Source organism: Serratia sp. PGPR-27 (assembly GCF_022678525.1).
Lineage (GTDB): Bacteria > Pseudomonadota > Gammaproteobacteria > Enterobacterales > Enterobacteriaceae > Serratia > Serratia nematodiphila.
Genome location: NZ_JALBYS010000038.1, coordinates 1 through 56,210, shown reverse-complemented (window position 1 = coordinate 56,210; position 56,210 = coordinate 1). Strand labels below are relative to the sequence as shown.

At 61.6% G+C, this 56,210-nt stretch carries 48 protein-coding genes and 1 riboswitch; of the genes, 27 read left to right on the top strand and 21 right to left on the bottom strand.

From position 1 onward, the window contains the following. Nucleotides 1-780 (top strand): undecaprenyl-diphosphate phosphatase (gene bacA, locus MMS95_RS19125; RefSeq protein WP_242142083.1); only part of this gene is annotated, 780 nt, incomplete at its 5' end. Between the two features lie 40 nt (nt 781-820). Here bacA and MMS95_RS19120 read toward each other — a convergent pair. Continuing rightward, complete coding sequence (locus tag MMS95_RS19120; protein WP_004937206.1) at nt 821-2,065, bottom strand: multifunctional CCA addition/repair protein; 1,245 nt, start codon at nt 2,063-2,065, stop codon at nt 821-823. A 122-nt stretch (nt 2,066-2,187) separates the two neighbouring features. After that, complete coding sequence (locus tag MMS95_RS19115) at nt 2,188-2,808, bottom strand: TIGR04211 family SH3 domain-containing protein (protein WP_004937209.1); 621 nt, start codon at nt 2,806-2,808, stop codon at nt 2,188-2,190. A gap of 278 nt (nt 2,809-3,086) precedes the next feature. On the opposite strand from MMS95_RS19115, the gene MMS95_RS19110 reads away from it, so the two are divergent. The 3 genes from MMS95_RS19110 (at nt 3,087) to hldE (ending at nt 8,785) form a co-directional block, all read left to right on the top strand. Beyond that, nucleotides 3,087-4,394 carry an inorganic triphosphatase gene (locus tag MMS95_RS19110; protein ID WP_021505075.1) on the top strand — a complete coding sequence of 436 codons (1,308 nt, stop codon included), beginning with the start codon at nt 3,087-3,089 and terminating at the stop codon, nt 4,392-4,394. A gap of 45 nt (nt 4,395-4,439) precedes the next feature. After that, complete coding sequence (glnE, locus tag MMS95_RS19105; protein WP_242142082.1) at nt 4,440-7,277, top strand: bifunctional [glutamate--ammonia ligase]-adenylyl-L-tyrosine phosphorylase/[glutamate--ammonia-ligase] adenylyltransferase; 2,838 nt, start codon at nt 4,440-4,442, stop codon at nt 7,275-7,277. 77 nt (nt 7,278-7,354) lie between these two features. Further along, nucleotides 7,355-8,785 carry a bifunctional D-glycero-beta-D-manno-heptose-7-phosphate kinase/D-glycero-beta-D-manno-heptose 1-phosphate adenylyltransferase HldE gene (gene hldE, locus MMS95_RS19100; protein ID WP_004937214.1) on the top strand — a complete coding sequence of 477 codons (1,431 nt, stop codon included), beginning with the start codon at nt 7,355-7,357 and terminating at the stop codon, nt 8,783-8,785. A 51-nt stretch (nt 8,786-8,836) separates the two neighbouring features. Here the strand turns inward: hldE and MMS95_RS19095 are convergent, their stop codons facing one another. After that, nucleotides 8,837-9,112: an accessory factor UbiK family protein gene (locus tag MMS95_RS19095; RefSeq protein ID WP_004937216.1), complete on the bottom strand. Its 276-nt coding sequence runs from the start codon at nt 9,110-9,112 to the stop codon at nt 8,837-8,839. A 145-nt stretch (nt 9,113-9,257) separates the two neighbouring features. Continuing rightward, nucleotides 9,258-9,418: riboswitch (FMN riboswitch) on the top strand. Between the two features lie 109 nt (nt 9,419-9,527). On the opposite strand from MMS95_RS19095, the gene ribB reads away from it, so the two are divergent. Beyond that, on the top strand, nt 9,528-10,181 hold the full coding sequence (ribB, locus tag MMS95_RS19090; protein ID WP_004937218.1) for a 3,4-dihydroxy-2-butanone-4-phosphate synthase: 654 nt from the start codon (nt 9,528-9,530) through the stop codon (nt 10,179-10,181). Nucleotides 10,182-10,234: 53 nt separating this feature from the next. On the opposite strand, the gene MMS95_RS19085 is transcribed toward ribB, so the two are convergent. Beyond that, nucleotides 10,235-11,767 (bottom strand): alkaline phosphatase, encoded by a 1,533-nt coding sequence (locus MMS95_RS19085; RefSeq protein ID WP_242142080.1) that lies wholly within the window; start codon nt 11,765-11,767, stop codon nt 10,235-10,237. 322 nt (nt 11,768-12,089) lie between these two features. Between MMS95_RS19085 and ygiD the strand changes: the two genes are divergently transcribed. After that, nucleotides 12,090-12,872, top strand: coding sequence for a 4,5-DOPA dioxygenase extradiol (ygiD, locus tag MMS95_RS19080; protein WP_004937222.1), 783 nt, complete (start codon nt 12,090-12,092; stop codon nt 12,870-12,872). A gap of 48 nt (nt 12,873-12,920) precedes the next feature. Here ygiD and MMS95_RS19075 read toward each other — a convergent pair whose 3' ends face one another. Both MMS95_RS19075 and MMS95_RS19070 read right to left on the bottom strand, forming a co-directional pair. Then, the gene (locus MMS95_RS19075; protein WP_021505070.1) at nt 12,921-14,081 is read right to left on the bottom strand and encodes a glutathionylspermidine synthase family protein; all 1,161 of its coding nucleotides are present in this window, start codon (nt 14,079-14,081) and stop codon (nt 12,921-12,923) included. A 3-nt stretch (nt 14,082-14,084) separates the two neighbouring features. Then, complete coding sequence (locus MMS95_RS19070; protein WP_015379087.1) at nt 14,085-14,747, bottom strand: DUF1190 family protein; 663 nt, start codon at nt 14,745-14,747, stop codon at nt 14,085-14,087. Between the two features lie 353 nt (nt 14,748-15,100). On the opposite strand from MMS95_RS19070, the gene MMS95_RS19065 reads away from it, so the two are divergent. From MMS95_RS19065 to dhaM, 4 genes are read left to right on the top strand one after another with little or no spacing between them, the layout of a single operon-like run. After that, nucleotides 15,101-16,201: a glycerol dehydrogenase gene (locus MMS95_RS19065; RefSeq protein WP_085337166.1), complete on the top strand. Its 1,101-nt coding sequence runs from the start codon at nt 15,101-15,103 to the stop codon at nt 16,199-16,201. Nucleotides 16,202-16,252: 51 nt separating this feature from the next. Beyond that, a complete protein-coding gene (dhaK, locus tag MMS95_RS19060; protein ID WP_015379086.1) occupies nt 16,253-17,323 on the top strand; it encodes a dihydroxyacetone kinase subunit DhaK in 1,071 nt (356 codons plus the stop codon). Nucleotides 17,324-17,332: 9 nt separating this feature from the next. Further along, the gene (gene dhaL / locus MMS95_RS19055; protein ID WP_015379085.1) at nt 17,333-17,965 is read left to right on the top strand and encodes a dihydroxyacetone kinase subunit DhaL; all 633 of its coding nucleotides are present in this window, start codon (nt 17,333-17,335) and stop codon (nt 17,963-17,965) included. Nucleotides 17,966-17,976: 11 nt separating this feature from the next. Continuing rightward, nucleotides 17,977-19,407: a dihydroxyacetone kinase phosphoryl donor subunit DhaM gene (gene dhaM, locus MMS95_RS19050; RefSeq protein ID WP_242142077.1), complete on the top strand. Its 1,431-nt coding sequence runs from the start codon at nt 17,977-17,979 to the stop codon at nt 19,405-19,407. Here dhaM and dhaR read toward each other — a convergent pair. Together dhaR and hasF are read right to left on the bottom strand one after the other, a co-directional pair. Beyond that, complete coding sequence (gene dhaR / locus MMS95_RS19045; protein ID WP_166445413.1) at nt 19,404-21,353, bottom strand: dihydroxyacetone kinase operon transcriptional regulator DhaR; 1,950 nt, start codon at nt 21,351-21,353, stop codon at nt 19,404-19,406. The genes dhaM and dhaR overlap by 4 nt on opposite strands. Nucleotides 21,354-21,502: 149 nt before the next feature. Beyond that, nucleotides 21,503-23,020 (bottom strand): multidrug efflux transporter outer membrane subunit HasF, encoded by a 1,518-nt coding sequence (gene hasF, locus MMS95_RS19040; RefSeq protein WP_015379082.1) that lies wholly within the window; start codon nt 23,018-23,020, stop codon nt 21,503-21,505. A gap of 347 nt (nt 23,021-23,367) precedes the next feature. Between hasF and nudF the strand changes: the two genes are divergently transcribed. The 6 genes from nudF to MMS95_RS19010 all read left to right on the top strand — a co-directional run bounded on the left by nudF (nt 23,368) and on the right by MMS95_RS19010 (nt 28,785). Next, nucleotides 23,368-24,000 (top strand): ADP-ribose diphosphatase, encoded by a 633-nt coding sequence (nudF, locus tag MMS95_RS19035; RefSeq protein ID WP_004937242.1) that lies wholly within the window; start codon nt 23,368-23,370, stop codon nt 23,998-24,000. Further along, entirely contained in the window at nt 24,000-24,425 is a 426-nt protein-coding gene (locus tag MMS95_RS19030) for a DUF1249 family protein (RefSeq protein ID WP_004937244.1), read from the top strand. Before nudF ends, MMS95_RS19030 begins: the two co-directional genes overlap by 1 nt. A gap of 27 nt (nt 24,426-24,452) precedes the next feature. Continuing rightward, a complete protein-coding gene (gene cpdA / locus MMS95_RS19025) occupies nt 24,453-25,280 on the top strand; it encodes a 3',5'-cyclic-AMP phosphodiesterase (protein WP_004937250.1) in 828 nt (275 codons plus the stop codon). Continuing rightward, complete coding sequence (yqiA, locus tag MMS95_RS19020) at nt 25,280-25,864, top strand: esterase YqiA (RefSeq protein ID WP_015379081.1); 585 nt, start codon at nt 25,280-25,282, stop codon at nt 25,862-25,864. The genes cpdA and yqiA overlap by 1 nt, the downstream gene beginning before the upstream one ends. A gap of 46 nt (nt 25,865-25,910) precedes the next feature. Then, nucleotides 25,911-27,806 carry a DNA topoisomerase IV subunit B gene (gene parE, locus MMS95_RS19015; protein ID WP_004937254.1) on the top strand — a complete coding sequence of 632 codons (1,896 nt, stop codon included), beginning with the start codon at nt 25,911-25,913 and terminating at the stop codon, nt 27,804-27,806. 82 nt (nt 27,807-27,888) lie between these two features. After that, nucleotides 27,889-28,785: a LysR substrate-binding domain-containing protein gene (locus tag MMS95_RS19010; RefSeq protein ID WP_015379080.1), complete on the top strand. Its 897-nt coding sequence runs from the start codon at nt 27,889-27,891 to the stop codon at nt 28,783-28,785. A gap of 8 nt (nt 28,786-28,793) precedes the next feature. On the opposite strand, the gene MMS95_RS19005 is transcribed toward MMS95_RS19010, so the two are convergent. Next, the gene (locus tag MMS95_RS19005) at nt 28,794-29,102 is read right to left on the bottom strand and encodes a putative quinol monooxygenase (protein ID WP_004937258.1); all 309 of its coding nucleotides are present in this window, start codon (nt 29,100-29,102) and stop codon (nt 28,794-28,796) included. A gap of 33 nt (nt 29,103-29,135) precedes the next feature. Next, nucleotides 29,136-29,717 carry an NAD(P)H-dependent oxidoreductase gene (locus tag MMS95_RS19000; protein WP_004937260.1) on the bottom strand — a complete coding sequence of 194 codons (582 nt, stop codon included), beginning with the start codon at nt 29,715-29,717 and terminating at the stop codon, nt 29,136-29,138. Nucleotides 29,718-30,042: 325 nt separating this feature from the next. Between MMS95_RS19000 and parC the strand changes: the two genes are divergently transcribed. The 3 genes from parC (at nt 30,043) to ftsP (ending at nt 34,845) form a co-directional block, all read left to right on the top strand. Beyond that, nucleotides 30,043-32,316, top strand: a complete 2,274-nt coding sequence (parC, locus tag MMS95_RS18995; protein ID WP_004937261.1) for a DNA topoisomerase IV subunit A — start codon at nt 30,043-30,045, stop codon at nt 32,314-32,316. Between the two features lie 246 nt (nt 32,317-32,562). Next, nucleotides 32,563-33,297, top strand: coding sequence for a 1-acylglycerol-3-phosphate O-acyltransferase (locus MMS95_RS18990; protein ID WP_004937266.1), 735 nt, complete (start codon nt 32,563-32,565; stop codon nt 33,295-33,297). Nucleotides 33,298-33,429: 132 nt separating this feature from the next. Then, the gene (ftsP, locus tag MMS95_RS18985; RefSeq protein ID WP_004937270.1) at nt 33,430-34,845 is read left to right on the top strand and encodes a cell division protein FtsP; all 1,416 of its coding nucleotides are present in this window, start codon (nt 33,430-33,432) and stop codon (nt 34,843-34,845) included. Nucleotides 34,846-34,862: 17 nt separating this feature from the next. On the opposite strand, the gene MMS95_RS18980 is transcribed toward ftsP, so the two are convergent. Further along, the gene (locus tag MMS95_RS18980) at nt 34,863-35,774 is read right to left on the bottom strand and encodes a LysR family transcriptional regulator (RefSeq protein WP_075685046.1); all 912 of its coding nucleotides are present in this window, start codon (nt 35,772-35,774) and stop codon (nt 34,863-34,865) included. 137 nt (nt 35,775-35,911) lie between these two features. On the opposite strand from MMS95_RS18980, the gene xapA reads away from it, so the two are divergent. Together xapA and MMS95_RS18970 are read left to right on the top strand one after the other, a co-directional pair. Beyond that, nucleotides 35,912-36,733, top strand: a complete 822-nt coding sequence (xapA, locus tag MMS95_RS18975) for a xanthosine phosphorylase (RefSeq protein WP_004937273.1) — start codon at nt 35,912-35,914, stop codon at nt 36,731-36,733. An 81-nt stretch (nt 36,734-36,814) separates the two neighbouring features. Further along, the gene (locus MMS95_RS18970) at nt 36,815-38,065 is read left to right on the top strand and encodes a nucleoside permease (protein WP_015379077.1); all 1,251 of its coding nucleotides are present in this window, start codon (nt 36,815-36,817) and stop codon (nt 38,063-38,065) included. Nucleotides 38,066-38,099: 34 nt separating this feature from the next. On the opposite strand, the gene MMS95_RS18965 is transcribed toward MMS95_RS18970, so the two are convergent. Together MMS95_RS18965 and MMS95_RS18960 are read right to left on the bottom strand one after the other, a co-directional pair. Continuing rightward, on the bottom strand, nt 38,100-39,032 hold the full coding sequence (locus MMS95_RS18965) for a PfkB family carbohydrate kinase (RefSeq protein WP_103086033.1): 933 nt from the start codon (nt 39,030-39,032) through the stop codon (nt 38,100-38,102). Further along, nucleotides 39,029-40,426, bottom strand: a complete 1,398-nt coding sequence (locus MMS95_RS18960; protein ID WP_004937281.1) for a cytosine permease — start codon at nt 40,424-40,426, stop codon at nt 39,029-39,031. The genes MMS95_RS18965 and MMS95_RS18960 overlap by 4 nt, the downstream gene beginning before the upstream one ends. Before the next feature lie 658 nt (nt 40,427-41,084). Here MMS95_RS18960 and MMS95_RS18955 point away from each other — a divergent pair. Together MMS95_RS18955 and MMS95_RS18950 are read left to right on the top strand one after the other, a co-directional pair. After that, on the top strand, nt 41,085-41,819 hold the full coding sequence (locus MMS95_RS18955) for a GntR family transcriptional regulator (RefSeq protein WP_156866254.1): 735 nt from the start codon (nt 41,085-41,087) through the stop codon (nt 41,817-41,819). Nucleotides 41,820-41,899: 80 nt separating this feature from the next. Next, nucleotides 41,900-44,068 carry a YgiQ family radical SAM protein gene (locus MMS95_RS18950; protein WP_242142075.1) on the top strand — a complete coding sequence of 723 codons (2,169 nt, stop codon included), beginning with the start codon at nt 41,900-41,902 and terminating at the stop codon, nt 44,066-44,068. Nucleotides 44,069-44,131: 63 nt separating this feature from the next. Here MMS95_RS18950 and MMS95_RS18945 read toward each other — a convergent pair whose 3' ends face one another. The 3 genes from MMS95_RS18945 to yqhD all read right to left on the bottom strand — a co-directional run bounded on the left by MMS95_RS18945 (nt 44,132) and on the right by yqhD (nt 47,152). Further along, nucleotides 44,132-44,737, bottom strand: coding sequence for a transglycosylase SLT domain-containing protein (locus tag MMS95_RS18945; RefSeq protein ID WP_004937286.1), 606 nt, complete (start codon nt 44,735-44,737; stop codon nt 44,132-44,134). 141 nt (nt 44,738-44,878) lie between these two features. After that, nucleotides 44,879-45,703, bottom strand: a complete 825-nt coding sequence (dkgA, locus tag MMS95_RS18940) for a 2,5-didehydrogluconate reductase DkgA (RefSeq protein ID WP_156866253.1) — start codon at nt 45,701-45,703, stop codon at nt 44,879-44,881. A 285-nt stretch (nt 45,704-45,988) separates the two neighbouring features. Beyond that, nucleotides 45,989-47,152 carry an alcohol dehydrogenase gene (yqhD, locus tag MMS95_RS18935; protein WP_156866252.1) on the bottom strand — a complete coding sequence of 388 codons (1,164 nt, stop codon included), beginning with the start codon at nt 47,150-47,152 and terminating at the stop codon, nt 45,989-45,991. 196 nt (nt 47,153-47,348) lie between these two features. On the opposite strand from yqhD, the gene MMS95_RS18930 reads away from it, so the two are divergent. Further along, nucleotides 47,349-48,266 carry an AraC family transcriptional regulator gene (locus tag MMS95_RS18930; RefSeq protein ID WP_015379072.1) on the top strand — a complete coding sequence of 306 codons (918 nt, stop codon included), beginning with the start codon at nt 47,349-47,351 and terminating at the stop codon, nt 48,264-48,266. Nucleotides 48,267-48,273: 7 nt separating this feature from the next. Here the strand turns inward: MMS95_RS18930 and MMS95_RS18925 are convergent, their stop codons facing one another. Then, nucleotides 48,274-49,302 carry an NAD(P)-dependent alcohol dehydrogenase gene (locus MMS95_RS18925; protein WP_015379071.1) on the bottom strand — a complete coding sequence of 343 codons (1,029 nt, stop codon included), beginning with the start codon at nt 49,300-49,302 and terminating at the stop codon, nt 48,274-48,276. Between the two features lie 108 nt (nt 49,303-49,410). On the opposite strand from MMS95_RS18925, the gene MMS95_RS18920 reads away from it, so the two are divergent. Further along, nucleotides 49,411-50,331 carry a LysR family transcriptional regulator gene (locus MMS95_RS18920; protein ID WP_156866251.1) on the top strand — a complete coding sequence of 307 codons (921 nt, stop codon included), beginning with the start codon at nt 49,411-49,413 and terminating at the stop codon, nt 50,329-50,331. A 10-nt stretch (nt 50,332-50,341) separates the two neighbouring features. Here MMS95_RS18920 and MMS95_RS18915 read toward each other — a convergent pair whose 3' ends face one another. Both MMS95_RS18915 and metC read right to left on the bottom strand, forming a co-directional pair. Further along, complete coding sequence (locus MMS95_RS18915) at nt 50,342-51,004, bottom strand: DedA family protein (protein WP_004937300.1); 663 nt, start codon at nt 51,002-51,004, stop codon at nt 50,342-50,344. Between the two features lie 145 nt (nt 51,005-51,149). Beyond that, on the bottom strand, nt 51,150-52,346 hold the full coding sequence (metC, locus tag MMS95_RS18910; protein WP_033632075.1) for a cystathionine beta-lyase: 1,197 nt from the start codon (nt 52,344-52,346) through the stop codon (nt 51,150-51,152). 431 nt (nt 52,347-52,777) lie between these two features. Here metC and exbB point away from each other — a divergent pair, with 431 nt between their 5' ends. Both exbB and exbD read left to right on the top strand, forming a co-directional pair. Continuing rightward, nucleotides 52,778-53,758: a tol-pal system-associated acyl-CoA thioesterase gene (exbB, locus tag MMS95_RS18905; RefSeq protein ID WP_004937304.1), complete on the top strand. Its 981-nt coding sequence runs from the start codon at nt 52,778-52,780 to the stop codon at nt 53,756-53,758. Nucleotides 53,759-53,761: 3 nt separating this feature from the next. Further along, nucleotides 53,762-54,184 carry a TonB system transport protein ExbD gene (gene exbD, locus MMS95_RS18900; protein ID WP_004937307.1) on the top strand — a complete coding sequence of 141 codons (423 nt, stop codon included), beginning with the start codon at nt 53,762-53,764 and terminating at the stop codon, nt 54,182-54,184. Nucleotides 54,185-54,241: 57 nt separating this feature from the next. Here the strand turns inward: exbD and MMS95_RS18895 are convergent, their stop codons facing one another. Then, a complete protein-coding gene (locus tag MMS95_RS18895; RefSeq protein WP_033632076.1) occupies nt 54,242-55,285 on the bottom strand; it encodes a LacI family DNA-binding transcriptional regulator in 1,044 nt (347 codons plus the stop codon). A gap of 21 nt (nt 55,286-55,306) precedes the next feature. Continuing rightward, nucleotides 55,307-56,210: GH32 C-terminal domain-containing protein (locus MMS95_RS18890; protein WP_242142071.1), on the bottom strand; the 904-nt coding region annotated here is incomplete at its 5' end.

Sequence of the window (56,210 nt, the reverse complement as noted above, 5' to 3'; positions counted from 1 at the left end):
GTCGAAGGGTTAACCGAATTTCTGCCGGTGTCTTCCACCGGGCATATGATTATCGTTGGCGAGTGGCTGGGTTTTACCGGCGACAAAGCCAAAACCTTTGAAGTCATCATCCAACTGGGGTCTATCCTGGCCGTGGTGGTGATGTTCTGGCGCCGGTTGTTCGGCCTGATCGGCATCCATTTCGGCGGCAAGCCGGTGGAGCACGAGGGCAAAACCAGCGGTCAACTGAAGCTGGGGCATATCCTGCTGGCGATGATCCCGGCGGTGGTGCTGGGTCTGGTATTCCACGATGTGATTAAATCGCTGTTCGCGCCGAAAAACGTGATGTACGCGTTGGTTGTCGGCGGCCTGCTGTTGCTGGCGGCGGAATGGCTGAAGCCGAAGACACCGAGAGCGGAAGGGCTGGATGACATCACCTACCGCCAGGCGTTCATGATCGGCTGCTTCCAGTGCCTGGCGCTGTGGCCGGGTTTCTCCCGTTCGGGGTCCACTATCGCCGGCGGTATGCTGGTGGGCGTAAACCGCTATGCGGCGTCCGAGTTCTCCTTCATCCTGGCGGTGCCGATGATGATTGGCGCCAGCGGTCTGGATCTGTACAAGAGCCTGCACTTCCTGACCTGGGGCGATCTGCCGATGTTCGCCGTCGGTTTCGTTACTGCCTTCGTGGTGGCGCTGATTGCGATCAAGACCTTCCTGTCGCTGATCAAACGCATCTCGTTCGTGCCGTTTGCCATCTACCGCTTTATCGTGGCGGCCGTGGTTTACATGGTATTCTTGTAAGCCCGATGGCAAGAAAAAACCCCGCTCTGCGGGGTTTTTTTTATGCCTGATCGTTGAGGATGGTTTGGTTGAGCTTCCAGTCGGCCAGCGCCTGCTGGCGACGGCGTTTGAGCTCATCGCGGATCGCGGTGCCCTGCAGCCCGCTGGCTACCACCTCTTTAATAGATACCGCGTTCGCCACCTGATACGCCTGGCGCAGATAGTCGCCCTGCGGATAAGGATTCTCCTCAAAGCCGGTGCGGCCGCGCGCGTCCGCTTCGCTGGTCAGGATCATCTGCTCCAGCCTTTGGGGCTTGCGCCAGACGTCGATGGCGTCGAACAGCTTCAGCAGGGTCTCCGGCCGCAGCTTGTTCACGGTGTGGATCAAATCATGGTACTCGGCCACCAGCTTGCTCAGATCGCGCACCGGATTGGGCACCCGCAGCCGTTGGCATAGCGCTTCGACCAGCCGCACGCCCGCCGGGCCGTGGCCGTGGTGATGCGGCCAGAACTCTTTTGGCGTCAATCCTTTGCCGAGGTCATGACACAGGGTGGCGAAGCGTACGTCCACCTCGGGAGTGAGGCGGGCGGCCATCGCCAGCGCCATCAGCGTATGCACGCCGGTGTCGATCTCCGGATGCCACTTGGCGGGGGCCGGCACGCCGAACAGCGCGTCGATTTCCGGGAACAGCACCGCCAGCGCATCGCAGTCGCGCAGCACCTGAAAATAGACCTGCGGGCTCTGGCTTTGCAGCGCCTTTTCGGTTTCCTTCCAGACGCGTTCGGCGGTCAGCGCGGCCAGTTCACCGCTGTGCGCCATCCGGCGCATCAAGGCCAGCGTTTCGTCGGCGATGCGAAAACCCAGATGGGCGAAGCGAGCATTGAATCGCGCCACGCGCAGCACGCGCAGCGGATCTTCGCCGAACGCGTCGGAAACGTGGCGCAGCACGCGCGCCTGCAGATCGGCCACGCCGCCGTAGGGGTCAATCAGTTCCCCTTCGGCGGAACGGGCGATGGCGTTGAGGGTCAGATCGCGCCGCAGCAGATCTTCTTCCAGCGTGACGTCCGGCGCGGCATAGCAGGTAAAACCGGTGTACCCCTGGCCGGATTTGCGCTCGGTGCGCGCCAGCGCGTACTCCTCGTGGGTATCGGGATTGAGGAACACCGGAAAATCTTTGCCGACCTGCTGGTAGCCCAACGCCAGCAGCTCCGCCGGCGTGGCGCCCACCACCACCCAATCATGATCGACCACCGGAATGTTGAGCAGGCTGTCGCGAACGGCGCCGCCGACCAGATAAATCTGCACTGTTGACTCCTGAATATCGTGTAAGGCTCTGTCTATCAGATTACATGAATTGGCCGCGGGATGTCGGCGCCAATGAAAAAGGCGCCCGCAGGCGCCCAAACTCAAACTGAACGATACTGAGATCAGTTCATCCAGCGATTGTTGTTCTTGCGACGCGGGATCAGGTGCGGCAACAGCAGACCCAGCAGCAAACCGACGCCGGCGACGCCGCCGCCGTACATGAACCATTGCAGGATAATGGTGCGCTGCTTGTCGTCGAGCTGCAGGTTAACGGCGTTGACCTTCTTCTGCGCGACCACCAGCTGGTTTTTCAGATCCTGGTTTTCCTTCTGCAGGCTGCTGATGGTGCTGTCGCTGCCTGCGACTTTTTCCTGCATTTCCGCCGTGCGCTGGTTCCAGGTGTTGTCGATGTTGGCGAGCTTGTCGGTCAGGGTTTTCACCTGCTGTTCCAGCTCCGGCACGCGGGTGCGCAGGCTTGGCGTCTGGCTGAGTTGGTCGAGCGGGATCCAGGTGGTGCGGCCTTTCGGATCGCGGATCTGGCCGTAGTTGGTGCTGTCGTTGACGCTCAGCAGGGTCACTTCTTCACCGGCGTTCAGAGTGCCGACAATACGGTACTGATTACCTGGGCCGCTATGGACGTAAGTGCTTAACTCATCGGAGATATAGCGTTTATCTTCGGCATGTGCGGCCCAAGTGATGCTGAAGCTCAGCGCGGCAAGGAAAATCAGGCGTAATTTCTGCATTAGTTCATCGTTTCTGGGTGAATTTATGGAACGATAGTAGAGGGTTCAGTCTGACGACGCAACGCCAAAACCGGAATGAGAACTATCTTACTGTGGCTGATTCTGTGAGTTGCGCAGCGTTTTATAACGTAACAGGTTTTTTCTACAGTTAGCAGGGTTAAGGCGCCGGGAATCGCGGTAAGATAACGGCAACTGTGCGTCAGTGGGCAGCATACGGCGGGCCGAGCGCGCCGCGCTGAAACCGACGCGAATGCGTAACTTATTGGTGTTAAAGAATTATGACCGTTGAAATTGAACTGAAATTCATCGCCGCGCCGCAAGCGGTGGCCGCTCTGCCACACTGGCTCGCCGCCTGGCCGCATCAGCATTCCGCGCCGCAAAAGCTGACCAACATTTACTTCGAAACGGCCGACAACTTCCTGCGCAGTCACGACATGGGGCTGCGCATTCGCGGTTTCGACGATCGCTATGAGATGACCATCAAAACCGCCGGTAAAGTGGTGGGCGGCCTGCACCAGCGCCCGGAATACAATGTCGCTATCGCCGAGCCGCAGCTGGCGTTGGCGCAGTTTCCTGCCGACATCTGGCCGCAGGATTGCGATATCGCGGCGCTGCAGCAGGCGTTGCAACCGCTGTTCCGTACGGATTTCGTGCGTGAGAAGTGGGTGGTTACTTACGGCCAAAGCGAGATAGAGATTGGCCTGGATCAGGGAGAAGTGCGTGCTGGTGGCCTCAGCGAAGCCCTGAGCGAGATAGAACTGGAGCTGCTGAAAGGCAATACCGCCGATCTGCTGGCGTTGGCCGGTGAGCTGGCGGCGCACGACGGGCTGCGTCAGGGCAGCCTGAGCAAGGCGGCGCGCGGTTACCACCTGGCGCAGGGCAATCCGCCGCGTGAGGTGCGCCCGCTGCGGGTGCTGAAGCCGGCGGCGAAGGCGACCGTGGAGCAGGGGATGATCGCCGCCTTCGAGCTGGCGCTCAACCACTGGCAGTACCATGAAGAGCTGTGGCTGCGCGGCGACGCGCAGGCGCGCGCTTCGGTGATTGAGGCGGTTGGCACGATCCGCCAGGCGCTGGTGATCTTCGGCGGCCTGGTGCCGCGCAAGGCCAGTGCCGATCTGCGCGCCCGCCTGACCGAGCTCGAACCGCTGTTGGCGGACAAAACCGCGCAACCGGAGATCCTGTGTTACAGCGCGGTCTACCTGCAATGTAAGTTGGCGCTCACATCATGGCTGGTGCGCGGCGCCTGGCGGCCGTTTATCGACGCCAAAGCGCAGGCCAAGCTGGACGGTTCTTTCAAACGCTTCAGCGACATCATGCTGGGGCGCAGCGGCGCGGAGCTGAAAGAGGCCTTCAGCCGTACGCTGAACGAAGATGAATATCAGGAACAATTGCCGCGCCTGACGCGTCAGATTTCGGCGCTGGTCCTGCTGTCGGGCGCTTACCCCGACGAGCAGACCGGGCCTTATATCGACGCCTGGCGCGAGCTGCAGGCGGCGCTGAGCGAGCGCCGCCAGGGCTGGTATGAAGCCAGCCGCAAACAGGCCTTATCGCATGCGCCATTCTGGTTAAACGGCGCGCTTCGTTAATCCAGCCGGCCCGCCAGCCGCGGGCCGCAGAACGGGTCATACACTATGTCGCCACTTTCAGCCGCGTTACAGGCTCAGGCACAGCAGGTTGTGCAGCGTTTTCAGGAAGTTCACGGCGCGGACTGCGCCTTTAGCGAGCAGGAGCAGTGGGTGCTGGCGTCGAGCGATTTCGTCAGCGACGCGCTGCTCGCCCAGCCGGCCTGGCTGGCGACGCTGCGCGAACAGCCGCCGGCACCCGGCGAGTGGCAACACTATGCCGCCTGGCTCCAGGACGAGCTGGAAGAGGTGCGCGACGAAGCGCAGCTGATGCGTACGCTGCGTCTGTTTCGCCGCGAAACGCTGGTGCGCATCGCCTGGGCGCAGGCGCAGGGGCTGTGTTCGACCGAAGAAACGTTGCTGCAGCTGAGCGGGCTGGCGGAGACGCTGATCGTCAGCGCGCGCGACTGGCTGTATCAAACCTGCTGCCGCGAATGGGGCACGCCGTGCAACGCCGCCGGCGAGCCGCAGCCGCTGTTGATCCTCGGCATGGGTAAGCTGGGCGGCGGCGAACTGAACTTCTCATCGGACATCGATCTGATCTTCGCTTACCCGGAAAATGGTCAAACCCAGGGCGGGCGGCGCGAGCTGGATAACGCCCAGTTCTTCACCCGCCTCGGCCAGCGGCTGATCAAGGCGTTGGATCAACAGACCATCGATGGCTTCGTCTATCGCGTCGACATGCGGCTGCGGCCGTTCGGCGACAGCGGCCCGTTGGTGATGAGCTTTGCGGCGCTGGAGGATTACTACCAGGAACAGGGGCGCGACTGGGAGCGCTATGCGATGGTAAAGGCGCGCCTGATGGGCGGGGCGGAAGACGCCTACAGCCAGGAGCTGCGCAAAACGCTGCGGCCGTTCGTGTTCCGCCGCTACATCGATTTCAGCGTCATCCAATCTTTGCGCAACATGAAGGGCATGATCGCCCGCGAAGTGCGGCGGCGCGGTCTGAAGGACAACATCAAGCTGGGCGCCGGCGGCATTCGCGAAATCGAATTCATCACTCAGGTATTCCAGCTGATCCGCGGCGGCCGTGAACCGGCGTTGCAGGGGCGTTCGCTGTTGCCGACGTTGCAGGCGGTGGGTGAGCTGGGGCTGCTGGAAAGTGAGCAGGTGCGGGCGCTGAGCGCCGCCTACCTGTTCCTGCGGCGGCTGGAGAACCTGCTGCAGGCGATCGGCGATCAGCAAACCCAGACGCTGCCGCAGGAGGCGCTCGATCAGGCGCGGTTGGCCTACGGCATGGGGTTGGCGGATTGGCCGGCGCTGATGGCGGCGCTGGACGCGCACATGCAGGCGGTGCGCGCGGTGTTCGACGACCTGATCGGCGACGATAGCCCGGATGTCGGTGAAGATCCCGACTACCAGCACTACCACAGCCTGTGGCAGGACGCGCTGGAGGAGAACGAGCTGGCGCCGCTGACGCCGCACCTCGATGAAGAGGGGCGCCGACAGATGCTGCGCACCATCGCCGATTTCCGCCACGACGTCGACAAGCGCACTATCGGCCCGCGCGGCCGCGACGTGCTCGATCAACTGATGCCGCGCCTGCTGGCGGAGGTATGCCCGCGCCAGGACGCCCCGACCGCGCTGGTGCGGCTGGCGCAGCTGTTGCTCAGCATCGTCACCCGCACCACCTACCTCGAGTTGCTGGTGGAGTATCACGCGGCGCTCAGCCATCTGATCCGCCTGTGCGCCGCGTCGCCGATGGTCGCCAACCAGCTGTCGCGTTACCCGCTGTTGCTGGACGAGCTGCTGGATCCGGCCACGCTGTATCAGCCGGTGGCGCTGGACGCCTACCGCAGCGAGCTGCGTCAGTACCTGCTGCGGGTGCCGGAAGACGATGAAGAGCAAAAGCTGGAGGCGCTGCGCCAGTTCAAACAGGCGCAGCAGCTGCGCATCGCCGCGGCGGATATCGCCGGCGCGCTGCCGGTGATGAAAGTGAGCGATCACCTGACTTATCTGGCGGAGGCGATCATCGACGCGGTGGTGCAGCAGGCCTGGAGCGATATGGTGGCGCGCTACGGCCAACCGACCCATCTGCAGGAGCGCGAAGGGCGCGGCTTTGCGGTGATCGGCTACGGCAAGCTGGGCGGCTGGGAGCTGGGTTACAGTTCCGATCTCGATCTGGTGTTCCTGCTGGATTGCCCGCCGGAGGTGATGACCGATGGCGATCGCTGCATCGACGGCCGCCAGTTCTACCTGCGGCTGGCGCAGCGGGTGATGCATCTGTTCAGCACCCGCACGTCCTCGGGCATTCTGTATGAGGTGGACGCGCGCCTGCGGCCTTCCGGCGCTGCGGGGATGCTGGTCAGCACCGTCGAGGCGTTCGCCGACTACCAGCAAAACGAAGCCTGGACCTGGGAACATCAGGCCCTGGTGCGCGCGCGCATCGTGCATGGCGACCCGGCGCTGCATCAGCAGTTCGACGCGATCCGGCGCGAGATCCTGTGCAAAACGCGCGATGCGCAGACCCTGAAGCGCGAAGTGCGCGAGATGCGCGAAAAAATGCGCAACCATCTCGGCAACAAGCAGCGCGATCTGTTTGATATCAAGGCCGATGAGGGTGGCATTACCGACATCGAATTTATCGCCCAATATCTGGTCTTACGCTATGCGCCGGGTGAACCGCGCCTGACGCGTTGGTCGGACAACGTGCGTATCTTCGAGCTGATGGCCAATTACGACATCATGCCGGAAGAGGAGGCGCGTGCGCTGACCCAGGCTTATGTCACCATGCGCGACGAGATCCACCACCTGGCGCTGCAGGAACATTCCGGCAAGGTCGGCAGCGAGCTGTTTGCCGCCGAGCGCGAGCAGGTGCGCGCCAGCTGGGCCAAATGGCTGGATTAATACCTTTTTGCGGGTATTCCGGCGGTCTGTGGTAATATCTGCGCCACTAAAATTTTGTTCTTTTTTGGAGTTATCGGATGAAAGTTACGCTGCCTGATTTTCGCCGCGCCGGTGTGCTGGTGGTCGGTGACGTCATGTTGGATCGCTATTGGTATGGGCCGACCAGCCGCATTTCACCGGAAGCCCCGGTGCCGGTGGTCAAGGTCGATACCATCGAAGAGCGTCCCGGCGGCGCGGCTAACGTGGCGATGAACATCGCTTCGCTGGGCGCCACTTCCCGTCTGGTGGGCCTGACCGGCATCGACGATGCGGCGCGGGCGCTGAGCGCCAAGCTGAATGAAGTCAACGTGCGCTGCGACTTCGTCTCGGTGCCGACCCATCCGACCATCACCAAGCTGCGCGTGCTGTCGCGTAACCAGCAGCTGATCCGTCTCGACTTCGAAGAAGGCTTCTCCAACGTCGATCCGCAGCCGATGCTGGAGCGCATTCAGCAGGCGCTGCCGCAGATCGGCGCGCTGGTGCTGTCCGATTACGCCAAGGGCGCGCTCAGCCAGGTGCAGGGCATGATCCAATTGGCGCGCGCCGCCAAAGTGCCGGTGCTGATCGATCCGAAAGGCTCCGATTTCGAGCGCTATCGCGGCGCGACGCTGCTGACGCCGAACCTGTCCGAGTTCGAAGCGGTGGTGGGCCACTGTAAGGATGAAGCGGAACTGGTGGAACGCGGCATGAAGCTGGTGGCGGATTTCGAGCTGTCGGCGCTGCTGGTTACCCGCTCCGAACACGGCATGACGCTGCTGCAGCCTGGCGTTGAGCCACTGCACTTGCCGACCCAGGCACAGGAAGTGTTCGATGTGACCGGCGCCGGCGACACCGTGATCGGCGTATTGGCCGCCTCGCTGGCCGCCGGCAATTCGCTGGAAGAGTCCTGCTTCCTGGCTAACGCCGCCGCCGGCGTGGTGGTGGGCAAGCTCGGTACGTCTACCGTGTCGCCGATCGAGCTGGAAAACGCGGTGCGCGGCCGCGCCGAAACCGGCTTTGGCGTGATGACCGAAGCACAGTTGAAAAACGCCGTGGCGCAGGCGCGTCAGCGCGGTGAGAAAGTGGTGATGACCAACGGCATCTTCGACATTCTGCATGCCGGCCACGTCTCCTATCTGGCCAACGCCCGCAAACTGGGCGATCGCCTGATCGTGGCGGTGAACAGCGACGCCTCGACCAAGCGTCTGAAAGGGGAAAAACGCCCGGTCAACGCGCTGGAGAACCGCATGATTGTGCTGGGCGCGCTGGAAGCGGTGGATTGGGTGGTGCCGTTCGAGGAGGACACGCCGCAGCGCTTGATCGCCGACATCTTGCCGGATCTGCTGGTGAAAGGCGGCGATTACAAGCCGGAAGAGATTGCCGGCAGTGCGGAAGTGTGGGCCAACGGCGGCGATGTCAAAGTGCTGAACTTTGAAGACGGCCTGTCGACCACCAACATCATCAAAGCGATCAAAGACGGGCGCGGCTAACGCCGGGCAACCTAAAGATCAAGGGCGCGCGGTGCGCGCCCTTGGCGGGAATTATTCGTCTTCCTGCTTGGCGGCCGGCGCCGCGCTCAGCTTGCTTTCCAGCTCGGCCATGCGCTGCTCCAACAGCGCCAGCTTCTCGCGGGTGCGCAACAGCACCTGAGTCTGCACGTCGAACTCTTCGCGGTTAACCAAATCCAGACGGGTCAGCTGCGACTGCAGCACCTGACGGATTTTTTTCTCAACGTCTTCCCCGAATTCACGAACGCCTTTAGGCATGGACTCATGAACCTGGCGTGCGATTTGTTCGATTTTTTTCGGGTCAATCATGGCGTATCCCTTTCAGAGTTTAATAGCTGCCGCTTAGTGTAATGCGAGTTGCCCGCCGGATAAACCATTAAGCGCATTCGCCGTACGTGGCCGAATTGTGCTTTTGCCAATTGCCCTGTCTACCCATTAGCGTTATAGTCATCTTGCTTATTCTCAGGGCGGGGTGAAAGTCCCCACCGGCGGTAAATCACCTTCTACGGTGAAAGCCCGCGAGCGCTCAGCCAGCCTGTAAAGGCCGGTTAGAGGTCAGCAGATCCGGTGTAATTCCGGGGCCGACGGTTATAGTCCGGATGGGAGAGAGTAACGGTATCTGCCGGGCATGCGCCCGCTTGCGTTATTTTTTTAGCTATTGCTAGCTACTCCTCAAGATCGCCCTGGTTCTGGTAATCCATAATTTTTAATGAGGTTTTTTACCATGAATCAGACGCTACTTTCAGACTTCGGCACGCCAACAGAACGCGTTGAACGCGCGATCGACGCACTGCGCAACGGGCGCGGCGTAATGGTGCTCGATGATGAAAACCGTGAAAACGAAGGTGACATGATCTTCGCCGCGGAAACCATGACCGTTGAGCAGATGGCGCTGACTATTCGCCACGGCAGCGGCATCGTGTGCCTGTGCATCACCGAAGAACGCCGTCAGCAGCTTGAGCTGCCGATGATGGTGACCAACAACTCCAGCCAGTTCCAGACCGCCTTCACCGTGACCATCGAAGCGGCGCAGGGCGTGACCACCGGGGTATCCGCTTCCGATCGCCTGACCACCATCCGTGCGGCGGTGGCAGACAGCGCCAAGCCGAGCGACCTGAACCGTCCGGGCCACGTGTTCCCGCTGCGCGCGCAGCCGGGCGGCGTGCTGAGCCGCCGCGGCCACACCGAAGCGACCATCGATCTGGTTTCCATGGCCGGTTTCAAACCCGCCGGCGTGCTGTGTGAACTGACCAACGACGATGGCAGCATGGCGCATGCGCCGGAAGTGATTACCTTCGCCAAACAGCACGACATGGTGGTGCTGACCATCGAAGATCTGGTGGCCTACCGCCAGGCGCACGAGAAAAAAGCCAGCTGATCGCCGGCCGCTTTCAACGATAAAAAAGCCGCGTAAAGCGGCTTTTTTTGTGGCTAGCGTTTTGACAGGCGTTCGCCGATGCGGCTGGCATAATTCATCACATGGAAGGTGTAGTTCTCCTCCACCGTGCCCTGGAACAGATGGGCCCAGGGGCCGATGGCGTAGATGCCGAGATCTTCCCCGCCGTGCGTCTCGCTTTTCAGCGGCACCAGCGCCGGCTGAATAAAGTCGGGCGCGGTGGCCTGTTCCATGGTTAATGCCGGGCGCTCGGTCAGCGGGATTGTGCCGCCGGGGCCGTTGGCGAAGCCGACGGTGGTGTAGGGCTTGCCGTCGCTGCCCAGCCGCGGTTTGCCGTCGACGCCGACGGAAATGCCGAGGATAGGATTGCCGCGCTTGGCATAGCCGGCGATGGTCAGCGTGTGGCTGTGATCGCCGGTCACGATCACCAGCGTGTCGTCCAGATTGACCTTATCGATGATGGTTTTCACCGCTTCGTTCAGCGCGACCGCGTCGCTCAGCGTGCGGTAGGCATTGCCGTTATGGCTGCCGTGATCGATGCGTCCGCCCTCGACTAACAGCAGGTAGCCCTCAGGATTCCTGGACAGAATATCGATGGCCTTGCCGGTCATTTCCGCCAGTGAGGGTTCTCCCGCCGCGTCTTGCCGCCGGTCGTGCTCGAAGTTCATGTGCGACGGTTCGAACAGAGCCAGCAGATGGTCGACGTTGCCCGGTTCGATTTTGTCGAACTGCGCCTGATTCCAGACGTATTGCCCGCGCTCGCCGTAGCGTTGCAGCCAGGCCTGCGTCAGGTCGCGGCCGTCCTTTCTGGCGCCTTTCTTGCCGGGATATTCCGGATCGCTCACGCTGTCGGGCAGGAAGTTGGCGCGCCCGCCCCCCATCGCCACGTTCAGGCCGTTGCCGTACTTCATTTCCACCAGCTGGCGCGCGATGTCGCGGCAGCCTGCGGCCAGGGCGTCCGCCGGCATTTTGGCGTCAGACTCCCAGTCGCGATTGGCGATATGGGCATAGGTGGCGCCCGGCGTGGCGTGGGTAATGGTGGCGGTCGTCACGGCGCCGGTGGACATGCCGAGCGTTGCGGCCATCTCCCACAGCGTGGTGACGGCCTTGGTTTGCTGATCCTCGCAGTTGTTGAGGGTAGCCGTATGGTTGAGGCCCATCAGATCGTTGATGGTTTTGACGCCGGTGGTCATCGCCACCGCGCTGGGCGCAGAGTCGGTGATTTGGGCGTCGGCGGAGTAGGTTTTGGCCGCCGCCAAATAGGGGAAGGCCTCCCAGGCCAGCACGTTGGATTCGCCATCCACGCCGCGCTGCTGCCCTTCAAAAATGCGAGCGGCGGTCACGGTGGAAAACCCCATGCCGTCGCCGACCACCAGAATGACGTTTTTGGCGCGGTTGGTGTTTGGCGTTTGCTTCAGCCGCTGTTGCAGCTGAGCTTGCGCCTGAAGGAAGTAAGGATCTTCGCGCTGCGTCAGCTGCGCGTTGTCCGCCGCGCCGGTGGTTGCCGTCCAGCCGGCGAGTAAGAACATGGAAAGCGCCAGGCGGGTTGCCAGTGTGAGTCCGAACATGAATTCCTCCTTGGTGAGACGTAATTCCCATCGCGCGACGGCGTTGCCTGCTCCCGTCGGCAGAGGAGGAGTGTATAGATTATGTTAACAAAAAATACATAAATTGTTCACAAATTGGATCTGTGTGGCAGTAATGTCATGCTATTCACTGATATTATTAATTTATTGAAATATATGATTTTTTTATCTTTCTGCGGACCGGCGTATTTCTCTACTTTTAATTCAAATTTATTGAATATCTTCATCACGGTTATCCGGCTGTGTTGGTGCGGCAAAGCGCGTAATGTAGCGGCATAGCACAATTTGAACTAAGGATCCCTCTATGAACACCTCTCGTATGCCGGCACTGTTTCTTGGCCACGGTAGCCCGATGAACGTGCTGGAAGACAACCGTTACACCCGGGCATGGCGTGCGTTGGGTGAGTCATTGCCGCGCCCTAAGGCGATCGTGGCGGTTTCCGCGCATTGGTATACCCGCGGCACTGCGGTCACCGCGATGGAAAAACCCAAAACCATTCACGACTTTGGCGGGTTCCCGCAGGCGCTGTTTGATACCCGCTATCCGGCACCGGGCTCTCCCGCGCTGGCCGCGCAGCTGCAGCAAATTCTGGCGCCGGTGCCGGTAACGGCGGATCTCGGCGAGTGGGGATTGGATCACGGCACCTGGGGTGTCCTGATCAAGATGTATCCCGATGCTGACATTCCGGTGGTGCAGCTCAGCGTCGACGGCACGCAGCCGGCGGCCTATCACTATGAGCTGGGCCGCAAACTCGCCGCGCTGCGGGACGAGGGCGTGATGATCGTCGCCAGCGGCAACGTGGTGCACAACCTGCGCATGGTGAAATGGCAGGGCGATACCAGCGCCTACCCGTGGGCGGAATCATTCAATAACTTTGTCCGGGATAACCTGCGTTATCGGGGCGATAACCATCCGCTGGTGGATTTCATGCGCCATGAGGGGGCGGCGCTGTCGAATCCGACGCCGGAACACTATCTGCCGTTGCTGTATGTGCTCGGCGGCTGGGATGGAAAAGAGGCCATCAGCGTGCCGATCGACGGTATCGAAATGGGGGCGCTTAGCATGCTGTCGGTGCAGGTGGGCTAAAGAAAAAACGCCAGTCAGAGACTGGCGTTTTTACCTTCAGTGGAGCGATCAGCCGAGGATGGTGTGCGGATAGAAGCGCGACAGATCCTGCGTGATCAGTTCGCGATCTTCGCGCAGGCCGATGCCGCAGGGCTGATCGTTCACCAGCCAGCTGCCGATCAGCGTGTAGCTGTCTTCGAACTTCGGCAGCGGATGGAACTGCTGCACGATCATACCTTCTTCGCCGTACGGCCCATCGACGCGCGCCACTTCCTGACCGTTTTCGACGATCTGGATATTGGCGCCTTCGCGCGAGAACAGCGGTTTGGTGACGTAATGATCCATCGGCGGATGATCGTCTTGCGCGAAATAAGCCGGCAGCAGGTTAGGGTGGTTCGGGAACATTTCCCACAGCAGCGGCAGCAGCGCCTTGTTGGAGATGATGCTTTTCCAGGCCGGCTCCAGCCAACGCACGCCGGCGTCTTCCAGCTTGGTGGAGAACATCTCGCGCAGCATGAATTCCCACGGATAGAGCTTGAACAGGTTGCCGATCACCTGATCCTGCAGATCGGTGAATTGACCTTTCTCGCCAAGGCCAATCTCTTCCATGAACAGGAACTCGGTCGGCAGACCGGCTTCCTGCGCGCAGTCCTGCAGATATTGCACCGTGCCGCGATCTTCTTCGCTGTCCTGGCAGCAGGCCAGGTGCAGCAGGCCGAAGCCGTGATGCGCTTTCAGCTCGGCGAAACGCTCGATCAGCTTCTCCTGCAGGCTGTTGTACTGATCCGATTGCGGATCCAGCTTGCCGGCATTGATCTGATCTTCCAGCCACAGCCACTGGAAGAAGGCCGCTTCATACAGCGAGGTCGGCGTATCGGCGTTGTTCTCCAGCAGCTTCGGCGGGTTGACGCCGTCGTAGGCCAGATCGAGACGCGAATACAGCGACGGCTGGTTGGTGCGCCAGGAGCTGCGCACGAACTCCCAGGTGTGTTTCGGGATGCAGAACTTGGCCATCAGCTCGTCGCTGCCGACCACTTTCTCCACCACCTGCAGGCACATCTGATGCAGCTCGGCGGTGGCGCTTTCGATCTCTTCAATCTGCGCCAGCGTGAACTGGTAATAGGCGTCTTCACACCAGTACGGCTCGCCGTACATGGTGTGGAAACGAAAACCGAACTCGGTCGCTTTTTCACGCCAGTCCGGGCGCTCAGTAATAGCAATACGTTTCATGCATCAACCGCCCATGCTGCGAGAGCCGGAGTTGGAGGTGGCACTGCTGCGCTGCATGCTGGTCTGCTTGGCCACGGTCTCGCCGAAGCCACCGCGGGTAACGGTATTGGTGACCGCAGGCTTCGGCGCCATGGCAGTTTTCGGCACCGTCATGGTGCGGCCGCCGGCGGTGGCCGGGCCGTAGCTCTTGCCGCTGGCGTCGACAAACTTGCCGTTCGCCGGGCTGGCGGCATTCTTGGAGGTGAACAGCGGCTGCTGCGCGAAGCCGGAACCGCCCATCAGGCGGCCCATCATGTAGCCCGCCATCAGCGGCATCCAGAAGCTGCCGCTGCTTTGTGACTCCGCCGCCATGCCGGCCTGTGCCGGAGCCTGGGTACACTGCGCTTCGCCGAACTCGGCGACGCAGTCTTCGCGAGTGGCGTATTTCGGCGCGGTTTTCGCCGCTTCTTTCAGGGCATTGTTGTAGGAGGTGGTGCACTGCTCGCTCATCGAAGGATTGGCGCGCGAACAGTCATCGGCATTCTGATACAGGGAGACCGTTTCATCGCTCTTCTCGCAGCCGGCCAGCATAAAGACGGCGCTGATCGCCAAGGCCACGGGCGCGACACGGTAGCTGCGCCAGGATTTGCGGAACGTCTCTTGGTTGATGTTTTTTGTCCGTTTCATCGTTATCAATCCCATCATGCGGGCTGTTTTCGCCCTTTCCCAGTAGTGGCGCTAAGGATAGGGGAAACATGGTCAAAATTAAAGCTGAAACGCCCGCAGAATCCACTCTTTACGCAGTTATACGTTGGGGTGTGCGCCAGTTCGCTTTCGCGGCGAAAAAACGCGCGTTAGCGTTTCATCATGAAACGTTGTCGCTATGATGATGTTCCATAATGGAACAAAAATCGCGTGGCTCGCCAGGCGGGCGGCAGGCGCTCATAGTCGAAGCACAACAACAAGCCGGCGGCGAAGCCGGCGCGTCATCACCTGATATCTGAACGTTACCATCGCCAACTCCCTACAAGGATCCGGTTATGTTGAGAATCATCCAGTCACCAGGCAAATACATTCAGGGCGCCAATGCGCTGTCCGCCGTCGGCGAATACGCCAAATCCCTCGCCGACCATTATTTCGTGATCGCTGACGACTTTGTGATGCAGCTGGCGGGCGACACCCTGATGGGCAGTCTGCAGCAGCACGGCGTGAAACATCATGCGGCCCGCTTCAACGGCGAGTGCTGCCGTAAAGAGATAGACCGCCTTGGCCGCGAGCTGCAGACCCACGGCTGCCGCGGGGTGATCGGCGTCGGCGGCGGCAAGACGCTCGACACCGCCAAGGCCGTCGCCCACTACCAACGGCTGCCAGTGGTGCTCATTCCCACCATCGCCTCCACCGATGCGCCGACCAGCGCGCTGTCGGTTATCTACACCGAACAGGGCGAATTCGCTGAATACCTGATCTACCCGCGCAACCCGGACATGGTAGTGATGGACAGCGCCATCATCGCCAAAGCGCCGGTGCGCCTGCTGGTAGCCGGCATGGGCGACGCGCTCTCCACCTATTTCGAAGCCCAGGCCTGCTTCGACGCGCAGGCCACCAGCATGGCCGGCGGCAAATCGACGCTGGCGGCGCTCAGTCTGGCGCGGCTGTGCTACGACACGCTGCTGGCCGAAGGGGTAAAAGCCAAACTGGCGGTCGAGGCCGGCGTGGTGACGGAAGCGGTGGAACGCATCATTGAGGCCAATACGTATCTGAGCGGCATCGGCTTCGAGAGCAGCGGGCTGGCGGCGGCGCATGCCATTCACAACGGTTTCACCGTGCTGGAGGAGTGTCACCACCTGTATCACGGCGAGAAAGTGGCGTTCGGCACCCTGGCGCAACTGGTGCTGCAGAACAGCCCGATGGCGCAGATTGAAACCGTGCTGGCGTTTTGTCATGACATCGGCTTGCCGATCACGCTGGCGCAGATGGGCGTCACCGGCGATGCGACGGCGAAGATGATGGCGGTGGCCGAGGCCAGCTGCGCCGCGGGTGAAACCATTCACAACATGCCGTTCAAGGTCACCCCTGCGGGCGTGCAGGCGGCGATCCTGACGGCGGATAGGCTGGGCGCCGCCTGGGTGCAGCGTCATTGATACCGTTGGGGCACGGTGCGCCGCGCCCCTGTTCTTACAGAGGAAACCATCGTGAAAAAACTGATTAATCAGGTCGAGTCGGTGTTGGAAGAGCAGTTGCAGGGGCTGGCGGAAGCTCACCCCGAGTTGCTGGTGCACGCGGATCCGGTGTTCGTGACCCGCGCCGACGCGCCGGTGGCGGGCAAAGTGGCGATCCTGTCCGGCGGCGGCAGCGGCCATGAGCCGATGCACTGCGGCTTCGTCGGTGAAGGGATGCTCGACGGCGCCTGTCCGGGTGAGATTTTCACCTCGCCGACGCCGGATAAAATGTACGAGTGTGGTCAAGCGATCGACGGCGGCGCCGGGGTGCTGCTGCTGATCAAGAACTACACCGGCGACGTGCTCAACTTCGAAACCGCCACCGAGCTGCTGCACGACAGCGGCGTCGCGGTGGCGACGGTGCTGGTGGATGACGACGTGGCGGTCAAAGACAGCCTGTTTACCGCTGGGCGGCGCGGGGTGGCCAACACCGTGCTGATGGAGAAACTGTTGGGCGCCGCCGCGGCGCGCGGCGACGATCTGGACAGCGTGGTGACGCTGGGGCATCGCATCAACAACCACGGGCATTCGATCGGCATCGCGCTGGGCGCCTGTACCGTGCCGGCCGCCGGCAAGCCGTCGTTCACCCTGGCGGAGAACGAAATGGAGTTCGGCGTCGGCATTCACGGCGAGCCAGGCATTGCGCGCCGCCCGTTCACCACGCTCAACGCAGCGGTGGACGACATGTTCCATACGTTGATCGACCACGGCCACTATCAGCGCGCGATCCGCGTCTGGGATCGTCAGCAGGGCGAGTGGCGCGACGAGATGCAGACCAAGCAGCCGCTGACGCGCGGCGATCGGGTGATCGCGCTGGTCAACAATCTGGGCGCCACGCCATTGTCTGAGTTGTATGGCGTGTACCATCGGCTGGCGGAGCGCTGCGCCGAGGCGGGCATCATCATTGAACGCAACCTGGTGGGTTCTTATTGCACCTCGCTGGATATGCAGGGGGTATCCATCACGTTGTTGAACGTGGACGACGAGCTGTTGTCCTTGTGGGATGCGCCGGTGAAAACGCCTGCGCTGCGTTGGGGTTGCTGAGGAGGAATCATGGCGTTGACCAAACAACAGGTTGTCGATTGGCTGATGCGTTGCGGCGAGGTGTTCAGCCGGGAGCGCGATTTTCTGACCCAGTTGGACACCGAGATCGGTGATGCCGACCACGGTTTGAACATGAATCGCGGTTTCAATAAGGTGGTGGAAAAACTGCCGTCGGTGGCGGACAAAGACATCGGTTTTATCCTGAAAAACACCGGCATGACGCTGCTGTCGAGCGTGGGGGGCGCCAGCGGTCCGCTGTTCGGCACCTTCTTCATCCGCGCGGCGCAGGCGGCGAACGCCAAGCAAAGCCTGGATCTGACGGAGCTGCATCAGGTGATGCAGGAAGGGGTTGAAGGCGTGGTGATGCGCGGCAAAGCGGAGCCGGGCGACAAGACCATGTGCGACGTCTGGTGGCCGGTGGTGGAAAGCCTCGGCCAGTCCGCGCAGCAGAACCTGAGCGTGGCGGAGGCGCTGCAGCGCGCCGCCGACAGCGCCGAGCGGGCGGTGGAGAGCACCATCACCATGCAGGCGCGCAAGGGGCGGGCCAGTTACCTGGGCGAGCGCAGCATCGGCCACCAGGATCCCGGCGCCACTTCGGTGATGTTGATGATGAAAACGCTGGCCGAGGTCGCCGGCAGTTAGCAGGAGGCGAGATGATTAATATCGTGGTGGTTTCGCACAGCGCGTTGCTGGCGCGCGGCGTTGAGCAGTTGGCGCGGCAGATGATGCGCGGCGACGGCTGCAAACTGGCGCTGGCGGCGGGTGTGGATGACGAGCAGCACCCGATCGGCACCGACGCGGTCAAAGTGATGGAGGCGATCGAAGCGGTCGCCGACGGCGATGGCGTTCTGGTGCTGATGGATCTGGGCAGCGCGCTGCTCAGTGCCGAAACCGCGCTCGATCTGCTGGACCCGGGTCTGGCCGCCAAAGTGAGGCTGTGTGCGGCGCCGCTGGTTGAAGGCACGCTGGCGGCGGTGGTTGCCGCCAACTCCGGCGCCTCACTGGAGCAGGTGGTAGCGGAGGCGCAGGGGGCGCTGCAGGGCAAACAGGCACAGCTGGGCGAGGCTTCACCTACGGCGAAAACCGTGGCCTTGCCGCTGGCGCAGGGCAAAAGCGCAACCTGGACGGTGCAGAATCCGCACGGGTTGCATGCGCGCCCGGCGGCGCGGCTGGTCGAGACGCTGGCGCCGTTCAAGGCCGAGCTGGTGCTGGAAAAGCAGGGGCAGTGCGTCGATCCGCGCAGCCTCAATCAGCTGGCGCTGCTGCAGGTGCGTCACGGCGACACCATCCGTTTGATCGCCGACGGCGCGCAGGCGGACGAGGCGCTGGCGGCGTTCAAAGCGTTGGCGGAGCAGCATTTTGGCGAGACGGTCTCCGAGCGGCAGCAGCCTTCGCTGCACGGTATTCCGGTGGCGGAAAGCGTCACCAGCGGGCCGGTGTTCCAGGCTTACAGCTTCTGGCCACCCACGTCCGAGCGGCGCATCGGCGCGGACGAGGTATTGGGCGAACAGCAACGCCTGCGGGAGGCGCTACAGCATACGCTGAGCGATCTGAACCGGCTGGCGGAACGCACCGGCACGCTGATCGGCAAGCCGCAGGCGGCGATCTTCGGCGCCCACAGCATGCTGCTGGACGATCCGGATCTGCAGCAGGCGGCTTACACCCGCATCGCGCAACAGCTGTGCAGCGCCGAGCAGGCCTGGCGACAGGTGCTGGAGGCGATCGCCGAAGAGTACCGCGAGCTGGATGACGACTACATGCGGGCGCGCGAACTGGACGTGCGCGACATGCTGCGCCGCACGCTGTGCCATCTGCAGGGGCTGCCGCTGCCGGTTATTGCGCTGACAGAACCGTCAATATTGGTGATGGACGAACTGATGCCTTCGGAGGTGGTGATGCTCGACAGGCGGCTGGTGCTCGGCATCTGTCTGAGTGGCGGCAATGCCCTGTCGCACAGCGCCATTTTGGCGAAGGCGATGGGCATTCCGATGGTGGTCGGCATGCAGGATTGCCTGAGCAAAACCCGCAGCGGGCAGAAGGCGATGCTGGACGCCGCGCGCGGGGTATTGCAGCTCAGCCACTAGGCGCGCAGCTTGAACTGGCGGATGTCGATCCCGTGCTGTTTGATCTTCCGCCACAGCGTGGTGCGGCCTATGCCCAGCAGCTGCGCCATTTCCGTCAGCTGGCCGCGGCTGACGGTCGCTGCGCGCAGGATCGCCTGGCGTTCCATGTCTGTCAGCGTCAACAGCGGTGCGCCGGGCTGCGGATCGCTTTCCAGCAGCGACGGCTGGCCGAGCAGGTGCGCCGGCAGATCCGCCAGCTGGATGTGGTGGCCGTGGCAAATCATCGCCGCGCGCTCCACCACTCCTTTCAGCTCCAAATCGTTGCCCGGCCACAGGTAGAGAGCCAGCTGGGCCATCACTTCGTCATCCACCCGAAAGCGACACTGGAAATGCTGCTCCAGCGTGCGCAAATGGTGTTTGACCAGCAGCGGAATATCGCTCAGCCGCTGGCGCAGCGGCGGGATCTGGATCTCGAACGCCTGCAGGCTGTAAAACAGCTGGCGGCGGAAGCGGTTTTGCTGCACCAGCAGCGGCAGATCGGCGGCGCTGCCGGCGATCACCCGCACATCGACCGGGATCACCCGGCTGGAATTGAGGCGGATCACCACGCCGGTTTTCAGCACCTGCAGCAACGCCGACTGCATCTCCGCCGGCAGGTATTCGATCTGTTCGAGGTACAGCGTACCGCCGTTGGCCAATTCGAATTTGCTGAGCTGGCCCGCCTCTTCTTCGCTGGCGTCGCTGCCCAGCAGCTCACGCAGCCCCTGCGCCTGCGGCAGCAGTTGGCAGTTGAGGGCGATATACGGCCCGGCGGCGCGTTCGCCGGCGTTGTGGATGGCCTGGCTGAGTAGCTCTTTGCCGACGCCTTCCTCCCCGCGCAGCAGGATCGGATGCTGGCCTTTGGCCGCCTGCTGGCCGTAACGGATCAGCCGCCGCATCTCCAGCGAGGCGGAGGGCATCTGCTCGAAGCTGTGGCTGACGCGCCCCAGCTGGCTGCTGACATATTGGCGCAGCCGTTCGAGCGGGTGCAGCAGGGCGATGAAACTGCAGCGATCGCCGTCGAAAATCGGCTTGAGCGTCAGCAAGGCGGCGATAAATTGCCGCTGGCTTTCGAAGGTGACTTCGACGTGTTGCAGCGGTTGCCGATCGGCGATGGCGCGCTTGAGCAGAGCGGGCAGCGTCAGCAACTGCGCCAGCGGTTTGCCCTGGCTCTGCTGCTCGTCCAGTTTTAGCAGGCCGGCGGCGCGCTGGTTGATGTATTGCAGGTAGCCGCGATGATCCCAGGCCATCACGCCGTCGTCCACGCCGTCCAGCAGCCCGTAAAGCTGATTCAGATGGCGGTTGGATTCCGCCAGCAGGCCGTCGGCGTTCAGCGAGTTGCCTATTTCGCGGGCGATGGCCAGCGTCAGCGACAGATCGCCGGCGGCGCTGTCGGCCAGCAGGCAACCCAGGGCGATCGAGCCGCGCTGGCGGCCGCTGTTGTCGTAGACCGGCGTGGCGCAGAACGACCAGCCGTGCAGCGCCCGGCGCACGTGTTCTTCACCGCTCACCCGCACCGGGTGGCCTTCCGCCGCCGCCAGCGCCGGGGCATTGGTGCCGATCTGTCCCTCGGCCCAGTAAGCGCCGGGGGCGAATCCCAGTTGCTGCAGAGTCTCCCAGGTTTGGGCGTCGCCGCAGCGCCACAGCATGCAGCCGCTCTCGTCGAGGATCATCAGCAGGCAACGCCGCGGCTCCATGTATTCGCAGGCGTCTTCCAGCGCCGCCTGGCCGAGCGTCAGTAGATCGTTCTTGCGGCGGCAAATCGATTCGAAGGTCGCGCCCTGCGCGCGGTGCGGCGCTTGCCAGACATCAGGCTGCATCAGGCTGCGGCAGCGCAGCCAGGAGGCATACACCGCCGGCGTCGGGCGCAGCGGCGGCGGCAGTTCGCCGTCGTTAATCAGTTGCTGCCAGCGTGAATCGTTGTCCATCGAACCTCATCCAACTGCGAAAACGAGAGTGACGATGATATCACCTGGCGCAGCGGCGGCTGTGAGGCGGCGGGCAGAAGTGGCGAAATCGAGGCAAAAAAAACGGGGCGCGGCGCAGGCCGGACCCCGTGTTTGTCAGCGTGTGGACATCAGTTGCGGAATGGGTTGCCGCTGTGGCGAGCCGGTTGGCTGGTGGTAACGGCCGGCGCGGATGCGCGAGTGGCCACCGGCGCTGGCGCCGCAGTCTGTTGCATCGGCGCATTGTCCTGATAGCCGTCTGCATAGGCGTCCTGCGCGCGGTTTTGCGGTGCGACGGCGTCAGGCGCGGTCGATACCGGCTTGCCCAACGCGCCGTTCAGCAGCAGCAGATCGTTCTGGTTCAGCGTGCCGAGCGCCGACTTGATGTTCAGCTGGTTGATCAGATAGGTATAACGCGCGTCGGACAGCTGACGTTTGGCGTTATACAGCGTGGTGGTGGCGTCCAGCACGTCGACGATGGTGCGGGTACCGACCTGATAACCGGCTTCCATCGCGTCCAGGGAGCTTTGCGCGGAGATCACCGCCTGTTTGTAGGCGTTGATGCTGCTGATCGAAGCGTTAACGTTGTTGAACGACGAACGAACGGTCTGCACCACGCTGCGGTGTGAGCTTTCCAACTGCTCGCTGGCGCCGACAAAGCCGTACTGCGCTTGTTTCACCTGCGAATTGGTCGCGCCGCCGCTGTACAGCGGCAGGTTGAAGCTGATGCCGACCTTATTTTGGCCCGCATCGGAGTCGCTGTAGCGTGCGGCATTCGCGCCACCGGTATTGGAGCCGTTGTATTTGGTATTGCTGATGCCGGTTGACGCGCTGACGTCAATCGTCGGCATATAGCCGGTTTGGGCTGCGCGGATTTGCTCGCGCGCCAGATCCTGGCTCAGACGGGCGGACAGCAGGCTCAGGTTGCGCGCTTCCGCTTCTTTCAGCAGGTTGTTCACCGCTTCCGGGCGCTGGGTGCTGAAGCGATCGGTGTTCAGCGAGGCCAGTTCGGGGTAGAAGGTGCCGGTGACCTGACGCAGCGTTTCCAACGCGTTGTCCAGATCGTTGCGGGCGGAGACTTCCGCCGCCAGCACGGTGTCATAGTTCGAGCGGGCGTTCTGCACGTCGGTGATCGCCACCAGGCCCACGTTGAAGCGCTGGGTGGTTTGATCCAGCGTGCGGTATACCGCGTCTTTCTGCGCCTGGGTATAGGACAGCGTATCGATCGCTTTCAGCACGTTGAAGTAAGCGGTCGCCGTGTTGAGAATAAGCTGCTGTTCCGCTGTCTGGAAGGTAACGTCGGAGATGCCGGCGGTCTTTTCCTGCAGCGTCAGCTGGCGCCATTTCGACATGTCGAAGATGGTTTGCGTCAGCGCCAACGAACCGCTGGTCACGTTGCTGTTAACGCCATTGCTGTCACGATAGCCGTTGGTGTAATCGTAACCTGCGGTTAAACCGAGCTGCGGCAGCAACGGGCTGCGCGCTTCATTGATCTTTTCGAATGCGGCGTCGCGGTCAGCTGCACTTTTGCGCAGATCCGGGTTACTTTCCCTGGCCTGTTTGTAGACCTGCAGCAGGTTCTCTGCCTGGCTCATTGCACTGAAGCCGCCCAGGCTCAGTCCGATAAGAAGGGGGAGCAGTTTCTTCATTTGCATTCCTTGTTGTGCAGCAATATTGCTATGTTAGCGCTGACGATAGACGAAATAGTTGCCGATTCTAGCAGAGTCTGAGGTACGCATCAGGTGGCTGAATGTGCCATCTCACGTAACTTTTACCTTTCAGACCGCCCATTTACCTTGGCGTACTGCCCGGGTCGACTGCAGCTGATATTATGGCTGACAATCCGGATTGTTTCCCGCTATTACCTGCGAGCGCACAAACGTGCCGCATCCGGCGGCGAAAAACAGCCTAACATAAAGCCGCGGCGGAGAGTCCCGCTGTTTCTGTCATCAAAACCGTTTATTTTATCGGCATACTCAAGCAGGAGAATTCGCGCATGAACCGTTCGCAGCCATCGCCCGTTACTTTCGATAAAAAAGATGTAGAAATTATTGCACGCGAGACGCTGTACCGTGGTTTTTTTTCACTCAATTTATACCGGTTTCGCCATCGGTTGTTCAATGGCGAAATGAGCCCTGAAATCACGCGTGAAATTTTCGAGCGCGGCCATGCGGCGGTGCTGCTGCCCTACGATCCGGTGCGCGACGAGGTTGTGCTGATTGAACAACTGCGCATCGCCGCGGTCGATACCAGTAATTCGCCCTGGCTGCTGGAAATGGTGGCGGGTATGATCGAAACCGGTGAAAGCGTTGAGGACGTGTGCCGCCGCGAAGCGCAGGAAGAGGCCGGCGTGGTGGTCGGGCGCTGCAAACCGGTGCTGAGCTATCTGGCCAGCCCCGGCGGCACCAGCGAACGTTTGTCGATCATGGTCGGCGAAGTGGACGCCGGCACCGCCGAGGGCATCCACGGCCTGGCGGAAGAACATGAAGATATCCGCGTTCATGTGGTCAGCCGCGAACAGGCTTACCGCTGGGTTGAGGAAGGCGCGATCGATAACGCCGCATCAGTGATTGCATTGCAATGGCTGGCGTTGCACCATGAATCGTTGAGAAAAGAGTGGGCCAACTAATGAAACAGCGCTATACCCCTGATTTCCCCGAAATGATGAGATTGTGCGAAACCAACTTCGCGCAATTGCGCCGCTTGCTGCCGCGCAACGACGAAGCGGGCGAAACGGTGACTTATCAGGTGAACGGCGCCGGCTATCGTTTGACCATCGTTGAGTCCACGCGTTACACGTCGCTGGTGGAGATCGAGCAGATCTTTCCGGCGGTCAGCTACTGGAGCCTGCCCGCGATGACGGTGCGGTTGTACCATGACGCCATGGTTGCGGAAGTGTGTTCCAGTCAGCAGATCTACCGCTTTAAAGCGCGTTATGATTATCCTAATAAAAAGTTGCATCAACGCGACGAAAAGCATCAAATTAACCAGTTTCTTGCTGATTGGCTGCGCTACTGTTTGGCGCATGGAGCGATGGCGGTTCCGGTTTGTTAGACAGACTGAAATAACAAAGGACACCATTTGGAAAGCCTGTTTAAACTGCCCGTGGCGAGTGGGGCCGCGGTCAGGATTCTACAAATAACAGATACCCACCTTTTTGCCGGCGAACACGAGACGTTGCTCGGCATCAATACCTATCGCAGCTATCACGCGGTGCTGGACGCCATCCAGGCGCAGCGCCGCGACGTCGATTTGATCGTCGCCACGGGAGATTTGGCGCAGGATCATTCGCAAGAGGCGTACCGCCACTTCGCCGCCGGCATCGCGCAACTGCCGGCCCCCTGCGTGTGGCTGCCGGGCAACCACGATTTTCAACCGGCGATGGTCGACGCATTGGCCGCCGCGGGCATCGCGCCTTCCAAACAGGTGCTGCTGGGCGATAACTGGCAAGTGCTGATGCTGGACAGCCAGGTGTTCGGCGTGCCGCACGGCGAATTGAGCGAATACCAGCTGGAGTGGATGGAGCGCTGCCTGCAGGCTCACCCCGAGCGCTATACGCTGTTGCTGCTGCACCATCATCCGTTGCCTTCCGGCTGTACCTGGCTCGATCAGCACAGCCTGCGCAACCCGCATATGCTGGGCGCGATCCTGCTGCGTTATCCGAAAGTGAATACCGTGGTGTGCGGGCACATTCACCAGGATCTGGATCTGGAATGGCAGGGGCGGCGTCTGTTGGCGACGCCGTCTACCTGCGTGCAATTCAAGCCGCACTGCACGAACTTCACCATCGATGACGTTTCCCCCGGCTGGCGCTACCTCGATCTGCTGCCGGACGGCCGCGTCGAGACGCAGGTGTTCCGACTGGAAAACGACGATTTCCGCCCCGATATGGACTCGGATGGATACTGATGCCTTCGACACTGCTCTACCTGCACGGTTTCAACAGCTCGCCGCAGTCTGCCAAGGCGGTGGCCTTCAAGGCCTGGCTGGCCGAACACCATCCCGATATCGAGATGCTGGTGCCGCAGCTGCCGGCCTTTCCGGCGGAGGCCGCCGAGATGCTGGAAAATCTGGTGCTGGAACGCGCCGGGCAAACGCTCGGGCTGGTCGGCTCATCGCTGGGCGGCTATTACGCCACCTGGCTGTCGCAGTGTTTTTCCCTGCCGGCGGTGGTGGTCAACCCGGCGGTCAAGCCGTTTGAGCTGCTGGTCGACTACCTCGGCGCCAACGAGAACCCCTACACCGGCCAGCAATATGTGTTAGAGTCTCGGCACGTTTACGATCTGAAAGTGATGCAGATCGATCCTTTGGAGTCGCCGGATTTAATCTGGCTGCTGCAGCAAACGGGCGATGAAATTCTCGATTACGGCCAGGCAGTGGCGTATTACACCGCGTGTCGGCAAACGGTGGAGTCGGGTGGAAACCACGCCTTCGTCGGTTTCGAGCACTACTTCCCCCAGATTGTGGATTTTTTAGGGCTAAACGCGGTCTGACGGGCCGTTCCGGCACCTCCCTTTAACCACGAAAAAATAATCAACGATGACTCAATCCAGCTATAACGCTGATGCCATTGAAGTACTCAGCGGTCTAGAACCAGTGCGCCGTCGTCCCGGCATGTATACCGACACGACGCGCCCAAACCACCTCGGCCAAGAGGTGATCGATAACAGCGTCGACGAAGCGTTGGCCGGTCACGCCAAGCGCATCGACGTGATCCTGCACGCCGATCAGTCGCTGGAAGTGATCGACGACGGCCGCGGCATGCCGGTGGACATCCACCCGGAAGAGGGCGTGCCGGCGGTTGAGTTGATCCTGTGTCGGCTGCACGCCGGCGGTAAATTCTCGAATAAAAACTACCAGTTCTCCGGCGGCCTGCACGGCGTGGGCATCTCGGTGGTCAACGCCCTGTCGAAGCGGGTGGAAGTCAACGTGCGCCGCGACGGCAACGTTTACAGCATCGCCTTCGAAAACGGCGACAAAGTGCAAGATCTGACGGTGACCGGCACCTGCGGCAAACGCAACACCGGCACCAGCGTGCACTTCTGGCCCGACGAACAGTTCTTCGACAGCCCGCGTTTCTCGGTATCGCGCCTGACTCACCTGCTGAAAGCCAAAGCAGTGCTGTGCCCCGGCGTCGAGATCTATTTCATCGATAAGGTGAACAACACCGAGCAGCGCTGGTGTTACCAGGACGGCCTGACCGACTACCTGATGGAAGCAGTTAACGGCCTGATCACCCTGCCGGAAGCGCCGTTCGTCGGCAACTTCGCCGGTGACACCGAAGCGGTGGACTGGGCGCTGCTGTGGCTGCCGGAAGGCGGCGAGCTGCTGACCGAAAGCTACGTCAACCTGATCCCGACCATGCAGGGCGGCACCCACGTCAACGGCCTGCGTCAGGGGTTGCTGGACGCGATGCGCGAGTTCTGCGAATTCCGCAATATTCTGCCGCGTGGCGTGAAGCTGTCGGCGGAGGATATCTGGGATCGCTGTGCCTACGTGCTGTCGGTGAAGATGCAGGATCCGCAGTTCGCCGGGCAGACCAAAGAGCGTCTCTCCTCGCGTCAGTGCGCGGCCTTCGTTTCCGGCGTGGTGAAAGACGCCTTCAGCCTGTGGCTGAACCAGAACGTTCAGGCGGCGGAACAGCTGGCCGAGCTGGCGATCTCCAGCGCCCAGCGCCGCCTGCGCGCCGCCAAGAAAGTGGTGCGCAAGAAGCTGACCAGCGGGCCGGCGCTGCCGGGCAAGCTGGCGGACTGCACCTCGCAGGATCTGGCCATGACCGAACTGTTCCTGGTGGAAGGGGATTCGGCGGGCGGATCGGCCAAGCAGGCGCGCGATCGCGAATATCAGGCGATCATGCCGCTGAAGGGCAAGATCCTGAATACCTGGGAAGTGTCCTCGGACGAAGTGCTGGCCTCGCAGGAAGTGCACGACATTTCCGTGGCGATCGGCATCGATCCGGACAGCGAAGATCTCAGCCAATTGCGCTACGGCAAAATCTGCATCCTGGCGGATGCGGACTCCGACGGCCTGCATATCGCCACGCTGCTGTGCGCGCTGTTCGTGCGCCACTTCCGTTCGCTGGTGAAAGGCGGCCACGTCTATGTCGCCATGCCGCCGCTGTATCGCATCGATCTCGGTAAAGAAGTGTTCTACGCGCTGGATGAAGAAGAGAAAGCCGGCGTGCTGGAACAGCTGAAGCGCAAGAAGGGCAAGCCGAACGTGCAGCGCTTTAAAGGGCTGGGCGAGATGAACCCGCTGCAGCTGCGCGAAACCACCCTCGATCCGAACACCCGCCGTCTGGTGCAACTGACGGTGGCGGAAGATGACGTCGATCAGACGCTGGCGGTGATGGACATGCTGTTGGCCAAGAAGCGTTCGGAAGATCGCCGCAACTGGCTGCAAGACAAGGGCGACATGGCCGAATTGGCGGTCTGAGCCTGACCCTGGCCCGGCGAAACGCCGGGCCGGCTTTCCCGCAGGGCGTTCATGCGGCGCCCGATAACCTGGGCCGGAATGCATGAAGATCACGCTCGAAGAATTGCTGGCGTTCACCTCGGTGGTCGACAGCGGTTCTATCACCGCCGCCGCCGATCGGCTCGGCCAGACAACATCCGGCATCAGCCGCGCGCTCAGCCGCCTGGAGAATAAGCTCGATACCACCCTGATGCGCCGCACGACGCGTCGTTTGGAGCTGACCGAAGAGGGGCTGAGTTTCCTGAACCATGCGCGTACGATCATCAGCTCGGTGGAAAATGCCGAAGAGCAAATGGCGGTGCGCCGGCAAATGCCCGCCGGGCGGCTGCGGATCAATGCGGCCGCACCTTTTATGGAGCACGTCATCGTGCCGCTGGTGGCGGGATTCAGAGAACGTTATCCGCAAATTTCGCTCGAGCTGAACACCGACAACCTGATTATCGATCTGCTGGAAAAACGCACGGATATTGCCATTCGCATCGGGGCGTTGCGTGATTCGACCATTCATGCGCGCGCGCTGGGCGCCAGCCGGCTGCGCATCCTCGCCAGCCCGGCTTATCTGCAGCAGCACGGCACGCCGCAGAGCGTGGAGGAGTTGCATCGGCATTGTCTGCTCGGTTTTACCCAGCCGGAGTCGCTGAACCAGTGGCCGTTGCGCTATCGCCAGGCGCCGCATTTCGCCATCACGCCGACGATCTCTGCGTCCAGCGGTGAAACGCTGCGGCAATTGGCGCTGCAGGGCGAGGGGATCGTACAGCTGGCAGACTTTATGACCCGTCGCGATCGGGAAGCCGGCAAGTTGGTGACGTTGCTGGAGCAGGAGACGCTGGACGTGCGCCAGCCGATCAACGCGGTGTATTACCGCAATACGCAATTGGCGGCGCGCATCACCTGTTTTCTTGACTACGTCAGCGCGCACATCGACGCGCAGACGTTATAAGGCGGAGCTTACAGGGCGTTTTCCAGGATGTAGATCTCGGTGTCCAGCACGCTGTCCTTGATAGTCTCGCGGTGTTTGAGCATGTGCTCAATGGCCAGGTGTTTTTCCAGATGCGCCATGCTTTCCCATTTCTCCAGCATGAACACCGAATCCGGCGACCGTTTCTGCCAGGGGGCCTGGGTATTGCTGTCGACCATCGGCGTATATTCGCCGCAGCCGTCTTCCGCCAGCACCAGCGGCACCAGTTTTTCAATGGCTTGCAGTACGGTGGCGCGGTGGCCGGGTTTCACTTTGATTTCTGCGATTACGGTGATCATGTCTGCCTCGTTGATGAGAATGTTCTGCGTCAGTTAAGCAAAAATTTTCGCCAAATGCTCGCGATAACGTGCGATGTCCGCTTCGATATCCGGTTGTTTTATCACGTTATTGCAGATAAAGGTCGGCAGCGCTTCCATTCCCAGGAACTGGTTGGCCTTGTGGAAGTGCAGGTAAACGCCGTCGACGCCGACGCCGTGGAAGAACTGATCGGGATCGGTGAAGGCCTCCATCGGGGCGTTCCAGGTCAGGCTCAGCAGGTATTTTTTGCCCTGGATCAGGCCGCCGGAGCCATATTTTTTGCTTTCGTCAGAACGAGAGCGCCCGTCGTTGGCATACAGGCTGCCGTGACCGGCGGTGAACACTTCATCGATGTATTTTTTCAGGATCCAAGGTTCGCCCATCCACCAGCCCGGCATCTGATAGATGATCGCGTCGGCCCACAGGTATTTCTGTACTTCGGCTTCGATGTCATAGCCGTCGTCGACCACGGTGACCTGCACATCGTGCTGCAGATCGCGCAGGAAGCTTTCCGCCACGTCGCTCAGGGTTTGGTTGAGTTCGCCGTTGGAATGGCCGAATTGTTTTTTAGCGTTGATAATCAGGATATTGCTCATCTTTCGCGGCTCCCGTCAGTGTTAAGATATGGCATGCTTCCCGCGGAAAAGGCGGAAACCATCTCGCTGGTGACGAGTGTAATCGTGAGTCAGGCAAGTAAAAATGCGATCCAGCGCACAACAGTGTTGACTGTCAGTCAATAAAGAGGCCGCCAGGTAGCTAAATTTTGCATAAACCGCATCGCGCAATCGGCCGTCGCCGGCGATCCTTGCGCCAACTGTGACAGCTACCCCGCAGATGGGTTACTATCGCGGGCAGAATCGACAAGCGATGCCTTTTGTCGTCCAAGGGATTGCCAAGCCACGGTCTGAGGATAATTGAGTAATGAGTGATCTGACTCATGACGGTGTAGAGCGTTTACCGCTGCACACATTCACTGAAAACGCCTATCTGAACTATTCCATGTACGTCATCATGGATCGGGCGTTGCCGTACATTGGCGACGGTTTGAAGCCGGTACAACGCCGCATCATCTACGCCATGTCTGAGCTGGGGCTGACCAACAGCGCCAAATTCAAGAAATCCGCCCGCACCGTGGGCGACGTGCTGGGTAAGTATCACCCGCATGGCGACAGCGCGTGTTATGAAGCCATGGTGCTGATGGCGCAGCCGTTCTCGTATCGCTATCCGCTGGTGGACGGCCAGGGGAACTGGGGTGCGCCGGACGATCCCAAGTCGTTCGCGGCGATGCGTTATACCGAATCGCGCCTGTCCAAATACGCCGAGGTCTTGCTGGCCGAACTGGGCCAGGGCACGGTCGACTGGATCCCGAACTTTGACGGCACGCTGCAAGAGCCGAAGATGCTGCCGGCGCGTCTGCCGAACATCCTGCTGAACGGCACCACCGGCATCGCGGTCGGCATGGCGACCGACATTCCGCCGCACAACGTGCGCGAGGTCGCCGCTGCGGCAGTGGCGCTGCTCGACAAGCCGGGCGCCTCGCTCGATGACCTGCTCGAGTTCGTGCAGGGGCCGGACTTCCCGACCGAAGCCGAGATCATTACCCCGCGCGATGAAATTCGCAAAATTTACCAGAGCGGCCGCGGCTCGGTGCGCATGCGCGCCGTGTGGAAGAAAGAGGACGGCAGCGCGGTGATCACCGCCTTGCCGCATCAGGTCTCCGGCGCCAAGGTGCTGGAGCAGATCGCCAGCCAGATGCGCGCCAAGAAGCTGCCGATGGTCGAGGATCTGCGCGATGAATCCGACCACGAAAATCCGACGCGTCTGGTGATCGTGCCGCGTTCCAACCGCATCGATCTGGAGCAGGTGATGAATCACCTGTTCGCCACCACCGATCTGGAACGCAGCTACCGCATCAACATGAACATGATCGGTCTGGACAACCGCCCGCAGGTTAAAGGGCTGGTGGAGATCCTCACCGAATGGCTGGCCTATCGTCGCGATACGGTGCGCCGCCGCCTGAACTACCGCCTCGAGAAGGTGCTCAAGCGTTTGCATATCCTCGAAGGTTTGCTGGTGGCGTTCCTCAATATCGACGAGGTGATCCACATCATCCGCAGCGAGGATGAGCCGAAGCCGGTGCTGATGCAGCGTTTCGGCATCTCCGATACCCAGGCGGAAGCGATCCTCGAGCTGAAACTGCGTCACCTGGCCAAGCTGGAAGAGGTCAAGATCCGCGGTGAGCAGGACGAGCTGGCGAAAGAGCGCGATCAACTGCAGGCGCTGCTGGCGTCCGAGCGCAAGCTGAATACGCTGATTAAGAAAGAGATCCAGGCCGACGCGCAAACCTACGGCGACGATCGCCGTTCGCCGCTGACCGAGCGCGCGGAAGCCAAGGCGATGAGCGAGCACGACTTCGTGCCGTCCGAGCCGGTGACCATCGTGCTGTCGGAAATGGGCTGGGTGCGCAGCGCCAAGGGCCACGACATCGATCCGACAGGGTTGAGCTACAAGGCCGGCGACAGCTTCCGCGGCGCGGCGCGCGGCAAGAGCAACCAGCCGGTGGTGTTTATCGACTCTACCGGGCGCAGCTATGCGCTCGATCCGATGACGCTGCCATCGGCGCGTGGGCAGGGCGAGCCGTTGACCGGCAAGCTGACGCCGCCGCCGGGCGCCACCATTGAGCAGGTGCTGATGGCGGCCGACGATCAAAAACTGCTGATGGCCTCAGACGCCGGTTACGGTTTCGTTTGCACCTTCAACGATCTGGTGGCGCGCAACCGCGCCGGCAAGGTGATGATCACGCTGCCGGACAACGCCAGAGCGCTGCCGCCGATGGAGATCCACGGCGCAGACGATATGCTGCTGTCGATCACCGCCGCCGGGCGCATGCTGATGTTCCCGGTCGCCGATCTGCCGCAGCTGTCGAAGGGCAAGGGCAACAAGATCGTCTCCATTCCGGCGGCGCAGGCCGCCGCCGGTGAAGACAAGCTGGCCTGGCTGTTCGTGCTGCCGCCGCAGGCCTCCGTCACGCTGCACGTCGGCAAACGCAAGCTGACGCTGCGTCCGGAAGATCTGCAGAAGTTCCGCGCGGAGCGCGGCCGTAAGGGCACCCAGCTGCCGCGCGGCCTGCAGCGCATCGATCGCGTCGAAGTGGATGCGCCGGTGCGGGCGTCGGGCGGCGACAGCGAAGAGTAAGCGTTGGCGCCGGCGTTAACGGGCGGTCGCAGCGAGCTGTGGCCGCCTTATTTATTTTTGCTGGCGTTTATTTTCCAAATAGTTAACATTTCTGCGCATAAAATTATTGTGCGTACTGCCGCCTGGCAGGAAAATAGCGAGAAATGCAGGCGACATCGGCGTGCTTACCGCCTGGCCGGCAAATAATGAGTAAAGGAATCTGCGCAGCGAAGTAAACTGCGTTGGCAGTGTGCTAATGAGGTTGTTATGTTATTGATTTTGCGTGCCGTTCTCGCCACTCTTTTCTGTATTCTGGTGTGTATTTTCGGTTCTGTTTATTGCTTGTTCAGCCCGCGCAACCCTCGCCATGTGGCGACCTTCGGCCATCTTTTCGGCCGCCTGTCGACGCTGTTCGGCATCAAGGTTGAAACCCGCGTGCCGGCCGATGCGGCCAACAATGGCAACTGCATCTATATCGCCAACCACCAAAATAACTACGACATGGTGACGGCCTCCAATATCGTGCAGCCGCGCACCGTGACCGTCGGTAAAAAAAGTCTGGTGTGGATCCCGTTTTTCGGCCCGCTGTATTGGCTGACCGGTAATCTGCTGATAGATCGTGATAATCGCGCCAAGGCGCACGGCACCATCGCCCAGGTGGCGGAGCAGTTCAAAAAGAAAGACATTTCGATCTGGATGTTCCCGGAAGGGACCCGCAGCCGCGGTCGTGGGCTGATGCCGTTTAAAACCGGCGCCTTCCACGCGGCCATTGCCGCCGGCGTGCCGATTGTGCCGATCTGCGTATCCACCACCAGCGGTAATATAAATCTTAATCGCTGGAATAACGGTCATGTGATCGTCGAGATGTTGGCGCCGGTGGATACCAGCAAATACGGCAAAGAAAACGTGCGTGAGCTGGCGGCCCATTGCCGCGAGCTGATGGAGGCGAAAATCGCCGAATTGGACGCCGAAGTCGCCCAGCGCAACGCCGCCAAAAAATAAGAGTCTACCAGCTTCAAAGAATAGGGTTTTAATTGGCGTTCAGCGCCGTTAACGCCTGAACGCCTGCTAATCTTGATTGGCGGGCGTTTGGGTTTTGCACACGGTTTAGTTATTGCTTTTCATGGAGAAAATATGTCACTCAGTCGACGTCAGTTTTTACAGGCATCGGGCCTGGCGCTGTGCGCGGGCGCCGTGCCGCTGAGGGCTGAGGCGAGCGGAACGCAGACCCCGTTACCCATTCCCCCGCTGCTGGAGTCTCGCCGCGGTCAGCCGCTGTTCCTGACCTTGCAGCGCGCCCATTGGGCGTTTATGGATAACCGTAAAGCGGCGGTGTGGGGCATCAACGGCATGTACCTGGGGCCGACGGTGCGGGTTTACAGCGGTGACGACGTCAAACTGATCTACAGCAACCGCCTGCAGGAGCCGGTAGCGATGACCGTCAGCGGTCTGCAGGTGCCAGGCACGCTGATGGGCGGCGCGCCGCGCATGATGTCGCCTAACGTCGACTGGTCGCCGGTGCTGCCCATTCGTCAGGCGGCGGCCACCTGCTGGTACCACGCCAACACGCCGAACCGTATGGCGCCGCACGTTTACAACGGGCTGGCCGGGCTGTGGCTGGTGGAAGATGCCGTCAGCAAAGCGCTGCCGCTACCCAACCACTACGGCGTCGACGATTTCCCGCTGATCATTCAGGACAAACGCTTCGATAACTTCGGCACACCGCAATACGATGCACCGTCGCAGGGCGGTTTCGTCGGCGATACGCTGTTGGTCAACGGCGTGCAAAACCCGTATGTCGACGTGTCGCGCGGCTGGGTGCGTCTGCGCCTGCTTAACGCCTCCAACGCGCGCCGCTATACCCTGCAGCTCAGCGACGGGCGGCCGTTCAACGTGATTGCCAGCGATCAGGGCTTCCTGCCTGCGCCGGTCGCGGTGCAGCAGCTGTCGTTGGCGCCTGGCGAACGCCGGGAAGTGCTGATCGACATGTCGAAGGGCGAGGAGGTGACCATCACCGCCGGTGAAGCGGCGGGCATCATGGATCGCCTGCGCGGCCTGTTCGAGCCGTCGAGCATTCTGGTGTCCACCCAGGTGCTGACGCTGCGCCCGACCGGCCTGCTGCCACTGGTGACCGACAACCTGCCGATGCGCCTGCTGGCGGATCAGCTGTTGGACGGCAGCGCCAGCCGCACCCGCGATTTCCGCCTGGGCGACGGCGGCGTCGGCATCAACGGCGCGATTTGGGACATGAACCGCATCGACGTACAGGCGCAGCAAGGCACCTGGGAACGCTGGAACATTCACGCGGATACGCCGCAGGCGTTCCATATTCAGGGCGTGCAGTTCCTGATTAAACGCGTCAACGGCGCGCAGCCGATGGCGGAAGATCGCGGCTGGAAGGACACCGTCTGGGTTGATGGCGACGTCGAGCTGCTGGTGTATTTCAACCAACCTACCTCCGAACACTTCCCGTTCCTGTATTACAGCCAGACGCTGGAGATGGCCGATCGCGGCACCGCCGGCCAGCTGATGGTGCAGCCGACGATGTAATCTGCGCTGTGGGCCGCTTACGGCGCCCGCAGCATTTCCAGGAAGGCCTGCACCACCGGCGTGACGCTGTCGGCGCGATACACCGCGTATAAATCCGCCGGCGGCGCCTGTTGCAGCGAGCAAAAGCGTACGCCGGGCCACGGGATGCGGCCGTAGCTGTCCGGCAGCAGCGTGATGCCGCAGCCTTCCGCCACCAGCGCCAGCAGGGTCTGCGGTTCGTTGACCTGATAAGCGACGTCCGGCAGAAATCCCTGCTGCAGACACAGATTGTGCAGATACAGCCCCAGGCTGGCCTCATGCGGCGGCAGCACGATGAAGCTGTCGTTCTGCAGCGCCGCCAGCGGGATGTTTTCCTGCCGCGCCAGCGGATGATCGAGCGGCAGCACCACGGCGATGCTCTCGCTTGCCAACCGTTGGCAGGTTAACCCCGGCAGCGTCTGCTGCTGCGCCTCTCGCCAGACCCCGATGTCGATATGCCGCTTTTGCAGCGCGGCGATTTGCTGGCTGGGCGTCAGCTCGTTCAACGACCAGGTGACGCCGGCGCTCCGCTCGCTGAACCGCCGCAGCGCCGCGATCAGGCCGCCCCAGGCCGAGGTGCCGACCATGCCGACCACCATGTGGCCGCCTTCGCCACGCCCCATCTGTTGCACCTGATGCAACGCGCTGTCGGCCTGATCCAGCAGCCGCTCGACGTTGCGCAGCAGCGTGCGCCCGGCCGGCGTCAGCGTCATGGAGCGGGTGGTGCGTTTGAATAGCACGACGCCAAGCTGACTCTCCAGCTCTTTGATGTGTTTGCTGAGCGGCGGCTGTGACATATTCAGCCGCCGCGCCGCCTGGGTGAAGTTCATCTCTTCCGCCACCACGCGGAAATAGTGCAGCAGGCGGAAGTTAATCCGGCCGGGATCGGGCAGGGCTTGGGGCGGGTTCATCCGGGGTATCTCCTCCTTGTGACGCAGCTCAACTTATAGGTAAATGGAATAAATCGGCCGCCAAGAATGTATTGGTCTCGGCCGCGCCTCGCTCTCTACTATGGGGCTTATTATCCCCCGCTGAAAGAGAGAATACGATGTTTAATCAAGAAGATGCTTTTACCTGCGCCGATGTCGTCCGCGCACGCCTGCCGGGTTTCCAGCCGAAAGCGGCCTTGATTCTCGGCTCCGGGCTCGGCGCCCTGGCGGAGGTGATGACCGAAACCGTCACCCTCGATTACGCGGAGCTGCCGGGCTTCCCGGTGAGCGGCGTCGCCGGCCACGCCGGGCAACTGGTCGCCGGCAAGCTGGAGGGCGTGCCGGTATTGTGCATGAAAGGGCGCGGTCATTTCTATGAAGGGCGTGGCATGCAGGTGATGACCACCGCAGTGCGCACCTTCAAACTGCTGGGTTGCGAATTCCTGCTGGCGACCAATGCCGCCGGTTCGCTGCGCCGTTCGGTGGCGCCGGGCAGCCTGGTGGCCATTACCGATCACATCAATTTCATGCCGGAATCACCGCTGGTCGGCGCCAACGACGATCGCTTCGGGCCGCGCTTCTTCAGCCTGGCGAACGCCTACGATCGCGATCTGCGCGCCCGGCTGGCGGCGGTGGCCGAAAGCGCGGGCATCCCGCTGGCGGAAGGGGTATTCGCCGCCTACACCGGGCCGAACTTCGAAACGCCGGCGGAGATCCGCATGATGCAGACCCTGGGCTGCGACGTGGTGGGCATGTCGATCGTGCCGGAGGTCCTGACGGCGCGCCACTGTGGCCTCAAGGTGCTGGTGGTGTCCGCGATGACCAACTACGCCGAAGGGCTGTCGGATACGCCTCTTTCTCACGAACAAACGCTCAGCTGCGCGGCGCTGGCGGCGGACGATTTCATGCGCCTGATCCGCGAGCTGTTCAAAACGCTGTAACACCGCAAGCAAACCGGCGGCGGGCTGCAGGGGGCCCGCCGCATCAATCATCGTTGAAAGCATAATAACAAGGTGATGGCGATGGCGATAAAAACACGATTGAAGGTAATGATTTTCCTGCAGTTCTTTATCTGGGGCGCCTGGCTGGTGACGCTGGGCTCCTACATGATCAACACGCTGCATTTCAGCGGCATGCAGGTGGGGATGGTCTACAGCGCCAAGGGCATTGCGGCGCTGATCATGCCGGGCCTGGCGGGCATCATCGCCGACCGGTGGATGAAGGCCAACTATCTGTATGCGCTTTGCCACCTGCTCGGGGCGCTGGCGCTGTACTGCGCAGCGCAGGTCGAGCAACCGATGCTGATGTTCTGGGTGATGCTGTTCAATGCCATGGTCTATATGCCGACCATCGCGCTCTCCAACGCCATTTCCTATTTTTGCCTGGAGAAACACGGCTTTGACACGGTGAGGGACTTTCCGCCGGTGCGGGTGTACGGCACCGTGGGGTTCATTCTGGCGATGTGGTTGGTCGGTTTCAGCCGCATCGAGCTCAGCAACCTGCAGCTGTATCTGGCATCTGCGGCCTCGCTGCTGCTGTCCGCCTACTCGCTGACGCTGCCGCGCTGCCCGACCAACCGCGCGGCCGAGTCGAAGAGCTGGGTGAGCGTGTTGGGGCTGGATGCGCTGGTGTTGTTCCGCCAGCGGCGCATGGCGCTGTTTTTCCTGTTCGCCATGTTGCTTGGGGCGGCGCTGCAGATAACCAATACCTTCGGCAACCCGTTCCTGCACGATCTGTCGCTCAATCCGCTGTATCAGGACAGCCTCAGCGTCCGGTATCCGGCGGTGCTGCTGTCGCTGTCGCAGATCTCTGAAGTGTTCTTTATCCTCACCATACCCTTCTTCCTGCGCCGTTACGGCATCAAGCAGGTGATGCTGATCAGCATGGCTGCCTGGACGCTGCGCTTTCTATTCCTGGCGTACGGCACGCCGGTCGGCTTTGGTTTCGTGCTGCTGTTGCTGTCGATGATTGTCTACGGCTGTGCGTTCGACTTCTTTAATATCTCCGGCGCCATCTTCGTCGAGAAGGAGGCCGATCACCGCATCCGCGCCAGCGCGCAGGGGCTGTTCATGACCATGGTGAACGGTTTGGGCGCCTATCTGGGGGCGCTCGCCAGCGGTGAGGTGGTGGACTTCTTCAGCCATGACGGCGTGAAAGACTGGCAGAGCATCTGGCTGGTGTTTGCGCTGTATACGCTGGTGCTGGGGATTGTGTTCGCGTTGAGCTTCAACTATCGCCACCTGCCGCAGGAGAACGCGGCGGCGGCGCAGTGAGGCAGAGGGCGCGGCTTTGCTGCGCCCTGAAACGTCAGGCCTGCGGGAAGCGCTGCTGCAGCTGCTGCTGGTCCGGCGGATTGGCGGCCCCGAGGCTGGCCACCACGCAAGCGGCGACCCGGTTGGCCAGATCGACCGCCTGCGGCAGCGGCCAGCCGGCGGACAGGCCCGCCAGCAAACCGGCGCAGTGGGCATCGCCCGCGCCGATGGTGTCAACGACCTCTACCGGATAGGCCGGAACGTGCAGCGGCGGCGTGCGGCCGTCGCAGATCCACGCGCCGTCGCGATCCAGGCGGCAAATCAGCGTCAGATTACGGGCGGCGGCATAGCGCTGTGCGGCCTCCACGGCGTCGCCGGCGCCGCACAGCGTGGCCACTTCGTCGCGGTTGAGCGTCAGCAGGGTGTGGCTGTCGCTGAGCATGGCGAAGAAATCTTCGCTGAGCTGGGCGATGCGCGGGCCGGGATCGATCAGGCGCGGTTGGTCGAACGGCATGCGCGTCAGCCACTCGCGCAGCGCTTCGCCGTTTTCGCCGGCCAGCTCGTAGCCGCTGGCGTAGATCAGCGTGTGTTCCGTCAGCGGCAGGGTCGCCAGCTGCGCTTTATTCCATTGGCTTTCGCAACCGGAAACCGTGATAAAGGTGCGTTCGCCGTCCGGTTCCACCAGCGCCAGGCACCAGCCGTTGTCCATCTGGCCGTGGCGCAACAGCACCTCCAGCCCCAGTTCGCCCATGGCGGCTTCGATCGCCGCGCCCCATTCGCCGTTGCCGACCGGCATACCGTTGATCACCGGAACTTCAAGGCGCATCAGCGCGCGCGCTACGTTGAACGCGCAGCCGCCGATTTGCCGCGCCTGCGGCTGGGCTTCGATATCTTCGCCGCTGGTCGGCAGGCGGGGCAGCGTCATCACCAGATCGCCGACCGCGCCCCCCATCACCAGGACAGGTGTTACAGCTTCCCACTCATTCATTGATGTTCTCTGCGTTGGGTCAGGTACAGACCGTAAGCGATCAGACTCACCGCAAACGACACAAACAGCCCCAGGCTGGAGTCGGCGAACAAGCCTTTGGCCAGCGGGCCGTCGATAAAACCGGTTTTGGTGACCAGCAGGCCGCACAGGGCGCCGAGGAACCAGCAGAACAGCGGGGCTTTGCGCACGCCGCGGTTCTGGCCATGCAGGCCGTACAAAGCGTTGCCATCATACCCGTGGCGGCGGCGCAGGCACAGGTAATCGAGCAGGAAAATCGCCTCCCAGGCCGCCAGGAACACCCCGCAGAACACCAGGAAGGAGATGAACGGCCCCATGAAATCGCCGGAGATGAACAGGACATACAGGGCGATGCCCAGCACCACCACGGCGTCGATCGATACCGCCAGCCACTGTTTGACCTGCACGCCGATGGTCAGCAGGTTAAGGCTGGCGGAATACAGGCTGAGCACCGCGATGGTGACGATGCCGGCGGTGGCGGCCAGCAGATAAGGGATGGCCATCCAGGCGGGCAGCACCGAGCCTATCAGCGCGATGGGGTTGGCGGCGCTGGCCAGATCGGGGAGCTGCACGGAAAGCAGAATACCGGCCAGCATCAGCAGCATTAGCGGCAAACAGGCACCGCCCATCACCGCGGCGAAAATGCCTTTGCTCGACGAGCTCGGGCTTTGATAGCGGCTGTAATCGGCGCCGGCGATTGCCCAGCTGATGCCGGTGCCGGCGGCGATCACCGATACCGCCGGCAGGAAACCGGTCAGCCAGCTGCCGGAAGGCAGCGCCAGCACCTGGCTCCACTCGGTATTGAACAGGATATAGAGCACCACAATCAGCGTCATGGTGCCGAAGATGCGGCTGAACCAGCTTTGCATCCAGACCACGGTATTTTGCCCCAGCAGGCTGACGACGACAGTGAGCCCGCCGAACAGCAGCAGGCTGAGCGCGGTCAGCAGGTGGCTGGTTCCCAGTCCGAAGGCCTCGAACAGCGCCGCCAGCGTCAGGGTGCCGGTGATCACGTTGACCGCTTCCCAGCCCATCAGGTTGATCCAACTGAACAGGGTGGGCGCCACGTTGCCCTTCAGCCCGAAAATCACCCGCGAGAGCGTCAGCGTAGAGGTGCGCCCACGCTTGCCGGCGAAGCTGGTGAGGCCGACCAGCACGAAGCTGGCGACGCCGACCAGCGCGGCGAGTACCGATTGCAGAAAGGATAAGCCGAAGCCGACGATGATGGCGCCGTACACCACGCCGAGAATACCGATATTGGCCGCCGACCAGATCCAAAACAGCTCGATGGGCTTACCGGTCTGTTCCGCGTCCGGCACCCTGTCGATACCGGTGCTTTCTACCTTCCATGCTTCATTGCGATTGATATCGGTCATAGCAAATGATCCCTGTTGCGCAGGGCCGCGAGGGCCGCCGCAGTTGACTGAAAATCGATTCCGTTGGCGCGGTTGAGGCCGGCTATCCTGTTGTCGGTGAAGACGCCGATTCCGCGCAGTGTGTAGCGGCTGATGCCGCCGGGTCTGTCAAAATGAGGGCGGTATCCGCCTTATCGGGTGAGGCACGTCGGCCGCACGGCGCCAATGAGTGTAGTCAAAGAGTGGGTCTGCAGCGGGGTTTGGCGAAGCGGGAACCTTTCTATTTGCCGACATCGATCCGGTTCGCCCACCGCGAGGGGATCCTGTGATGCGGCGATGAGCAGTGAGCAGGCTATCCATTAGCTATGTTGCTTATTCTCGGCCGTTTGTGCTGACAGTATAGGCCCGCTACCGGCCATCAAGGGTATCCTTTAGGGCTGGCAGCGGGTTTTTTATTGTTTTTAAAGTGGGTCCCTGGTGTTGGTGCGATTGATGTATCAACATCAATAAGCACAGATTACGCGCGATCTAGATCCAATGAAAGTCCATTAGGCAAAAATTGTGATGCCACTCTGAAAACATTAGCGATATTTTAGTTAAGGTGAGGGGCTTATCGCCGGATCGGCGATAGGATAAAAAACGAAATCCAGACAAATGGCATAGGTAAGAGGGCGGGCGAATGACGGATTTTATGGCCTGGCTGCGTGGCCATCTGGCCCAGGGGGCGGTAGCGCCGCGTTATATTCAGCTGGCGACGGCGATAGAAACCGCGATCAGGCAGCAGGTGTTGGCGGCGGAGGCATTTCTGCCGCCGGAACGGCAGATGGCGGAAGGTTTGGCGCTGTCGCGCGTCACCGTCAGCAAGGCGATGAAGCTGCTGGAGGAGAAGGGGCTGATTTCGCGGCAGCAGGGCGTTGGCACCCGCGTGGCGATGCGCATCGGCTATTCCCTCGATAAGGACAGCGGTTTCACCGCTCAGGCGCTGCGTCATGGCAGCCGCGTCAGCAATCGATGGCTGCTGCGCACCCGAGTCGGCGCGCCGGCCAAGGCCGCGGCGGCGTTAGGGCTGGCGGAGGGGGATGAAGTGATCAAACTGCGGCGGTTACGCTTGCTGAACGGCAGCCCGGTCTCGCTGGAAACCACCTATATACCGCCGCGCTTCTTGCCCGAACCGTCGCAGCTGGAGCATTCACTGTATGCGTTATGGCAATCGCGCGGCATCGTGCCGGAGGATAAACACTTTCTGTTGAAGGCGGTGTCCTGCAGCGACGAGGTCGCCGAACTGCTCAACGTGCCGTGCGGCGCGCCGTTGTTGCACATCATCCAAACCAGCCGCAACGCTCAGGGTGAGGCGTTGGAGTTCAGCGATATCTTGTGCCGCAGCGACGTTTATGAATTCGAAGTGAACGGTTAGCGAAATAACCATGCTCTTTTTGCTGCTAGTGCGTATAATCGCCGCCCGGCGATTAATTAACCTGTAAAAAGAGCAGCAGAATGAGCACCACCAGCCTGATCCAACCCGATCGTGAACTGTTTTCCTATAAGCCTTATTGGGCCGAATGTTTTGGCACCGCGCCGTTTTTACCGATGTCGCGGGCAGAGATGGATCAACTGGGCTGGGACAGCTGCGACGTGATCATCATCAGCGGCGACGCCTATGTCGATCACCCAAGCTTCGGCATGGCGATCATCGGCCGCATGCTGGAAGCGCAGGGCTTTCGCGTCGGCATCATCGCGCAGCCGGACTGGAGCAATAAAGAAGACTTCATGCGGTTGGGGAAACCGAACCTGTTCTTCGGCATCACCGCCGGCAACATGGACTCGATGATCAACCGCTACACCGCCGATCGCAAACTGCGCCACGACGATGCCTATACCGCCGGCAACGTCGGCGGCAAGCGGCCGGATCGCGCCACCCTGGTCTACAGCCAGCGCTGCAAAGAAGCCTATAAAGACGTGCCGATCGTGCTGGGCGGCATTGAAGCCAGTCTGCGGCGCATCGCTCACTACGATTACTGGTCGGATACCGTGCGCCGCTCGGTGCTGGTGGACTCCAAAGCCGACATGCTGATCTACGGCAACGGCGAGCGTCCGCTGGTGGAAGTGGCGCACCGTCTGGCCGCCGGTGAGAAGATCGGCGATATCCACGATATCCGCAATACTGCGGTGATGCGCAAAGAAGCGCTGCCGGGTTGGAGCGGCGTGGATTCCACCCGCCTCGACAAGCCGGGCCGCATCGAACCTATCCCGAACCCGTACGGCGAGGATCTGCCGTGCGCCGACGGCGCCAAGCCGAAAGAGCCGGAAGCCAAGCCTGTCACCGTGCGCGCCGCCAAACCGAAGCCGTGGGAGAAGACCTACGTGCTGCTGCCGTCCTTCGAGAAAGTGAAGGGCGACAAGGTGCTGTATGCGCACACCTCGCGCATTTTGCACCATGAAACCAACCCAGGCTGCGCCCGCGCGCTGATGCAGAAACACGGTGACCGTTATGTGTGGATCAACCCGCCGGCGATCCCGCTGACCACGCCGGAGATGGACAGCGTCTTCGCCCTGCCTTATCAACGCGTACCGCACCCGTCCTACGGCCAGGATCGCATTCCGGCCTATGACATGATCCGTTTCTCGGTGAACATCATGCGCGGTTGCTACGGCGGCTGTTCGTTCTGTTCGATCACCGAGCACGAAGGGCGCATCATCCAGAGCCGTTCGGAAGATTCGATCGTTCGCGAAATCGAAGAGATCCGTGACAAGGTGCCGGGCTTTACCGGTGTGATCTCCGATCTGGGCGGCCCGACCGCCAACATGTACATGCTGCGTTGCACCAACCCGCGCGCTGAGCAGACCTGCCGCCGCGCCTCGTGCGTGTATCCGGAGATCTGCACCTACATGGATACCAACCACGAGCCGACCATCAAGCTTTACCGCCGCGCGCGTTCTCTGGAGGGCATCAAGAAGATCCTGATCGCTTCCGGGGTACGTTACGATCTGGCGGTGGAAGATCCGCGCTATATCAAGGAACTGGCGACCCACCACGTCGGCGGCTATCTGAAGATCGCGCCGGAGCACACCGAAGAAGGCCCGTTGTCGAAGATGATGAAACCGGGCATGGGCAGTTACGATCGCTTCAAGCAGCTGTTTGATCACTATTCGAAGCTGGCGGGCAAAGAGCAGTACCTGATCCCATACTTTATCTCGTCGCACCCGGGCACCCGTGATGAAGACATGGTGAACCTGGCGCTGTGGCTGAAGAAGAACCGTTTCCGCCTCGATCAGGTGCAGAACTTCTATCCTTCGCCGATGGCCAACTCCACCACCATGTATTACAGCGGCAAAAAACCGCTGAGCAAGGTGGGGTACAAGAGCGAAGACGTGGTGGTGCCGCGCGGCGATCGCCAGCGCCGCCTGCATAAGGCGCTGCTGCGTTACCACGATCCGGCCAACTGGGCGCTGATCCGCGCCGCGCTGGAAGAGATGGGCCTGAAGCACCTGATCGGCAGCCGCCGCGATTGTCTGGTGCCGGCGCCGAGCATCGACGAGCAGCGCGAAGCGAAACGCCTGCAGCGCCATACCCGGCCGGCGCTGACCAAACATACCGATATCAATCGGCAGCGCACGCCGTCCAACCGGCCGCCGCGCAAACCGATTCGCAAAGCCAAGCCGTAACGGCCGCACCGCGTGCGTAAACAAAAAGGAGAACCCTCGGGTTCTCCTTTTTACTTTTGAGCGTCACAGCTGCTCGTAGGCGGCTTCCACTTTCATCAAATGGCGCGGCGCCTGCGGCGCGGGATGGTATTTGCGTACGTGCCAGTTAAAGGCCTCCGGCGACAGGTTGTTGATCATCGCGATCGCCTGCTGACGGTTGCTGGAGAAGGTGCGCAGCAGCGCGCCGGTGCCGTTGACGTAGGCGATGATGGTGGCGTAGCGCAGCGTGACGGGATTGGCGATCCCTTTAAGCTGTTGTTTTTGCAAGGTGGCCAGATAGGCGGCGCCAAGATCGATATTGGTGTCGGGATCCCGCAGGTCATCGTCGTCCGGGCAGCCGCGTTTGCCTTTGTAGCGATAGGCATCGCAGCCGGCGGTATCGGCTTTCAGCTGCATCAGGCCGATCGCATTGGATCTGCTCACTGCGGAAGGGTTGAAGCCGGACTCCACCTGGATCATGGCGGTGATCAGCTTGGCGTCCACGCCGTATTCGCTGGCGGCGTCTTTGATGGCGCTGTCGAAGGCGTGGCGATCGTAGCTGACGCGCTGTTTCTTGCCGGCGCAACCCGCCAGCACCAGCATGATGCAAAGCATGCCCAGCCGTGACCCGTGTGAGAAAGAGAATTTCATGGTGCTCCGTGCTTGTCTGTTTTTTTAACGGCGTGAACCGGCGGCTGGAGCCTCCGGCGTCGTCATCATAACGTCAGGCGGCGCAAAGGAGCAATGTGCGGGAAGGAAAAGCCCCCTCCGGCCGGAGAGGGCTTGAGGGGGTTACAGGGTATCCGGATCCGGCCCCAGGCGGTTGCCGACATCCAGCTTGGCGATCTCGCCCAGCTCGTCCTTATCGAGTTTGAAATCAAATACCTCGAAGTTTTCGCGGATACGCGACGGCGTGACCGATTTCGGGATGACGATAAGCCCGCTGTCCAGGTGCCAGCGCACCACAATCTGCGCCGGGGTTTTCTCGTATTTCTCGGCCAGCGTCTTGATCAGCGGCTGGTCGAACACGCCTTCACCGCCTTGCGCCAGCGGGCTCCAGGATTCGGTGGCGATATGGTGCGTGGCGTTCCAGGCGCGCAGCTGGCGCTGTTGCAGCAGCGGGTGCAGCTCTATCTGGTTGACGACCGGCGCCACGTTGGTTTCATCCAGCAGGCGCTGCAGGTGCGGCGTATGGAAGTTGCAAACGCCGATGCTTTTCACCAGGCCTTGCTCGCGCAGTTTGATCAGTTCGCGCCAGGCGGAGACGTATTGATCCTGCTGCGGGCGCGGCCAGTGGATAAGATACAGATCCACATAGTCCAGCTTGAGTTTTTCCAGGCTGGTTTCCAGCGCCGCCAGCGGATCGCCCTGATCGTCGTTCCACAGCTTGGTGGTGATGAACAGGTCGCTGCGCGGCAGCGAGCTGGACTGCAGCGCGGCGCCGACGCCTTCCTCGTTCTTGTAGATCGCGGCGGTGTCGATGGAGCGGTAACCGATCTCCAGCGCTTTGCTCACCGCGCGGGTGGTCTCTTCAATACTCGCCTGCCAAACGCCGAGACCCAACTGCGGCATCAGATTACCATCGTGGAGTTTGATGATGGGTTGTTGCGTTGTCATGCGCATCTCCTTGTGTACGGATTGCGGCGCCTGCGGCGCCGAAACGGCTATAGATAAATTCTAGTTGGCAAAATGGGCGGTTGCCGGGTTTGCCAGCCTAATTTCAGCGGTGGCGGGAGGGCTATTTTCTCCCCGCTCTCCCTGCGAATGAGCGGTAAGACGAGTGGTGCGAAACGATCGGCGGCGCTGAAGCGCCCGACTGCGCCCGGTGATCGGCCGGGCGCAGGATGCGGCGAAAAATGGCTGGCGGAGACTAAAGCCTAGCAAAAAATCGCCGTTTTGCGATTAACGCGCCGCTTCATAAATGCGGCGGCTGACGTCCAGGGTGATGTCCTGATGCTCCCCCAGGTCGGTCATGCCGTGCTGATGGAGCTTGTCGAGCAGCGCCGGAATGCTGCTGCCGTCGAGCTGATAATCCGCCATGCGGGTCGGCACGCCCATCTGCTCGAAGAAGGCGCGGGTGGCGGCGATGGCGCCGTCGATACGGCTGTCTTCGCTGCCTTCGCGCAGGCCCCAGACGCGGTCAGCGTACTGCAGCAGTTTTTCGCGCTTCTGCGCTTTCTTCTCGTGCAGCAGCGCCGGCAGCACGATGGCCAGCGTTTGCGCGTGGTCGAGATCGTGCATGGCGGTCAGCTCATGGCCCAGCATGTGGGTCGCCCAGTCCTGCGGCACGCCTGCGCCGATCAGGCCGTTCAGCGCCATGGTGGCGCTCCACATCACGTTGGCGCGCACCGCATAGTTCTCCGGCTCGGCCAGCGCGCGCGGGCCGTCTTCCAGCAGGGTCAACAGCAGGCCTTCGGCGAAGCGATCCTGCACTTTGGCGTCGACCGGATAGGTCAGATACTGCTCCAGGGTGTGCACGAAGGCGTCGACCACGCCGTTGGCGATCTGGCGCGGCGGCAGCGAGTAGGTCACCACCGGATCCAGCACGGCGAAGCGCGGCTGCACCAGCGGTGAGAAGAAGTGCTGCTTGTCGCCGCTGCTTTTGCGGGTGATCACCGCGCCGCTGTTGGACTCGGAGCCGGTGGCCGGCAGCGTCAGCACGCAGCCCATCGGCACCGCGTCGGCGATGTGGCTGCCGACGGTCTGCAGAATGTGCCAGGCGTCGCTGCTGGCGGTATAACGGGCGGCGGCGGCGATGAACTTGGTGCCGTCAACCACCGAACCGCCACCGACCGCCAGCAGGAAATCGATGTTTTCCGCTTTCACCACCTCGACCGCTTTCATCAGCGTTTCGTAGGTCGGGTTCGGCTCGATGCCGGAGAACTCCCGCACGTCGCGGCCGGCCAGCGCGCTATGCACCTGATCCAGCACGCCGTTTTTCTTCACGCTGCCGCCACCGTAGGTGATCAGGATGCGCGCGTCCGCCGGGATTTGGCTGGCCACTTCGGCAATTTGCTCCTTGCCGAACAGGATTTTGGTTGGGGTATGCAGAATGAAGTTGTGCATGGTTGATTTCTCTCTTTCTGTCAGGCGGGCGCCAAAGCGGCGCAAAGGTGTCTGGCCCGTATTGTCAGGAACCGGGCGGCAACGCACAATGCACATTCCTGTTTGGTTCTTGCCTATTCCTACAAGTCAGTGTAGAAATGGCGAGTTTTAAATTATGATTTATGCCGAATCGTTCTGACTGTAAGAGGGTGTTTCCGTGATTGAAATCGATGCGCTGCGCAGCCGCATGGCGCGCCAGGCGATGGCTATCGCCAGCGGCAACGGCTACACGCCGTCGCCGGTGCCGCGGGTGAAGATTTTGTATGTCGATCGCCACAGCCCGCGTCAGCCGGTGATGTATGAACCGGGGATCGTCATCGTTTTTCAGGGGCACAAGGTCGGTTATTGCGGCAATAAGAAGTTCCAATACGATCCGCGCAACTACCTGCTGATGACGGTGCCGCTGCCGTTTGAATGCGAAACCTTCGCCAGCCCGGAACTGCCGCTGGTTGGGTTGGCGGTCAATATCGATACCCAAATGCTGCAGGACTTGCTGATCGACATCGGCGATGACGACTACCTGATGCAACCGCGGGCGGAGAGCAACGGGGTGAACCTGGCGGAAATGACGGAAGAGTTGCTGTGCGCCACCGAGCGTCTGCTGGACGTGATGGCCAATCCGCTCGACGCCCGGGTGCTTGGGCCGCAGATCGTACGGGAGATTCTCTATTATGTGCTGCGCGGCGCCTGCGGCGCGTCGCTGCAGGAGTTGGTCAATCGGCATACCCACTTCAGCCAGATCGCCAAGGCACTGCGGCGTATCGAACATCAGTATGCCGACAGCATCAACGTCGAGCAGTTGGCCAGCGAGGTCAACATGAGCGTCTCGGCGTTCCATCACAACTTCAAGGCGGTGACCAACACTTCGCCGCTGCAGTACGTGAAGTCGTACCGGCTGCATAAGGCGCGCCTGTTGATGGTTCATGACGGTCTGAAGGCCAGCACGGCGGCGATCCGCGTCGGCTACGAAAGCGCGTCGCAGTTCAGCCGCGAGTTCAAACGGCTGTTCGGCATGACGCCGAGCGATGAAGTCGCCCGGCTGCGCGAGGCCAACCCGCTGCTGCTGGAGGGCTGAGCCGCGTTTATGGGGTTAAGACGATCTTGCCGAATGGCCCGCGATCGAGGTGATCCAACGCCTGAGACAGCTGATCGAAGCGGTATACCTGGTCGATCACCGGCTGCAGGTTGACGGCGTCCACGGCGCGCACCAGGTCTTCCAGCGCGCGGCGGTGGCCGACGCCGATGCCCTGAATCACTGCGGATTTTAATAGCAGTGGGCCGGCGGGAGCGGAAATCTCGTTGCCTTCCAGGATGCCGATTACCGAGATGCGTCCTCCCACCGCCACGGCGCGCACCGAGTTGCCGAGGTTGGTGCCGCCGACGGTGTCGATCACATGGTCGATGCCGCGATCCTGCGTCAGCGCATAAATCGCCTCCACCCAATCGCCGTCCAGCCGGTTGATGCCATGATTGGCGCCCAATGCCAGGGCTCGCGCCAGCTTTTCATCGCTGCCGGAGGTGACATAGACCTCCGCGCCGTGGGCTTTGGCGATCTGCAGCGCGAACAGCGCCACGCCGCCGGTGCCTTGCACCAGCACCGTATCGCCGGCATGCAGTTTGCCTTGTTCCACCAGCGCGAACCAGGCGGTCAGCCCGGCGCACGGCAGGGTGCTGGCCTGGACGTCGTCCAGCGACGCCGGCGCCGCTACCAGCCAGTCTTCATGCAAAATCACGTATTCCGCCAGCACGCCCTGATAAAAACCGCCGAGGGTGTGGTAAGGCACCCGGCGCGCATCGCCGTAGGGTTTTTGCTCGCCGTCGAGCCAACCGGGGCTGAAGGTGGAAATGACGCGCGCGCCGGGCTGAAAGCGGCTGACGCCGGGGCCGATGGCATCGACCTCGCCGGCCATGTCCGAGGCGGGCGTGAACGGCTGCGGCAGCGTGAGCCCCATGCCGCTTTCTATCATCAGTTTGTCACGGTAATTGAGTGAGATAGCCTTCACTTTCACTCTGATTTCGTGCGGCCCCGGCTGTGGGATGGCGCTTGCGCTCAGCTGCAGGTGCTCACGCCCCAGGGCGCTCATCGTCCAGCGTTGCATTGTATTGGTCATGATGTTCTCCAAAGTCAGCGATTAACAGACCTGCCGATAATATCGTTGATGAAGGTTCGCCAGTGGCGATAAGATTTCCGCAGATTGTTTCTTTCAGAGCGACAAATCATGAGCGATCGGTTGAGCGGCATTTCGGTATTCGTTACCGCCGTGGAGGCGGGCAGTTTTGCAGTGGCGGCCAGTCGGCTGCATCTTTCGCGTTCGGCGGTCGGCAAAACTATCGCCCGGTTGGAGCAGCGGCTGGGGGTGCGGCTGTTTCATCGCACCACGCGCAGCCAGAGCCTGACCGACGACGGTGCGCTGTTCTACGAGCGCTGCCTGCGGGCGCTGGAGGAGATCCGTGGCGCGGAAACGCTGCTGGAGTCGGGCAAGCGGCAGGTCAGCGGTCGGCTGCGGGTGTCGATGCCGGTGCTGTTTGGCCGCATGTGCATTGCGCCGCTGCTGACCGAACTGACGCGCGAGCATCCTGGGTTGGAGTTGGAGCTGTCGTTCAGCGATCGGGTGGTGGATCTGATTGAGGACGGCTTCGATATGGCGATCCGCAACGGTACGCTGGCTAACAGCAGCGGCTTGGTGGCGCGCCGAATCGGCGATCACCGTATGACGCTGTGCGCCTCGCCGGCCTATCTGCAGCGGTGCGGCGAACCGCACAGCATCGAGCAATTGTCGCAGCATGAGGCGGTGACCTATATGCGCGCCGGCGCGCGGCGCAGCTGGCTGGTATTGGATAGCGACGGCAAGCCGCAGGACGTGATGCCGAACAACCGGCTGCAAATGGACGACCTGCAGGCCATTGCGGATGCGGCGACGGCGGGTTTCGGCATCGCCTGGCTGCCGTGCTGGCTGGTGCGTGAGCAGTTGTTGAGCGGGGCGCTGGTGCGCTTGCTGCGCGATCGGCCGGGCGCCGCCTTTGAAGCGCATGCGGTGTGGCCGCACACGCCTCACCTGCCGCTGAAGGTGCGGCTGGCGGTGGATACGCTGGTAAGCAAACTGCCTGCCAGTCTGGCGTTGGTCGAGAAGGCGCTGTAGCGCGCCCGATTCAGGAAGAGGCGGCGCGTTTTTTACGCCAGATCACCAGCATGGCGCCCAGCAGGCCGACAAACAGCAGCAGCAGCGGCAGCAGCATCAGGCCGGTCATCACCTGGCTTTCGTAGCGTTTCACCAGAGGGATTTGGCTGAACGCGTAGCCGAGGCCGACCAGCGCGCAGACCCAGATCGCCGCGCTCAGCCAGTTGAACACCTGGAAACGAGAGCTGTTGAGCCCGGAAATGCCGGCCATGGTCGGCAGCAGGGTGCGCACGAAACCGAGGAAGCGGCCGATCAGCAGCGCCGTCAGCCCGTGGCGGTTGAACAGGTTGTGCGCGCGCTGGTGGTACTGTGCCGGCAGTTGCAGCAGCCAGCTCTTCACCAGGCCGGTGTGGCCCAGCCAGCGGCCCTGGATATAGCTCAGCCAGCAGCCGAGACCGGCGGCGGCGGTCAGAATCAGCAGGGTGGGGGCAAAGCCCATCACGCCTTTGGCGATCAGCGCGCCCGACAGCAGCAGCAGGCTGTCACCGGGAAGGAAGGAGGCGGGCAGCAGTCCGTTTTCCAAAAACAGAGTGGTGAAAAGTACGGCGTAAACCACCCAAATTACGCTTGGATCGGCGAGGGCGATAAAGTCCTGCTGCCAAAGCGCATGAATAATCTCTCGTAATACATCCATTTTATGTCCTGTTGCATGCCGGTTGCGCCCGGGGTCACATTCTCCAGGATGCGGCGGTTACCGTATCTGACAGTTACCCGGTTAGTGTACCGCTAATAGCTTAAGCCGACATTAAACGAGACGAAGAAAATTATCGGAATCCGCCTTAGCGCACGCCGTTGAGGCGATCGAAGCCGGCCGCCAGATCGGCGATCAGGTCTTCGACGTTCTCCAGGCCGATATGCAACCGCACCAGCGTGCCGGAAAAATCGACGCCGCCCGCCGGGCGGATCGCTTCCAGTTCTTCCGGCTGGTTGGCCAGGATCAGCGACTCGAAGCCGCCCCAGGAGTAGGCCATGCTGAAGTGGCTGAAGTTATCCAGGTAAGCGGCCAACTGCGTATCGTCCAGCCGTTCCTTCAGCACGAAAGAGAACAGCCCGTTGCAGCCGCTGAAGTCGCGGCGGTAGAACTCGTGGCCCTTGCAGCTCGGCAGGGCCGGATGATTGACCGTCGCCACCTCCGGCCGCGCCGCCAGCCAGTTGGCGACCTCGATGCTGCTGCGTTCGTGCTGCTTCAGCCGCACGCTCAGGGTACGCAGGCCGCGGCTCGCCATGTAGGCGGTGTCGGCATCCACCATCTGCCCCATCAGATAGGAGTACTCGCGCAGTTGATCCCAACAGCGCGCGTTGGCGACGGCGGTGCCAAGCATGTAATCGGAATGGCCGATCAGGTATTTGGTGCCGGCCTGAATAGAAATGTCGATGTCGAAATCCAGCGCCTTGAACAGCACCCCCGCCGCCCAGGTGTTGTCGATCATGATCACCACGTCCGGCGCCACGGCGCGAATGGCCTGCACCATCGCCGGGATATCCTGCACTTCCAGGGTGATGGAGCCGGGGGATTCCAGGAACACCACGCGGGTATTGGGCTGGATCAGTTTGGCGATGTCGGCGCCGATCAGCGGATCGAAATAGGTGGTGCTGACGTTCATGCGGCCGAGGATATGGGTGCAGAAATCCTGGGTCGGCTCGTACGCAGAGCCGGTGACCAGCAGGTGATCGCCGGCGCCGACGAACGACAGGATCGCATTGGCCACTGCCGCCGCGCCGCAGGGGTACAGCACGCAGCCGGCGCCGCCCTCCAGCTCCACCATCGCATCCTGCAGGGCGAAGTGGGTCAGGGTGCCGCGTCGGCCGTAAAACAGCTCGCCGTGGGCGCGTTGCGCGGTGGCGTGTTTTTTGGCAGCGACGGAGTCGAAGACCAAAGAAGAGGCGCGTTGCGTGACGGGATTGACGGAGCCCTGGGTGTAGCGTTTGCCGCGGCCGGCGCCGATCAGCGCGGTTTCGATATGTTTTGACGTCATGGTACCTGGCTCACCTCTGGTTGCTCTGCACGTGCCCGTTTACGATAGCCCTTACGTTAACATGAGTTAATATAGCCATCCAGACGTTTTAACTTCCAGATATAGAAACGGCTATAATTGGCTGCCGGTCACGCATTTCTCGCGTAATCCTTCTGCCGAGTGGGAACAGAGAAGTCCATTCCTCGGCTGAGGCGCCGTTCGGCAGCGTGGTCTTGTTGCGCCGTTGTGGGATAAAAGTAACGAAATCACCCTATAAAAGGGGCATTTGGCGGTGAACGGACACAGATTGGCGCTTTGTAACGGGGCTGGCTAAAATTTTCTCGTTTATTTGGTAAATAATAATGAGAACCACTATCAATCCCCGGTTGGTTTGATATGATCGCACGCTGAATTATTCCTTAATTTTGATCGGTAATGGGTGGAGGCACAGCGTGAAAACGGCTGGCAAGAATTTAAATCAAGGATCGTTCGGCCAGGGCCGGGCGCAGTGGGGCAAGGCCTTCGGCCGCAGCCTGATGGCATCTATGGTGCTGGTCGTAGGGCTGGCCGGCAGCGCGCAGGCCGCGCCGGCGAGCAATCCGGCCGTTGCCGAAAGCGTTGCGCCGACCACCGCGCCTGCACCTGCTGCAGCCGCCGCGCCGGAGAGCATCACGCCGGTGAACCCGGCGCCAACGATCCAGCCACCGGAAACCCGCGGCATGGACCTGTCCGTTTGGGGCATGTACCAGCACGCCGACGCGGTGGTGAAAGCGGTAATGATCGGCCTGGTGCTGGCCTCGATCGTGACCTGGACCATTCTGTTCTCCAAAGGCAGCGAACTGCTGCGCGCCAAGCGCCGTCTGCGCCGCGAACAGCTGGCGCTGGCCGAAGCGCGCTCGCTGGATGAAGCCTCCGAACTGGCGCAAAACTTCGGTCCGGAGAGCGTCAGCGCGGTATTGCTGAACGACGCGCAAAATGAGCTGGAGTTGTCTGCGGAATCCAACGACAACAACGGCATCAAAGAGCGCACCGGCTTCCGCCTCGAGCGCCGCGTGGCGGCCTACAGTCGCAACATGGGCCGCGGCAACGGCTTCCTCGCCACCATCGGTGCCATCTCGCCGTTCGTCGGCCTGTTCGGCACCGTGTGGGGCATCATGAACAGCTTCATCGGCATCGCCCATTCGCAGACCACCAACCTGGCGGTTGTGGCGCCGGGCATCGCGGAAGCGCTGCTGGCGACCGCGCTGGGTCTGGTCGCGGCGATCCCTGCCGTCGTTATCTACAACATCTTCGCTCGCGTCATCAGCGGCCACCGCGCGCAGGTGGGCGACGTGGCGGCGCAGGTCTTGCTGCTGCAGGGCCGTGATTTGGATCTGGCCGCGACGGCGGAAGCCAAGCGCTCACAGCACGCGCACCAACTGCGGGCGGGGTGAGACATGGCGATGCGCTTAAATGAAGATCTGGACGACAGCGGCGAACTGCATGAAATCAACGTGACGCCGTTTATCGACGTCATGTTGGTGCTGTTGATCATCTTTATGGTGGCCGCGCCGCTGGCAACGGTAGATATCCGCGTCGATCTGCCGGCCTCCTCCGCCAAGCCGCAGCCGCGGCCGGAAAAACCGGTGTTCCTGTCGGTGAAGGCCGACAAACAGCTCTACGTCGGCGATCAGCCGGTGAATGCCGATCAGTTGACTTCGGTGCTGGATCAACGCACCCAGGCTAACAAAGAAACCACCATCTTCTTCCAGGCGGACAAGAGCGTGGACTATGAAACGCTGATGAGCGTGATGGACACCCTGCGTAAAGCCGGCTACCTGAAAGTGGGGCTGGTGGGCATGGAAGGCGCCGCCAAATAGCGGGCTGATGAAACAGAAAAGGGCGCTTCGGCGCCCTTTTTTACTGGTTCAGAGATATCACTCTTCGGCCAACAAAGCCCGGGAACCGGCATGGCGCCAGCGGATACGGCCCGGCAGATAAAGCGCGTTCTGTTCCAGCGGCCGCTCGTCGATCAGTGCGGTGACTTGGTCGAAGCTATGTTGCGCCAACGCCCGGCAGTCCTGTGCGACCGTATCGATCTTCAGCGTCATGCAGTCGAACAGGTAGTGATCGTCGAAGCTGCACAGGTGGATGTCGCTCTCCATCAGCTGATGCTGAGTCAGATAACGCAACACCCCTTCCAACAGGCCGCAGGCGGCGGTAAACAGCGCTTTGGGCGGCCGCCCCAGCTGTGCGCAAAGCTGAGCGAACATCTCGTAACCTGAGCTGGGGTGATAGTTGCCGTTGATGATCCATTCCGGTTTGCACGTTACGCCGGCCCGCTCCAGGCCAAGCTGGAAGCCGGCCAGGCGATCGCGGGTCGGCGAAATGCGCGGCTGCCCGCCGAGAAAATAGATCTCATCCGGATGTTGGCGCGCGACCGTTTCCACCAGGTCGGCGGTCGAGTTGACCGAATCGGTGATCACCAGCGGCAGTTCGGAACCGGCGATCAGACGGTCCATCTGCACCACCGGCAGTCCGACATTGATCTTCTGGTATTCCGCGTCGTTTAGCTGGCTGGAGGCGACAATCAAGCCGTCGACCTGCCGCTGCACCAGACTGTTCACCGCCATCATCTCCTGCGCCGGGTTTTCATCGGTGCAGGCGATCAACAGCTGCAGGCCGGCTTCGCGGCACAGCGTTTCCAGCTCGCGCGAAATCACCGCAAAACCGTAGTTGGTCATCTCCGGCACTACCAACCCCAGCGTGTGGCTGCGGTTGGAGCGCAAAGAGCGGGCGTGGATGCTGGGCTGATAATGGTGTTCGTGCGCCAGCGCCAGAATGCGATCGCGGGTGTCGTCGGACACCCGGTATTCCTTGCTGCGGCCGTTCAGCACCAGGCTGGCGGTCGATTTCGACACCCCGGCCAGCGTGGCGATGTCACTGATGGTAATGCGTTTATTTTTTTTCACTGACGCCATCTGAAGTCATCGGAGGATGCGTCATTCTAGCATGCATGGCGCCAGCGGCCAGTATTCCAACGCCAGCGGCGCGCTCCCGCACAGCCGCAGTTGCGGCTCATCCGCCGGGAAGTAGCGTGCGCTCATCACCGCCTCGCCGTGGTTGATGAAAATCTCCACGCTGGAACGATCGAACAGCAGTTGCAGATGCGTGACCGGGCCGCGCCAGTAACGGTGCTCCGGCCGGCCGTCGGTCAGGGAAGCGCGCGTCAGCCGCAGCCTTTCGCCGTCCCAGTTCAGCGTCATCGCGTCGCCAAAGGTTGCGTTGAACGGGCCCTGCGGCGTCAATTGCAGCTCCGCGGCCCCCAGCGCATAGGCGGGGGCGTTATCGGCGCGGCCTTGCCAGCCTGCTCGCTCACCGCGCAGCTGTTGCAGCTCGCGCGCCGGGCGCTGGTGGAGGCGGCCATGCCGCAGCGACAGTTCGCGCGGGCAGGTCATGGTGTGGATCCAGCCGTAACGGCGCGTCGGATGGGCTTCTTCATCTTGCTCGGGCACGCCCATCCAGCCGAACAGCAGGCGGCGGCCATCTTCCGCCAACGTCGTCTGCGGCGCGTAGAACTCGAAGCCGGCGTCCAGCTCGCGGAATTCGCCGTGGCTGAAGGCCGCCTGCCGGTAATCCAGCTTGCCGAGCAGATAACCGGCCTGATAACGGTTGAGATAGCGTTCCGGCTGCGGCGTCAGCCCCTGCGGACAGCAGATCAACACCTCGTCGCCGTCCAACGAGAACAGGTCCGGGCACTCCCACATGTAGCCGAATTCCTCTAAGCCGTTCAGTCCGGAACCGGCGATCTCTCCCAGCGCTTGCCAGTCGCGCAGATCGCTGGAACGAAACAGCAGCACCTTGCCGCGATCCTGCAGGTCACGCGCGCCGAGCACCATGTACCAG

Excerpts from the sequence above, each read along its gene's own strand:
- MMS95_RS19115 (WP_004937209.1), bottom strand. The coding sequence starts at position 2,808 with ATGCAGAAATTACGCCTGATTTTCCTTGCCGCGCTGAGCTTCAGCATC.
- MMS95_RS19110 (WP_021505075.1), top strand. The coding sequence starts at position 3,087 with ATGACCGTTGAAATTGAACTGAAATTCATCGCCGCGCCGCAAGCGGTG.
- glnE (WP_242142082.1), top strand. The coding sequence starts at position 4,440 with ATGTCGCCACTTTCAGCCGCGTTACAGGCTCAGGCACAGCAGGTTGTG.
- hldE (WP_004937214.1), top strand. The coding sequence starts at position 7,355 with ATGAAAGTTACGCTGCCTGATTTTCGCCGCGCCGGTGTGCTGGTGGTC.
- MMS95_RS19095 (WP_004937216.1), bottom strand. The coding sequence starts at position 9,112 with ATGATTGACCCGAAAAAAATCGAACAAATCGCACGCCAGGTTCATGAG.
- ribB (WP_004937218.1), top strand. The coding sequence starts at position 9,528 with ATGAATCAGACGCTACTTTCAGACTTCGGCACGCCAACAGAACGCGTT.
- MMS95_RS19085 (WP_242142080.1), bottom strand. The coding sequence starts at position 11,767 with ATGTTCGGACTCACACTGGCAACCCGCCTGGCGCTTTCCATGTTCTTA.
- ygiD (WP_004937222.1), top strand. The coding sequence starts at position 12,090 with ATGAACACCTCTCGTATGCCGGCACTGTTTCTTGGCCACGGTAGCCCG.
- MMS95_RS19075 (WP_021505070.1), bottom strand. The coding sequence starts at position 14,081 with ATGAAACGTATTGCTATTACTGAGCGCCCGGACTGGCGTGAAAAAGCG.
- MMS95_RS19070 (WP_015379087.1), bottom strand. The coding sequence starts at position 14,747 with ATGAAACGGACAAAAAACATCAACCAAGAGACGTTCCGCAAATCCTGG.
- MMS95_RS19065 (WP_085337166.1), top strand. The coding sequence starts at position 15,101 with ATGTTGAGAATCATCCAGTCACCAGGCAAATACATTCAGGGCGCCAAT.
- dhaL (WP_015379085.1), top strand. The coding sequence starts at position 17,333 with ATGGCGTTGACCAAACAACAGGTTGTCGATTGGCTGATGCGTTGCGGC.
- dhaM (WP_242142077.1), top strand. The coding sequence starts at position 17,977 with ATGATTAATATCGTGGTGGTTTCGCACAGCGCGTTGCTGGCGCGCGGC.
- dhaR (WP_166445413.1), bottom strand. The coding sequence starts at position 21,353 with ATGGACAACGATTCACGCTGGCAGCAACTGATTAACGACGGCGAACTG.
- hasF (WP_015379082.1), bottom strand. The coding sequence starts at position 23,020 with ATGAAGAAACTGCTCCCCCTTCTTATCGGACTGAGCCTGGGCGGCTTC.
- nudF (WP_004937242.1), top strand. The coding sequence starts at position 23,368 with ATGAACCGTTCGCAGCCATCGCCCGTTACTTTCGATAAAAAAGATGTA.
- MMS95_RS19030 (WP_004937244.1), top strand. The coding sequence starts at position 24,000 with ATGAAACAGCGCTATACCCCTGATTTCCCCGAAATGATGAGATTGTGC.
- yqiA (WP_015379081.1), top strand. The coding sequence starts at position 25,280 with ATGCCTTCGACACTGCTCTACCTGCACGGTTTCAACAGCTCGCCGCAG.
- parE (WP_004937254.1), top strand. The coding sequence starts at position 25,911 with ATGACTCAATCCAGCTATAACGCTGATGCCATTGAAGTACTCAGCGGT.
- MMS95_RS19010 (WP_015379080.1), top strand. The coding sequence starts at position 27,889 with ATGAAGATCACGCTCGAAGAATTGCTGGCGTTCACCTCGGTGGTCGAC.
- MMS95_RS19005 (WP_004937258.1), bottom strand. The coding sequence starts at position 29,102 with ATGATCACCGTAATCGCAGAAATCAAAGTGAAACCCGGCCACCGCGCC.
- MMS95_RS19000 (WP_004937260.1), bottom strand. The coding sequence starts at position 29,717 with ATGAGCAATATCCTGATTATCAACGCTAAAAAACAATTCGGCCATTCC.
- parC (WP_004937261.1), top strand. The coding sequence starts at position 30,043 with ATGAGTGATCTGACTCATGACGGTGTAGAGCGTTTACCGCTGCACACA.
- MMS95_RS18990 (WP_004937266.1), top strand. The coding sequence starts at position 32,563 with ATGTTATTGATTTTGCGTGCCGTTCTCGCCACTCTTTTCTGTATTCTG.
- ftsP (WP_004937270.1), top strand. The coding sequence starts at position 33,430 with ATGTCACTCAGTCGACGTCAGTTTTTACAGGCATCGGGCCTGGCGCTG.
- MMS95_RS18980 (WP_075685046.1), bottom strand. The coding sequence starts at position 35,774 with ATGAACCCGCCCCAAGCCCTGCCCGATCCCGGCCGGATTAACTTCCGC.
- xapA (WP_004937273.1), top strand. The coding sequence starts at position 35,912 with ATGTTTAATCAAGAAGATGCTTTTACCTGCGCCGATGTCGTCCGCGCA.
- MMS95_RS18970 (WP_015379077.1), top strand. The coding sequence starts at position 36,815 with ATGGCGATAAAAACACGATTGAAGGTAATGATTTTCCTGCAGTTCTTT.
- MMS95_RS18965 (WP_103086033.1), bottom strand. The coding sequence starts at position 39,032 with ATGAATGAGTGGGAAGCTGTAACACCTGTCCTGGTGATGGGGGGCGCG.
- MMS95_RS18960 (WP_004937281.1), bottom strand. The coding sequence starts at position 40,426 with ATGACCGATATCAATCGCAATGAAGCATGGAAGGTAGAAAGCACCGGT.
- MMS95_RS18955 (WP_156866254.1), top strand. The coding sequence starts at position 41,085 with ATGACGGATTTTATGGCCTGGCTGCGTGGCCATCTGGCCCAGGGGGCG.
- MMS95_RS18950 (WP_242142075.1), top strand. The coding sequence starts at position 41,900 with ATGAGCACCACCAGCCTGATCCAACCCGATCGTGAACTGTTTTCCTAT.
- MMS95_RS18945 (WP_004937286.1), bottom strand. The coding sequence starts at position 44,737 with ATGAAATTCTCTTTCTCACACGGGTCACGGCTGGGCATGCTTTGCATC.
- dkgA (WP_156866253.1), bottom strand. The coding sequence starts at position 45,703 with ATGACAACGCAACAACCCATCATCAAACTCCACGATGGTAATCTGATG.
- yqhD (WP_156866252.1), bottom strand. The coding sequence starts at position 47,152 with ATGCACAACTTCATTCTGCATACCCCAACCAAAATCCTGTTCGGCAAG.
- MMS95_RS18925 (WP_015379071.1), bottom strand. The coding sequence starts at position 49,302 with ATGACCAATACAATGCAACGCTGGACGATGAGCGCCCTGGGGCGTGAG.
- MMS95_RS18920 (WP_156866251.1), top strand. The coding sequence starts at position 49,411 with ATGAGCGATCGGTTGAGCGGCATTTCGGTATTCGTTACCGCCGTGGAG.
- MMS95_RS18915 (WP_004937300.1), bottom strand. The coding sequence starts at position 51,004 with ATGGATGTATTACGAGAGATTATTCATGCGCTTTGGCAGCAGGACTTT.
- metC (WP_033632075.1), bottom strand. The coding sequence starts at position 52,346 with ATGACGTCAAAACATATCGAAACCGCGCTGATCGGCGCCGGCCGCGGC.
- exbD (WP_004937307.1), top strand. The coding sequence starts at position 53,762 with ATGGCGATGCGCTTAAATGAAGATCTGGACGACAGCGGCGAACTGCAT.
- MMS95_RS18895 (WP_033632076.1), bottom strand. The coding sequence starts at position 55,285 with ATGGCGTCAGTGAAAAAAAATAAACGCATTACCATCAGTGACATCGCC.